Source organism: Flavobacterium sp. UBA4197 (assembly GCF_002379575.1).
GTDB classification, from domain to species: domain Bacteria; phylum Bacteroidota; class Bacteroidia; order Flavobacteriales; family Flavobacteriaceae; genus Flavobacterium; species Flavobacterium inviolabile.
Genome location: NZ_DFUB01000006.1, coordinates 57,672 through 115,342, shown reverse-complemented (window position 1 = coordinate 115,342; position 57,671 = coordinate 57,672). Strand labels below are relative to the sequence as shown.

Sequence of the window (57,671 nt, the reverse complement as noted above, 5' to 3'; positions counted from 1 at the left end):
AGCAGGGCTTAACCCGCCAGGCTGCCGCTGAATTCTCTTTCTTTTTAGCCGTTCCCACGATGCTTGCCGTTACCGTATATTCGCTGTTTTTAAAAACGTATGAAGTTTCCCAGTTGAAAGGATACGAACTTTTACTGCAATCCGGCGACAATATCAAATTGTTCCTTATCGGTAATGTAGTCGCTTTTATTGTGGCGGTTATTGCTATTAAATTTTTTATCGGCGTGGTTAAAAAATACGGTTTCCGTCCGTGGGGATATTACCGTATTATTGCCGGAACAGCTCTTCTGATTTACTTTACCTATATTAAATAATTACACTTTGATTACAGCCGAAGATTTCCAAACGGGACAAGTTTTACTGATTGACAAACCTTTGCAATGGTCGTCGTTTCAAGCCGTGAATAAGATTAAATGGTCCCTGAAGAAACACCTGGGATTAAAGAAAATCAAAGTAGGACATGCCGGGACTTTAGATCCGCTGGCATCCGGTTTACTGATTGTGTGCACCGGTAAATTCACAAAGCGCATCCCGGAATTACAGGGAATGATCAAAGAATATACCGGAACTTTTCACCTGGGCGCGACAACACCTTCGTATGATCTGGAAACGGAAATCGATGCTGTTTTCCCGACCGGACACATCACAGAAGAACTGATCTACAAAACAGTAGCATCCTTTTTAGGTGAAATCGACCAGAAACCACCCATTTTTTCCGCTATTAAAAAAGACGGCAAACGATTGTATGAACATGCCCGAAAAGGCGAAGAAATAGAAATCCAGTCCCGAAAAACCGTTATCCACGAATTTGAAATTACCCGTATTGCTTTACCGGAGGTAGATTTCAGAGTGGTTTGCAGTAAAGGAACCTATATCCGTTCTCTTGCCTACGATTATGGTCTAGCCCTACAGTCGGGTGCACACTTAACCGCTTTGCGCCGTACTAAAATCGGAGATTATGCTGTTGACAATGCCATGCTGGTTACCGACTTTGAAGATTCGGTAACGCCTTAAACCACATACCAGACAAGAGGCCACAAAAAAGACGGCATTAGCTATCCCAATACCGCCTTTATAAATCAGATACGTTTTTCAATTACAAACCTTCCATCACACCAAGCAGTTCCTGTTGTGTCGAAAGTCCTTTGTCTTTCAGGTACCACATTTGCAGGTCCGTCTTCGCCGTTTCATCAACAACACCGTGTGCTGCTTTGTAATCCAGTATTAATTGTTTGGCTCCCTGTGGTCGCGGACCCCAATCGGCCAGTATTTCTTTAGTATCGGCATCCAGAACAATCACTTTTGGAATAGCCCTTCCTCCGTTTGTTAAAAAATGCTGCATCAATTCCTCATTTTCATCTCTGAAAACAAGCTGCAGTGTTATATTTTCTGCAGACTCATCCATTTTGTGCAAGATCGGCAAGATCTGCGCCGCATCGCCGCACCAGCCTTCCGAAAGCACCAGCCAGATATATTTTTTACGGATAGCTGCCAAACCTTCCTGTATGTTTTGCGGTACCGCAATTGTTTTATCCAGACGATTCATCCGGGTTTCATTCAATTCACTGTAATGCAATAAATCATCAGACTGTTCATTACCCGTCGATTTCCCCTCTTTCAGTAATTTTGTCACCAAGCTTCTGTATTCCTGATAAGTATAACTTCTTTTCAGGCTGTCTTCGATATAATTTTCCATTTTCTATTTATTATACTGTGCAAATTTAGCGCAAAAAACAGGATTAAAAAGTAACAAAAGTCACAATCCAATGGACAAAAAGTGTAACTTTATCTTTTTACAGTACAAATGGATTTACAGACAAAATCAATAGGTTTAATTCTTTCCGGCGGCGGCACAAAAGGATTAGCACATGCCGGAGCCATTAAATTTTTAGAAGAAAAAAATATCCGCCCTGTTCATATTGCCGGTACCAGTGCCGGATCCATCATAGGTGCTTTATATGCCTGGGGAAAATCGCCCGATCAGATCCTGGAATTCTTCAAATCCATTTACTTTTTCCACTGGAAGCATTTTACACTCAAAAAAGCCGGCTTAATTGATTCGGAATCTTTTAAAAAATATTTTACCTCAATTTTTGAAGACGCAACTTTGGGCGACCTCAAAATACACACCCATATTACCGCAACCGATATGGTAAAAGGGAAGCTGAAAATTTTCAGCCCGGAAACCAAGATCGTTGATGCCATTTTAGCCTCATCCTCTTTTCCCGGTGTTATGTCGCCTTATGAGATAAAAGGACGTATTTATAGTGACGGCGGTATCCTGAATCACTTTCCGACCGATATTTTACAAGGCCGCTGCGACACCTTAATCGGTGTGTATGTAAGTCCTATCCAGAAAATAGAGGCCAGGGATCTTACTTCCATAAAAGCGGTAACAACCAGAGCTTTCGATTTGCTTTCTGCAAATTCCAACATGCAGAAATTCAATAACTGCGATTGGGTGATCGAGCCGGAAGAACTATCCATTTACAGCACTTTTGAAACCAACAAACTGCGAATGGAATCTATTTTCAATATTGGCTATGAGGCTGCCAGAAAGTCCTATCTGGAGCTCAAATTATAAATAACACCCCGTTCCGCTGCGTATGCATTTGCCTGTTAACCAAAAGTATTGCTTTGTTTAAGAAATATTTACGGAGTTAGTTTTAAAAAAACAGATAATAACTATATTTGCACCACTAAACAAAACTTGCAATGAAATACAAAAGAATCCTTCTAAAATTAAGCGGTGAAGCTTTAATGGGTGAAAGACAATATGGAATTGACCCTAAAAGATTAGCCGAATATGCAGCTGAAATAAAAGAAATCCATGACAAAGGTGTTGAAATCGCTATTGTTATTGGAGGTGGAAATATTTTTAGAGGTGTAGCCGGAGCGAGTAATGGAATGGATCGTGTTCAGGGAGATTATATGGGAATGCTTGCTACCGTAATTAACGGTATGGCATTACAGGGTGCTTTGGAAGAAGCTGGTATGCAGACCCGTTTGCAGACTGCTTTAAAAATTGAAGCCATTGCAGAACCATATATCAAAAGAAGAGCTGTTCGCCACCTGGAAAAAGGAAGAATTGTTATCTTCGGAGCCGGAACCGGAAATCCTTATTTTACAACCGATACGGCAGCAGTTTTAAGAGGTGTTGAAATCAATGCCGATGTAATCTTAAAAGGTACGCGTGTTGACGGTGTTTACACTGCCGATCCGGAAAAAGATGCTACGGCTGTAAAATATGATTCGATCACTTTCGAAGATGTATTAAAAAAAGGACTTAATGTAATGGACACAACCGCCTTCACTTTAAGTCAGGAAAACGAATTACCAATCATTGTTTTCGATATGAACAAAGAAGGTAATTTATTAAAAGTGTGCGAAGGCGCAACAGTTGGAACAACAGTAAATATTTAATTTTGAATCATAAAAATTAGTATCATGACGGAAGAAATTAATTTTATTTTAGATAGCACAAAAGAATCCATGAACGGTTCTTTATCGCACTTGGAGAAAGAATTCCTGAACATTCGTGCCGGAAAAGCGACACCGCAAATGCTTGGTGGTGTTTTTGTAGATTACTACGGTTCTCAAACGCCGCTTTCTCAGGTTGCAAACGTTAACACGCCCGATGCCAGAACGATTACCGTTACGCCATGGGAAAAAAGTATGTTACAACCTATCGAAAAAGCAATCATGATTGCTAATCTTGGTTTTAACCCGATGAACAATGGTGACAACATCATCATTAGTGTTCCGCCATTAACAGAAGAACGTCGTCGCGACCTTGTTAAACAGACAAAATCGGAAGCAGAAGATGCCAAAATCAGTATCCGTAACGTACGTAAGGATGCCAATACCGATATCAAGAAATTAGAAAAAGACGGAACTTCTGAGGACATTTGTAAAACTGCCGAAGAAGACGTTCAGAAACTAACCGATATCTTTATCAAAAAAATCGATGAGCTTTTGGCCGGTAAGGAAGCCGAGATCATGAAAGTATAAGTCAAAAAAATCCGCTGAATCAGCGGATTTTTTATTTCCCCACACAGCATTCCGCTACTCCGCTTTACAGTCCGAATCAATTCCCGCTTTAAATTAGCTTTATTGCTATCTTTTTGACATGCTTTTTATTACCTTTGCGGGCATTAAAAACTTTATATTCACTAAAAATCAATATAAAAATCATTACAATGAAGCACACTAAAGTTAAAGACCTACTAAACGGTACAAAGACATTGCATGAAGTAAAAGCAAAAGGTTGGGTTAGAACATTTAGAAATAATCAGTTTATCGCGTTGAATGACGGTTCTACGATAAATAATATTCAGTGTGTTGTTGATTTTGAAAATACTCCGGAAGAGACTTTAAAAAGAATCACCACCGGTGCTGCTGTCAGCCTTACAGGAACTTTGGTAGAAAGCAAAGGAGCCGGACAGACAGTAGAAATCCAGGTTACCAAATTGGAAATATTAGGCGATTCCGATCCGGAAAAATATCCGATGCAGCCTAAAAAGCACTCTTTGGAGTTTTTACGTGAGAATGCTCACTTAAGAATCCGTACAAATGCTTTCGGAGCTATCATGCGTGTCCGTTCGACATTAGCATTTGCAGTGCACCAGTATTTCCAGGAAAACGGTTTCTTTTATGTAAATACACCAATCATCACCGGTTCGGATGCTGAAGGAGCCGGAGAAATGTTTAGAGTAACAACGTTACCATTTGACGGTACCCCGCGAACTGAAGACGGAAAAATAAACCATAAGGAAGATTTCTTTGGAAAAGAAACCAACTTAACCGTTTCCGGACAGCTGGAAGGAGAAACGTATGCTATGGCTCTGGGTCAGATTTATACTTTCGGACCTACTTTCAGAGCGGAAAACTCGAATACTTCCCGTCACTTAGCAGAGTTCTGGATGATCGAGCCTGAAGTTGCTTTTAACAACCTGGCAGACAACATGGATTTAGCCGAAGATTTTATCAAATATGTGATCAAATACACGGTTGACAAGTGCGGCGACGATTTAAAATTCCTGGAGCAGCGTTTGCTTGATGAAGAGAAATCAAAACCTCAGGCGGAAAGAAGCGAAATGAGTTTATTAGAAAAACTGAACTTCGTAATGGACAACAACTTTAAACGCGTTAGCTATACCGAAGCTATTGACATTTTAAAAAGCTCCAAACCAAACAAGAACAAAAAATTCAATTATATCATTGACGAATGGGGAGCTGACCTGCAAAGTGAGCACGAAAGATTCCTTGTTGAAAAACACTTTAAATGCCCGGTAATCCTATTTGATTATCCTGCAAAAATAAAAGCGTTCTACATGCGTTTAAATGAAGACGGACAAACGGTACGTGCGATGGATATCCTTTTCCCTGGAATTGGTGAAATCGTAGGTGGTTCTCAAAGAGAAGAGCGTTTGGATGTATTGCAACAAAAAATAGCCGATTTAGGAATTGATGAAAAAGAATTATGGTGGTACCTTGACACAAGACGTTTCGGAAGTGCTGTTCACAGCGGTTTCGGACTTGGTTTTGAAAGACTGGTATTGTTCGTAACCGGAATGACAAACATCCGTGACGTAATTCCTTTCCCAAGAACTCCTCAAAACGCAGAATTCTAATCCAGAATTTGTGAATTTGGTTATGGTTTAAATCAGGATAAGAAAATTATAGCTTTCTTATCCTGATTATATCACTAAAGAAGACGTGACCTTTGCTGAAAATTTTTTATTTTTGAATATACATTTCATCAGGTTCAATCATTACGTTATTCAGAAATGACAAATAACCAAATCAACGAATAACCGAATACACAATATAATGCTCAAACAACATTTACAACTTAAATTATCCCAAAAACTATCGCCTCAGCAAATCCAATTGATGAAGTTGATACAATTGCCTACACAGGCTTTTGAACAACGTCTTAAAGAGGAATTGGTTGAGAATCCCGCTTTGGAAACCGGTAAGGAAGAACAAATGGATGCCGATGAGTTTGCCGATGATAATTTTGACGAGTATGATGATTATGATAACGAGCGCATTGATGCTGACGAGATCAATATCGATGAATATTTAAGCAATGATGAAACGCCGGACTACAAACTTCAGGCGAATAATTACAGCGATGACGACGAAGACAGAAGCCTGCCTTTTGCTGCTCCTGTAAGTTTTCATCAGGATTTAATCAACCAGCTGAATACTTTTATACTTTCCGACAGCGAAAGGGAAATTGCCGAATTCTTAGTGGGCAGCATCGACGACATGGGTTACATCCGTCGCGATATTCAGGACATTGTTGACGATATGGCGTTTACACAGGGTATTTATACCGATGATAAAAATGTGGAACGCATTCTGAACATTATCCACGAACTGGAACCATCCGGTGTTGGCGCCAGAGATTTACAGGAATGCCTGTTGTTACAGCTGCGTCACAAAACACCAACAGAAGCGATCGCACTAGCCATTGACATTCTGGAAAACCAGTTTGATGCCTTTACCAAAAAGCATTACGACAAGTTATTACAAAAATACGACATCACTCAGGAACAGCTTCGAAAAGCTATTGATGAAATCGAAAAGCTAAACCCGAAACCGGGCGGTTCTTTCGACGGCAACACCAAAGCGATCGAACATGTGGTTCCCGATTTTTCAATACGCATTGTGGAAGGTGAGTTAGAACTTTCCCTGAACGGACGAAATGCACCTGAATTACACGTTTCCAAAGATTATCAGGAAATGCTGCAAACGTATAAAGAGTCCCGGGAAAAATCGAATTCCCAAAAAGACGCCGTACAGTTTATCAAGCAAAAACTGGATTCTGCGAAATGGTTCATTGATGCCATCAAACAGCGTAATGAAACCTTGTTTGTAACCATGAATGCCATCATGCACTATCAGGAAGAATATTTCCTTGATGGCGATGAAACCAAGTTGCGACCAATGATCTTGAAGGATATTGCCGACATGATCGGTCTGGATATTTCTACCGTTTCCCGTGTGGCAAACAGCAAATATGTAGACACTCCTTATGGCACCAAGCTAATCAAGGATTTCTTTTCGGAAGCCATGAAAAATGACCAGGGAGAAGATGTTTCGACAATTGAAATTAAAAAGATCCTTCAGAATGTCATTGAAGATGAAGACAAGAGCAAACCGTTGCCGGATGACAAGCTTGCCGAAATTTTAAAAGAAAAAGGATACCCGATAGCCCGGAGAACGATTGCCAAATACCGCGAACAGCTGGATATTCCGGTAGCCCGGATGAGAAAGAAAATATAACCGTTTCTGCCTAACCTCAATACATCAAAAATGGATTTGAAGAAGATTTTTCCTTTATTTTCTTATTTATTTCATCCACTGTTTATTTCGGTTTATGCTACCTTATTTTACTTTTTTGTAACGCGCAGTTATTTCTATCCGCATGAAATTTACCTGATTCTTTTTCAGGTGGTGATCTTAACGGTATTCCTTCCCGTTTCCACTTATTTTTTGTTGAAGTCTTTGGGATTAATCCGCTCCGGTATTATGCTTTCTGAAAAGAAAGAACGCCGGTTACCGCTGGCTTTCCAGGCCATGTTCTTTCTGGTATTGATCGAGCATTCCTTTGCGATGCTGTCCATACCCGAGCTCTATTACTTTTTCCTGGGAGCCTTAATCAGTTCCGTACTGGCTTTACTGCTGTTGTTATTTCATTTCAAAGCCAGCCTGCACATGATCGGATTGGTAGGGTTTACCCTTTTTATCATGGGAATTTCATTGCATTACCACATCCGTTTTGTAAACATGATTGCCTTTTTTATAATGGCTGTAGGTGCTGTTGCCACATCAAGGCTGTATATGCATGCCCATTCGATGAAAGAAATTATCGCAGGCATTGTAATTGGTGCCTTACCGCAAATCGCACTTTGGTATTACTGGCTATAAGATGTAGAAGATAACCAGGAAGCTGAAAACATTGATCTTAATTCTCTCTCCTTCAATTTCACCGGATTTAAATAACGGATTCAGACCGTAAAAAGCATACGCATTAAAAGTATTGTAGCCGATCCCCACATAAGGACCGTATTGGATTTTATTCAAATCGGAATTATTGGTCACTTTATATTTTCCGTCACTACCGGTATAAACGGATTTGCTGTACATCAGATAGCTGAATTTGAACCCTGAATATACTCTCCAGAATTTATGGCTTTCCGGTGTAGACGTTCTCCAGCGCACTTCAACAGGAATATCCAGATAATGCATTTCCAGTTTGTTTCTGTCAAAATCAGAACTGATGGAATAGTTCACAACATTGTTCTCTTCCATGATTTTCATGTTCTGGCGCAGGCTGTTAAAAGTATATCCTATTCCGGGTGCGATGGCAAAAGTTCTCTTTTTATTCAGTGGAATATCCCGGAGAAAACCGGTGCTAAGCCCTAATGAAAACGAGTTTTGTGAAAAACCGCTCGGGCTGTTTTGAAGTAAATTATAGGCAATACTGATATAAAACTGATCTTCTCTATACAAAGAGTCTACAACAACAACTTTTTTCTCTTCTTCTTTTTTTTCTGTTTCTTCTGTCTGAGCAAAAATACAAACCGGAAAAATCAATAAAAGGTATAGCAGGCCAACTTTAATCATACTTTGCTTAATTTCTGTACTAAAGTAATAAAAACTAGCTTTATTTTGGTTTATTGCCTTCGAATCTTTTGAAAACCTATATCAATCCGATTTTCTTTGCTTCTTCAATCAGTTCTTTATCACCGCCTTTGGAACGGAGCAACTGACTTTTAATATTTGCTTTTCTTTTTTCCAGTGCACTCATCGAAAGCGGAATATAATTGGGAAGGTCTGCCGTTTTAACACCCTGAGAAATCAGGAGCAATATCTGGCTATCAATGGAATCCCATTTGATATTCTTCATCATCAGCTCTTTCAGTGAGTTGGAAATGGTATGGCTCACAAAATTTTCACCGCTGTAAATCTTTTCAAAAACGTTTGGAAACATTTCGAAGTTCACATCACATTTTGATATAAAAGCTTCCGGATTTACCTTGTTCATAATCTTGTCGATCAAAACCGGTTCATTATGCATGGTAAGCAACGCAATTTTACAATTTGGAAATTTCTCTCTTATCAGCATTGCCAAATCCACACCGGATTCCATGTTCATCTCTTTATAAGCCGGCAGGCTGATATCCAGATAAGCAAAATCAATAGCCTTTTTTAATCTGAAAAAGTTCATGATCGCATTATAGGCAGCGGTACAATTATGGGCTGTCGTAAAATTAAGCGCTAAATTTTCTGTATTAAACTCAGAAAGCAAATTAATATAGCCATCCAGTGTCATCGGATGGTCATCAACTAACAGAATATTTATCTCTTTTGACATAACGTTTATTTTCTATTACAAATCTAAACAAAAAGTACGGAATATCCGTAAAACTATATCGTATGAAAATCATAGCTTGCACTAAAATTTCAGCTGTGCATTATCCGTTTCTGCTCATTGATGACGATGAGAAAGTTGCCAAAAGTATTTTAGATGTTTTTGAAGATTTTGAAGACTTCCTGTGCCTTGGTATCATCAAAACCAAGGAGGAAGCCATAAACAGGATTTTAGAGTTAAAGCCGAAATTAGTGTTCATTGAAATTGCTTCAAAAAAGCCCGATTCTGATTTATCTTTCGCTATTTTATCGGAATTGAATGAGTTTTTAGAGGAATTACCCTATTTTGTGGTTATTACTTCCGATGAAAGCCATGCGTTTGAAGCTATTAAAAAAGGGGTTTCGGATTATTTATTAAAACCGCTGAGCCAAAGTGAGCTTCGAAAATGCTTACTTCGTTTCCAGAAAAAAAATCCGGTCAAAGAGCCTGAAACTATTTGTGTGAAATCATACGGTGATTATCAGTTTGTACATTTAAAAGACATTACGCATTTAAAAGCAGACAATAACACTACTGATATCTTCCTGAATTCAGGGCAAAAAATTAGTGCCTACAAGACGTTAAAACATTTTGAAAGTTTATTACCTTTCTATTTTTTACGGGTGCACAACAGTTCAATTGTAAATATTAATTATGTTTCCAGAATTAATTTAGGGAAATTAAAATGCTACTTAAATAATAATGAAATTTCGATTCCTTTCTCAAGGTCTTATAAAGATAACATTGACACCATTATCCGGCGTATCTCTTCTTAGTAAATCTGCTATTCACCCGCAAAAACAGTCATTCTACTAACAACCGCCTTACAACCACTAAATACGCAGTCAATGATAACAAAAAGAAATTCAACATTATATAATTTTGTAACTGTAATAATGACGGAACAATTTAAAGCTTTAAACAATTACTTAGGATGAGGGATCATAATTTACAAATGACATCTTTAGTAATACTGAAAAGAAATCCCATCTTTCAGATCAACAAACAAAACAAATACCACAACATCATAAAAAATGTTGTAACGACCCCATTATCTTAACATTAAAAAAATTTTTTATGAAAAAAGTACTTCTTATTTTGACACTTATTATTGTTGGCGGATTAACCTTCTCTTGTTCAACTGACGAATATGATGCTTCACAAGAAACCAGCGCAAAACAACAATTTAATAAAGAAAGTGACTTAATGCGTGTGATCCCTAACGATTCCACAGCAATTTTACCAAACAACACGACCACTGAGCCGATAAGTACAAATCTTGAAGGTGACGACAATGGCGGAGGAACCATTATCCCACCAAAAAGATAATTTAACTTTTAAAGCAACCTACATTTGGGCAATACGGTTTTAACTAACCATATTGCCCAACTTTTTTTTACTTTATTACATCAAAGTCTTACATTTGGTAAATAATCCGCAACTCGTTTTGATTTGAAATTCCTACGCAACACCATACTATTGTTCTGCTGTTTATTTTTTTTCGCCTGTAAAAAAGATAACACAAATGTCCCCATTAATGATTCTGACAAAAAAATAAAATCATTATTTAAAGATGCCGGTAATACCAATCTGAAAGTTGAACAGAAAAAGATCTACTACGATTCCATCATCAATTATATTTCTAAAAGGAAAAACGATTCTATTACCCGGGATTATTATTTCCAGCTTGCTTCTGAATATTACCGTCAGAATGATTTTGACAATTCCAAAACCATCAGCCGTATCGCGCACCGGCTTTCAGTAGAAGGAAAAGACACCCTGGCTGTTGCTAAAGCGCTTTATTATATCGGTGACTGCTATGAGCCTACCAAAAAAGACAGTGCTTTCTACTACTATCTTCAGGCAGAAAAAATCTACAGCAAGAAAAAAGACTATGAAAACCTTGGCAGAATGTATCTGTACAAAGGCGGTATCTTATATAACGAAGGAAACTACACCGAAAGCGAAATTGAAGTTAGTAATGCCCTGCACTTTTTAACACCAACAAAAAATCACCGGTTAATTTACGGCTGCTACAACATGCTTGCCATCAATTTACAGGGACTGAACTACGATTCGGAAGCATTAAAATACCACGAACTGGCATTAAAGGAATTTGAAAAGCTAAAACTGGAAGAAACCGATCCGCGGATTATCATCAGTTATTCGGCTCCCACTTTAAACAATATGGGTTATCTGTATGAAAAAATGGGCGAGCACAATAAGGCTATCGAACAATTTGAAAAAGTAATTGCCATTAAAGACCTGCGGAAAATATCTCCGGATTCGTATGCCACTTCTTTGAGTAACCTGGCTTATTCCCGAATGAAAACCGGCAACTTCTCGAATTTACCGGATATGTTCTTTGAAGCACTGCACATCCGGGACAGTCTTGATATAAAATCGGCTGTGGTGTTCAGTAAAATACAGTTAGGAGAATACTACCTGATGAAAAAAGACACTGCTAAATCCATTTCTATTTTTAAAGAGAGCTACCAACTGGCTAACGATATTAAAAGTTACTATGAAATACTGCGTTCTTTAAAATTGTTATCGCAAATTGACAATCAAAACAACCTGCACTATTCCAATGTGTATATAGCCGTTAGCGACAGTTTACAGAAAAAAGAAAGAGCCACGAGAAATAAATATGCCCGGATAGCCTACGAAACGGAACGACTGGAAGAAGAAAACCAGGTATTGACAAAACGAAATCTTTATATCCTGATTGGTGCTGCCTTTTTTATTTTCCTGGTAACAGCCCTGGGGATCATCCGCCACTTAAAAGCGAAAAACAAAGAGTTACAATTACTGCAACAGCAACAGGAAGCCAATGAAGAAATCTATCATTTACTTATCGAACAGCAGGAAAAAGTAAATGTGGCTAAGGAAGAAGAAAAATCGAGAATTGCAATGGAGCTGCACGACAACATCATGAATAAGATTTATGGTGTTCGTATGAATTTAGGTTTTTTCAACAATAAAGCCGACGAAAAGGCAACGGAAAAAAGAAAAGAGTACATCCTGGAACTTCAGAATATTGAAAAAGAGATCCGGACGATATCCCATGATTTAAAGAAAAACTCTTTCTTTGAAGAGCGCAATTTCTCCGAATTACTCAGCTTCCTGATCAAAAGTCAGGAAAACATCAACAGCACCAGTTTCCATCATGAAATTGATGAAAGTATCAATTGGGACACGGTTCCAAGTACAACCAAGATTAACATTTACCGCATTATCCAGGAGGCTATTTTAAACATAAACAAGTATGCCAATGCTAAAAATGCTTTTATCACGATCACCCCGATTGAGGAGAATACGCTAAAACTGGTGGTTAGTGATGACGGTAAGGGCTTTGATCTGAAATCGTCCAAAAAAGGCATCGGACTGAAAAACATGACCGAACGTATTACTGCCTTAAGAGGAGAACTGAAAATCAAATCGAATGTTGGAAAAGGAACCCAGATAGAGGCTGTTTTTTCGATTTAAAACCTATATATCTAATGGGACATGATACCAATGCTTTAATCGGCCGAGCGCCTGTTAATCTCGAAAAGATTCAATATTATGGACTAGCTGTAGCTTTCGAAAACGATTTTGCCATTGTTTTTCTGGACGACTACCACCTTTTGCACTGGAGCCGTAAACTGCATTTAGACTACAGCACTGATAATGAAGACTTACAATTTGGCGGTGAATTAGTCCATCTCTTTGCCAAAGAAATAGGATTTGAGGATTATGTAATTACGTATCTCTCTTACAAATATTATGGCGAATTATACCGGAGTTCCATTAAAGCAGCAGAAGGCGATATCAATATAGTACTGCAGCAATTAGGCGTTGAAGTTTTAAATACCCAAAATGAATTCCACCAACTAAATCTTGATGATTACCGGATGTCCGAATGCTATTACTGGAAAGGGGACTCAAACTGGGCAAGGTTCCGTGAAAACATCATAGCCGGCCGTATAGAGGACTAAACTAAGGTTTTGCTTAATATATCTATTTATTGGTAAAAATATTTGATACAAGCGTTACCTTAAAATCTGAGTCAATTGATCTACATTAATTATTTTCGTTCCATAAGTGAGGTAAAAAAAGAGTAGTACTATGATTAGTATCTTTTTTGTTTTATAAAACTTGTAATATGTAAATCACTTACTACTTAAGATGCTATTATATTCCTTCTTACTCATTATACCTTTTACAAATTCATTATACTGAATAGATGTTAATCCCAATTGCTTAATAGTTATTTTAGTTCTGCTTTCTCCAAATTTTTCATCGCTTAAATCAGGCAATTTTATCGTACCATAATATTTATTCCCTATAACGATTTTTGCAGTATCATGTCTGCCATTATTATGTATATCCTTCGTTGGAATTTTTTCTCGAATAGCAACATTAACTTCCTTTTCGGTAAATATTATAAATTTCCCCATTTACTTTAATATTTTTTCAAATTCACTTTTAAGTCTCATTGCATTACCTGAAGGGATGTAATCACTATTAAATAAATCCTGATATAGATTCTTCAAATCCTCCTTTAACTCTTCAATGGTTTCATTTAAATCATCACCTTTTGCATATAAATTCAAATCCTGAACAATAGACAGGTACTCATCATTCTCCCTTAGCACCTTAACTTTTAATGGCTGTGCTAAAGGAATTCCCTGAATAAAATTAATGAAATGATACATCTTATGAATACAAGCTTTTATCTTTTATGCAATTTCATTGCACACTAGTTTTTAGAATTATTTCTGGCAGATTTGCCAATTAATCAATTATGCATGAATAACTTTTGTTAATTCATATTTGATATCAGGCTAGGTTTAACACAAAACTACAGTAAAAATGTTTCGCCAGATTAAATTGTAGCAACTACAGGTAAAATATAAAATCGTTCTAAATAATAATAAGCAATAGTATCCTATATTTTCAACTTGCAAATAAGATATCAAAAACACTAATTACGTTTTTGAAACATCTTAAAGAAGTAAAGATTAAGAAGAAATTGAGCATATCCGTAAACAGCGTCTTCAATGGGAATAGTAAGTAATCGTATATTTAAAAATTCTTCGGGATTATAATTGACTATTGCAGATTCCAGTCCTGTACCGGTTAACACCCCATTAACTGGAAAAAAACCAAGCATTAATACAGAAAATACCAGAGAAGCCTTTCCGATCCAATCTACCCGAGCTATAAAATGTAAAAAGACTAACGTTAATATTGTAATAATTGCAGTAACTAAAGTATAAATCTTATCTGTATATAATAAAGCAAACACGGCACATACAACCACGCTGATAAATACAATGATATTATTGTAAGGCCTGACCCAGTCAAGGTTAAAAAATTTGTCGAGGCAGAAAAATGTAAAAATGCAAGAAAACGGAATACATATAAAAAACAACCATTCTTCGATTGGCAAACCGAAAATGCTAATACCAAGGGTATAGGCTTTATTAAACCACCAGACTCCTATTTTTGTGAAAAAGATATCCCATATTATAAATGGTATTGCAACCAAGATACCGGCCTTTAAAAAGGCAGAAAACTGTTTATTGAACTGTATCCTTTTGTCAAATGAAAAAATAAAGCAAACAATTACGGTAAGTAAATTAATCAATAAATAAGTATACGGTTTCATTATTGTTTAGTATTAAAATACATTCTGAAATATTTTAAGGGAACCCATAAAAAACCGAAGCATTCTCCATCGTGCTTGCCTGTATGTTTGTGATGCTGTTTATGCGCTCTTCGGATAGCCAGAAAATATGGGTTTTGTGTTTTCTGCAATGTTTTTATTCGTTGGTGAATAAAAATATCATGTACCCAAAAATAAGCAATCCCATATAAGGTAATACCTAAACCTATGAAAAACCGGTAATCAAAATTGTTTAAAGAACCCCAATATAATAAGGCAATGGCCGGTAATGCAAAGATTACAAAAAAGTAATCATTTTTTTCAAGCGGTCCTTTATTGGTGTGATCGTGATGATCCCGATGCAAGACCCATAAAAATCCATGCATCACATATTTATGGATAATCCAGGTTGCACCTTCCATTAGTATAAATGTTAAAATAACGATGCTAAAATTCATAGTGGTTTAAAAGATTAATTAGACAATTGTTCCTATGCATAGTAATGCCGGTTAAGTATATATTGCAGTTTTTCACAGATATGCAACTTGCTAAAACACCTAAAAACAGAGCATTAACAGATAATTCATTATGTCTCTCATCGAAAAAGCGGTATTTACATATTTAATTATTACTCTTGTTTAAATCGGTAATCATTGTATTTCTTTTTTAACGACTGCAGCAATCATATTTTTTAGCGGTATTGAGGTTATCCTATTTTTGTTAGCATGAATAAATTGCAAATCTTGTTCTACTTCGTTGTTGTATCCTAAAAAGGAAGGACAGTTTTGCTGAATAGATAATCGGATAAAACGGATTTCAATATTATTAGGACTTTCTTTTACAGCATTTTCGATATCCTTTTTACCCTTATTAAAAGCATTAAGCTTAACTATCGGATTGATGGCATGACTGGCCCAGATTGTTCTGAAAGCCCCCCTGTAAGCAAGATAAACACTATTTCCATTTTTAGTCTGTAATTGCGCTAACATGGCTTTACACAGCTTTTTATCCGATACTGCTTTGACATAATTCGCACGTATGGAATCCATATTAGGATCATTATGTGCTACTGTGACAAGACAGGTAAAAAGCATTAGTAATACCGTTAATAACTTCATAGAACGGCTATTTTATATTGTACATAACTACTCATCGCAAGGGATAACTTTTGACTATTGGCAATACGAATCCGCTGGGACATTATTTTCTCAGCCGGAGTTTTCTTTATTTTAGTAAACAACGATAAGTAGTATTTGTAAGCTAAATATACTCCAAATCGGGAAGAAGCTGGCAGCATTTTTATCCCGATCAGTGCTTCTTTAAACTCTGATGCAATTTCAGTTTCAATCTGATGTTTAATCTCTGGGTTAAAAAGATTCATTTGGATATTTGGGAAATAGGTACGTCCCAAAATCTGATAGTCGTCTTTTAGATCCCTTAAAAAGTTTACTTTCTGAAAAGCGGACCCCAATTTCATCGCATAGGGTTTTAGTTTTTCAAAGCAAGACTTGTCTCCATTCACAAATACCTGAAGACACATAAGTCCTACCACTTCTGCTGAGCCTAAAATATATTCCTGATAGCGCTCGGAATTATAATCTACCTGATACAAGTCCATTTCCATACTATGCAGAAACTGTGCAATTAATGATTGGTCGATGTTATAATGGTTTACTGTTTCCTGAAATGACTGCAATATTGGGTTTAGTGAAATCCCTTCCTGGAACGCCATGTAGGTTTCATTTCGAAAACGCTCCAGTAATGCGGCTTTGTCATAATCGTGGAAACTGTCAACGATCTCATCAGCCAGTCGCACATAGCCATAAATAGCATATATAGCAGGTCTGATTCCGGGCTTTAAAGCCAAAATGCCTAGAGAGAAGCTTGTACTGTATTTTTCGGTCACAATTTTGCTAACCTTATAGGATACTTCGTCAAATAGCTTTTTCATACCTGGATATTTTGAGTTTGTTTACTTCTTTTGCAACTATATTACCTGATATAATAGAGGGTGGAACTCCCGGTCCGGGTACTGTTAGCTGACCGGTGTAAAACAGATTTTTTACGTGCTTGTTTTTAATAGATGGTTTTAGTACCGCCGTTTGATTTAGCGTATTGGCTAATCCGTAGGCATTACCGCCATAGGCATTGTAATCGTTTATAAAATCGCTGACACAATAACTTTTTTTATAATCTAATTTTGACTTCAGGTTCTTCGTTCCGGTATGTTTTTCGATACGTTCCAACATTTCGTATAAATACTTCTCCCGAATCGATTCCGCATCGGAAAGCCCAGTGGCAAGGGGTATTAATAAAAAAAGGTTTTCACACCCTTCCGGGGCGACCGATGGGTCGGTTTTTGACGGACAACAGGCATAGAATAATGGTTTTTCCGGCCATTTTTTGGTGTTGTAAATGGTGGCAACATGTTCGTCCAGATCGTTTTCGAAAAATAAGGTATGATGTTTTAAATTGGGAATCCGTTCGTTAAAACCCAAATAATAAATCAGACAGGAAGGAGCAAAAGTACGGCTAGCCCAGTATTCTTCATCATAATTACGCATGTTGGGTTCCAGTAATGTCTCTGTATGATGATAATCACAAGATGCTATTATCGAATCAAATGCCAGGAATTCTCCGTTAACAATTAATCCTTTGGCCTGACCTTGTTCAACAATAATCTGATCAATATTTTGATTGAAATGAAAATAGGCCCCTTGTTCTGCTGCTACTTTTTGCATGGCAAGAACCAATTGATAGAAACCGCCCATCGGATACCAGGTTCCCAGAGCATAGCCTCCATAATTCATCAGGCTATACAAGGCCGGAATTTTGGTTGGCGAGGCCCCGAGAAATATAACAGGGAACTCCATAAGCGCTCTTAATTTATGATTGGAAAAATATTTCCCCACATAACTTCTAAAATTGGTGAGCAGATTTAGTTTTAAAGTACTACCAGCAATCTTTGGAGATAAGAATTCCAGCCAACTGTGACAGGGCTTATTTACAAATTCTTTCATTCCAATATCATATTTATATTTAGCAGATTTCATAAAAAGATCCAACTTCTCACCTGCTCCCTTTTCAATATCTTCAAATAAAACTTTAAGATCATCATAGGATTCCGGAACTGTAATCTTACCATCTTGGAAGATTATTTCAAACTGTGGGTTTAGGGCAACAAGATTGTAAAAGTCTGTAGCATGATAACCGAAATTATTAAAGAACGATTCAATAATATCAGGCATCCAATACCAGCTTGGCCCCATATCAAAGGTATAACCATTATCTGTTTGAAACTGCCTGGCTCTTCCACCGGGTTGATCCTGTTTTTCAAAAACGTGAACCTCGTTACCTGCCTGAGCACAGTACGAAGCAGCAGATAAACCAGAAATACCTGAACCTATTATTGCGATTTTCTTTTTCATATACTTGTCTTTTTAGTGAATAAAAAGTCATCATTCACTTTTTGCAAAAGCTCATGACTGTCTATATGTTGGGAAAAAATCGGGTGGTGAAAATCATCCAGCTTATTTAATAACCTTATCAGCTGCATTTTTTCAGGATAAGACAAATCACCTGAAACAATTTGAGTTGCAAGGCGTATTTTTCCCATTTGTTCGCTTAATGATTCCAAACCTCTGGGAGTGATCTTAATTACTTTACTTCTCCTGTCCGTTTCTGAATCACTCTGTATTACCCAGCCATTTTTGATCAAACGGTTAATGATTTGCATCCCTGTTGGTTTATCCTGTATATTTTTTTTAACAAGCTCCATCTTTGTCATTGCACCAAAAGCTTTTAAATTAATTAGGTAAACGAAATCTTCTTGTGTCGAAAACTCAGAACCGTGAATAGCAGATTTAGAGTAGGCTTTAGCATATCGATTCATGTGTACCAATAAAGTACTGATTACACTCTCTGGACTTCTGCCATCTATTTTACCTTCCCAATCAGGTTCTTTTAAATCAGAGTTCGCCTCCTTTTCATTATCAGAAACCCATTTTTTAAAGCCTTTTATATCTTTTGGATAACCATCACTGTTATTGTCCCTTTCAAATTTCTCTACAAGTTGAATAACGTCCTTAATAAGTTGATAGTTCATAAATCATTTTTTTAGTATGTAAATATACTATTTTTTTAAAATAAAAGAATTATTAAATACCAAAAAGAACGCATTTACAATGCTTATAAAGTTTTATTTTAGAAGAGCAAGGCAAACTTTAAATACATTTTACCATAAACCTGACTATCGGAATCTATTACCAATTAGCAAACTGAGTTACTCGATAATCATTTAACTATTTGATGAGTGTTTCATGTAAACATCATCTAAAATAAATAAAGAAAGTACCTGACCATTTAGCGGATAGGAAATTTATGTATGCATTGATAATTGAAATAAAATTTAAATTTATAACAGCAATAAAGAGCAGAATATTTAATTTACTATCAGTCAATCATTTGTCATTATTTGACTATATAGGTTCGAGAGAATTTAAATCATAAAAAAACCGCAGTAAATCAATGATTTACTGCGGTTTATACTATTAAGCAGAGAGGAAGGGATTCGAACCCTCGATACTCTTTTGGAGTATACACACTTTCCAGGCGTGCGCCTTCGACCACTCGGCCACCTCTCTAATTTCAGATTGCGAATTAACGACTTTTATTTTGTTTTATCAATGCTTTTTACAAAAATATTATGTCATTTCTCCACGTATTGATGTTTCGTATATAGTTTTAAAAACTGCGGGGGAAACTTTTTGTCCCAAAAGGTACATCAGCTTAGCAATTGCAGCCTCTGTCGTGATATCCCGACCCGAAATAACGCCTATTTTTTTAAGCTCTAATCCGGTTTCATATTTGTCCATATTCACACTTCCTCCGGAACATTGTGTCACATTAATAATGTGCAGTCCGTTTTTTACGGCTTTTTCCAGTATTGCAATAAACCATTCCTCCGTTGGCGCATTACCGGAACCGTATGTTTCCAGTATAACTCCTTTCAGATTCGGAATATTCAAAACGGCATGTAAAACACTTTCATTGATTCCCGGAAACATTTTAACAATCACCACATGATCGTCAAAATCCTTGTTTACTTTCAGTTTTTTGTTTCCGTTTCTCTTTAACAGCAGTTCCTCACTCACTTTTAAATGCACACCCGATTCTGCAATAGCAGGATAATTGGGCGATGTAAAAGCATTAAAGTGTTCCGCACTTATTTTAGTCGTCCGGTTGCCCCGGTACAGCTTGTATTCAAAATACAGGCATACTTCCGTTATAAGCGGTTTATTTTTATTTTGAAGTGTTGCAATTTGTATGGCCGTAATCAGGTTTTCCTTAGCATCGGTCCTTAAATCACCTATTGGCAGCTGGGAACCTGTAAACACGACCGGTTTGCTCAAATTTTCGAGCATAAAGCTCAAGGCAGAAGCAGAATATGACATGGTATCCGAACCGTGTAATACCACAAATCCGTCAAACCTGTCATAATTGTTTTCAATGGCATTCGCCATCGCCACCCATTTTTTCGGATTCATATTCGAAGAATCGATGGGCTCTTTAAAAGAAAATGTTTCGATATCACAATCCAGCAGTTTCAGTTCCGGAATACGAAGCAGCAATTCATCAAAATTAAATGCTTTCAATACTCCTGTTTCGGAATCTTTCACCATACCGATTGTTCCACCGGTGTATATTAACAGAATGTTGGGTCTGTTAGACATTTTCGTATTTCATTTTATTGATTACCGGATTGGCATACATGGCCAGGAATCCGTCGCGCAGCGTTTTTACTTCTCCGCCCAGTTTCATTTCCAGTCGTCTTTCAAAAAGCTGTTTTTCTTTCTGCGTATAACGTTCTGAAAAACGATCGGTTTTATGCAGTAAATCGTATGCGATATAATTGGTCGGCCACAGGCGGTAAGTTGAAAGTATCGAATCGTCTATAACCTGCGCCAAAGCCTGAATCTGCTTATTGGAATTATCAAACTCCGCTCCGATCTTATCCAGTTCCTTATCCAGCACATCACCTACATGAATGTGTATTCTTTTCTTTTGCCCGATAATACCGCTGATCAGCGTAATAAAATCTTCATTCTTCTCCTTGATATACACTTCATCATTTGCTTCAGCCATCAGTTGCGGCATTTTCAAAGCATCTGTAGGATCGTATTCGTATGAAATTGAAACCGGAACGATTTTTATTTTTTTAAAGAATTCGATAACGTTCTTTCCTTCGCAGGCCATCGCCAGCATTTTCAGCACACCCGGATTGGTGGCGTCATTACCGTCTTTTGTTCTTCCTTCTCTTTGTGCAATCCAGACAGACCGGTTTTCTTTTGTCAGTAAATGATACATGAATTCCGACATCAGTTTTGAGCTTTGCAGCAATTCTCTTGGCGGCAACCCTCTTTGTACCAAAAAGTTTCGGTTGAGTTTTGACAAGGTCAGCAAAAACGATTTCTGCACTAAATTATCACCAATAGCAGAAGCCGTCATAATCTGCCCATGGTCAAACAGGCTGACATTTAAAAGGGAAGTATCTAAAATGATATCGCGATGGTTCGATATAAAAAGGTAAGCCGTATTCGGTTCCAGTTTTTCAAATCCGGAAGCCGTTAACCCGTCTGAACTTTTTTCCAGAACTCTTTGAACTGACTGATAAATAAAATTCACCTGAAAATCTCTGATGGAGTGCGTTCTTTCCAATTGTTCCATCCATACCGCATCATCTGTATCGGGAAACGTAAAGCTCATCAGGGCCTTCATCATGGGGTGATGCATGATGCTTTTTAGAGCTTCATTTACTTCAGAATCATAAAACTGGCGTATATGATCAAATTTTGACATTAGTTATTTTATTTAGCAATCCACAAATGAACGAAAATTTTATTAATTGAACGGAATTTCTTTGTTAAATACCAAAAATTGCTTTAGAATTTTCCGTTGTTATCCGGGCAACTTCTTCTACAGGGAGCTCATAAATTAGCGCAAGCTTTTCGGCTACTAATTTCGTATAACTGCTTTCATTTCTTTTCCCCCTGTAAGGAACCGGAGCCAGATATGGAGAATCTGTTTCCAATACAATATGTTTGATATCAATCTGATTTAAAAACTGGTCGATTTTTCCGTTTTTAAAAGTCACCACGCCTCCTATTCCCAGCTTCATATTATAGGATATTGCCTGTAATGCCTGTTCATAGGTTCCGCTGAAGCAATGGAAAATCCCGAATAAATCGGCTGATTTTTCCGTTTCCAGCACTTCAAAAATCTCATCAAAGGCTTCTCTGCAATGAATGTTAATAGGCAATTTATATTGTTTTGCCAATTGTATCTGCCGACGGAACGCTGTTTGCTGAATCGCCAAAGTTGTTTTATCCCAGTACAGATCAATCCCGATTTCTCCGATAGCCAGAAATTTTCGCTTTTTAAGCTCCGCTTCAACATGTGCCAGCTCCTGTTCGTAATTTTCTTTTACATAACACGGATGAAGTCCCATCATCAAATAAATATTTTCCGGAAATTCTTTTTCCAGGTCGTACATTTTCTGAGTATACTCAGAATCTATGGACGGTACAAAAAAGCGTGTAACACCGGCAGCAATTGCCCGGGTTATCATTTCGGTTCTGTCCTGGTCAAATTCTTCCGAATATAAATGGGTATGTGTATCTGTTAAAGTCATTATAATCTTTTCTTTTAAAAGTGCAAAGGTACAAAGTTGTTCGTTTTTTAAACTATTTTTGAGTTATGGAAAACTTGCATGAGATCTTAAAAGATAAAGGCTATCTTAAAATTCCTTTTAAAGTATCAAAAACACAGCATTTACTGATAAAAGCCAAAATCAACGGCGTTCCCGGCAGTTTTATTTTAGACACCGGAGCATCCAATAGCTGTATTGGCTTTGAAAGCATCGACCGTTTTAAACTGGCCGCACAGGATTCGCCCACCATGGCTGCCGGAGCCGGCGCCACAGGAATGCAGACTAAAATGGCAACGGATAACCTGCTGCAGCTTTCCCGATGGAAAACCAGTGATTTTGCACTGGTTATTTTTGACATGAGCCATGTCAATCTGGCCTTACAACAATACAAAGCAAAACCGGTACACGGAATAATCGGGGCAGATATACTACTAAAAGGCAAAGGAATCATTGACTACTACAACCATTATTTATATTTAAAAAAATAATCCTCGCTATTTGTGCATTTTTCATTAGCTTTGAGACTCAAATCACTGAAAGCCAAAGCACATGAAAAAAAACTACTTTATCACATCACTACTTATCCTACTGATCTCTTTCGCTTCGTTTGGACAGGCTTGTAACGTTCCGGCAAATATTGCCGTGACCAATGTTACAGCGACTACCGCCAACATTAGCTGGATATCGTCCAACAATGAAACGCAGTGGGAAGTTATTATTTTGCCACTTGGTACTCCTGCACCACAACCTGGCACTCCCGGAATAGTATCGGTAACCAGTCCTTATACCGTTACGATGCTATCGCCTTGTACTTCCTATGATGTATATGTGAGAGCCATTTGCACTCCAACAACAAACAGCAACTGGTCTGCTCCGGTAAATTTTAACACCATAATGTCTTTACCTGCCAATGGCCTGCCTAATTTATTAATATGCGGCATGAATAATAGCGGTTTTGCCCTTTTTAATTTAACGGCACAAACCCCGGTTGTATTAGACGGCTTAAATCCGGCTACACATACTGTAGACTACTATACAACCATGCAGGATGCTAGTAACAGCGCCAATCCGATAGCCACACCTCAAAGCTACACCAACACAACTCCTTTTTCACAAGTAATTTTTGTACGGGTTAGCGATACCGCAACCGGCTGTCATCGCGTTATTAGTTTTAACCTGACCGTTAATGCTTCACCTGTTGTAAGTTTGCCAGGAACAGGTTTCATTTGTTTTGATGCCAATACCAGTACAACAACGCCTTATACCATTACAACCGGTCTGTCCGGCACCCTGCATTCTTTTGTATGGTCCCTGAACGGCACACCTATTTCCGGTGCCACCGGCGCAACTTTTAATGCTACACAAGAAGGTGTATACAGTGTAACAGCCACCGATATTGTTAATGGATGTACCTCAATGCCTTCCGAAATTGTACTTAGCTTAACAAATGCTCCTACCGCTACTGCTGCGATTACCAACCAAACGGTAACCATAAATGTTAGCGGCCAGGGTGATTTCCAATTTCAGATTGATAATGAGCCGGCACAAAACAGTAACATCTTTACCAATGTTGCTTTAGGAACGCATTCCATAGCCATTATCCCTTCGCATTCCAGCTGTGGCCCACTATATTTAACCGTGACCGTGACCACACCATCGGCTCCATTAGGACAACCGACACAGACATTCACACCGGGACAGACATTAGCCCATCTTACCGTTAACGGGCAAAACATCCAATGGTATGCAAATCCGGCTGCTCACGGGTTAACAACCGAGCCTACATTACCGCTATCAACCGTTTTAGTAAACAATACTACCTATTATGCTTCACAAACCATTAACGGTATTGAAAGCCCGGACCGCTTAGCGATAACAGTCTCCACTGCTTTAAACAACGAAGATTTCATCTTTAAAAAACTGGCTTACTATCCGAATCCGGTAGCCAATACGTTAACTGTTTCAAACCAGGAGAATTTCAGTAACATTAGCGTTACCAATTTACTGGGGCAGCTTATTGTAAATAAATCCCTGAATACAAACCAATATGAAATGGATTTTTCCAGCCTGTCAAAAGGTATTTATCTTATAAAGGTAAAAGCCGCTAATCAGGAAAAAACGTTTAAGATCGTCAAGAATTAACAACGATAAATTCTCCAAAACACATGACCAGTCAGGATTTCCTGGCTGGTTTTTTTTATAGATATTTAAGGTCTGCCCTATTTAACCCGAAAACAACAGGTCCGGATTTTATATCAATAAAATGATCCGGCAGCAGCAAACCGGATTTTAACGTAAAAATCCTCTTTGCCCTTTACCCTTTGCTTTTTGCTCATTGTCTTTTGCTTTTTGTTTTTTGCTTTTTGCTCTTTACTCCACCCATCCCCTAAAAAACAACTTTCTTGAAAAAGAATTAAAAAACAGTTTTTAATAATTTATTTGTGTTAAATATTTTTATTAATCCAAAAATATTGTTAAAATTTGTAAAACTTTAACACTAACTTATGCGTAACTAACCCTCATGTTTAACTCAATTTAATGACACTATGTAAAAAGAACTAAAAATCTAACCCAATCTTAACTAACTAAAAAATGAAACTGATTATTGAACAACTAAAAAAAGGCATTCAAACCCATCCTTCCGTTCTTAACAGTACCTTGTCGAGTGTAAAAACATGGAAAAGAGCCCAATACCTTATATTGGCTGAAATTATTGCACACAAACTATCCAAATCGGAACACCTGCAGGGTGTCAAAAAAAATGAATTAGGAACAACTATCTCCAGCACGACCTTACAGCGGATTTTCACCAATGATTATTCCAACAAGGAAAACACCGACTTACGCTTTTTAAAAACCTTAGACAAACTCGCTATTTTTATCGGGTTTCCCTCTCTGAACAGTTTTATTTTAAACCAATCCTGCGAGAACAATACTGCTGTAGCTGAGGAACACAGAACCAAAGATGTGCTCAGCAGTTATTTTGAAAACCTGATTTATCAGTTTTGCCAGGACGAATTTAACTGTCTTTTAAAACTCCCTCAGGTCGATTTAAGCGGTCTTTCCGATTCCATCTTTGAAGATGGCCCCTTAACAAAACGCGTCACGGATTTATTGGAGAAGTACTCCAAACTGGACTTACAGCTGAACAACGAAAACAACCGTTCTAATTTTGAAATTTATGATTTCCGGATCACCAGTATTGACGACACCCTTGTTGTTATTTCTGCAAAAGAATTCTGGAACCTCGAATGGAGAAACCACCAGGGAGAGATTGTCAACGTTTACAATAAAATTAACCGTCAGACCTATTTTATAAAAAAACGGGGAGATAGCTGGCGCATTTGGGACAACTATAATCCGGACTACAACAACCTTAATACAGAAGTCTCACAGGACATGATGAAAAAAATGGAAGTCTAATAAAAAACCCCGTAAAAATGTACGGGGTTTTTAAATATTACAACTGGCCTTTCTTAAAGACCATATAGGCAATGATTGTACTGATAAGCATCAAAACACCACCTAAAACAAATGGTGCTCCCGCAAACTGGAACGGCGCTTCATCATGTGTAAAATAATAGAACGTATTGGTCATTAACGGCGGACCCACAATCGCGGTTGCACTCGTTAAACTCGTTAAGGTTCCCTGTAATTCTCCCTGTTCTGTAGCCGGAACATGGCTCGTTATAACCGATTGTAAAGCCGGTCCTGCGATACCACCCAAACAATACGGAACCAGGAACAGGAACATCATCCAGCCTTCAAAAGCAAAGGCAAACAAAAACATCCCCAAGGTATACAAGACCATTCCGAAATAAATACTCTTTTCGTTTCCTAATTTCGGATTGATCCAGCGAATCAGTCCGCCCTGAACGATACCAACCAGCAAACCAATCACACCTAAAGAAATACCAACCATTCGTTCATCCCAGTCAAACCGGTACATGGTAAAGAAGCTCCAGTTACTGTGTACGGCATGGGCAGCGACATACAGGATCACCATCGAAACGATGAGTCCCAGTAAAGCCGGATATTTTTTCAGGTTCATAATCGCTCCGATCGGATTAGCCCGTTTCCAGTCGAATTCCCTGCGGTTTTCTTTCGATAAGGATTCCGGCAATACAAACAGTCCGTACAGGAAGTTAACGGCACATAAAACCGCTGCGGCATAAAACGGGATACGGGAACCGTATTGCCCCAAAACACCACCGATAACCGGCCCGATAATAAATCCCAATCCGAACGCGGCTCCAATCATTCCAAAGTTTTTTGCCCTGTCTTCACTGGTACTGATATCGGCTATATAGGCCGAAGCTGTCGTAATACTGGCTCCGGTTACACCGGCTAAAATACGCCCGATAAACAACCAGGTAATGGTGGGCGCAAAGGACAACAAAAGGTAATCCAGTGCAAACCCCAGAAGCGACAACAGGATAATTGGCCGTCTTCCGTATTTATCACTGAGGTTTCCAATGAGCGGCGCAAAAACAAACTGGGTTATGGCATACGAAAAAGTCAGCCAGCCTCCATATTTGGAAGCCACACTGATATCGCCGTGAATAAGCTCCTCTATCAGCTTTGGGATAACCGGAATTATAATTCCCCATCCCGTAATGTCGATAAGCATGGTAATAAAAATAAAACCAATAGCGGCCGACTTTTTATTTTGTTTCATTAATTTTTTCTTAATAATTACAGCACAAAAATAATTTTTTTTGACTGCGTTTGTTAATTTTCTTTTTAAAGTTGGCACAAAAATCACATCCGGGATGCCGCGGCATCCTGGTTTACAAAGCATAAAAAAACCACGCTAAAAGCGTGGTTTTTTATTGTGTCTATCTTAGATTAAAGCTCTAAAGCTTTTTTAGGATTATTATCCATTAAGATTTCCATTGGGTTTTCCAACGCTTCTTTTACAGCCACTAAGAATCCTACAGATTCACGACCGTCAATAATTCTATGATCATAAGATAATGCTACAAACATAACCGGAGCGATAACAATCTGACCGTTTTTAACGATCGCACGCTCTACTACATTGTGCATTCCTAAAATACCGGATTGCGGAGGGTTGATGATTGGTGTAGACAACATACTTCCGAAAACACCACCATTAGAAATAGTAAATGTTCCACCAGTCATTTCATCAACTGTAATTTGTCCGTCACGTGCTCTGATAGCCAAACGTTTAATTTCTGCTTCAACACCACGGAACGTTAATAATTCTGCGCTGCGAACAACCGGTACCATTAATCCTTTAGGACCGGAAACCGCTACAGAAATATCACAGAAATCGTATGAAATTTTCTCCTGACCGTCAATCATTGAATTTACATCAGGATATAATTGTAATGCTCTTGTAACTGCTTTTGTAAAGAAAGACATAAAGCCCAAACCTAAACCGTGTTTTGCCTTAAAAGCTTCTTTATATTCTTCGCGTAAAGCATAGATAGCGCTCATGTCAACCTCATTGAATGTGGTTAACATTGCGGTCTCATTTTTAGCAGAAACCAAACGCTCTGCCACTTTACGACGCAACATGGATAATTTTGTTCTTTCAGAACCTCTGGATCCACCTGTAGGCGTTCCCATAGACGGTACTGCATTTACAGCATCATCTTTAGTAATTCTTCCACCTTTTCCAGTACCAACAATTTCTGTAGGCTGAATGTTTTTCTCGTCTAAGATTTTTCTTGCTGCCGGTGAAGGAGTTCCTGTAGCATACGTAGTTGCTGCCGGAGCCGGAGCTGCTTTTGGAGCTTCCGCTTTTGGAGCCTCAGCTGCTTTTTCTTCTTTTACCGGTGCTGCTGCACCACCTTCCGGTTTTGCTGCTCCCGTATCGATTAAACAAACTACCTGACCAACTGCAACTGCATCACCTTCTTCCGCCTTAAGGGTAATAATACCACTTGCTTCCGCTGGTAACTCTAAGGTTGCTTTATCCGAATCAACCTCTGCAATAGCCTGATCTTTTTCTACATAATCTCCGTCTTTTACCAACCACGTTGCGATTTCAACTTCTGTGATCGATTCCCCCGGTGAAGGGACTTTCATTTCTAAAATCATCGGTATATAATTTTATAAGGTGTTGTTATTTTTATATGAGTATCAAAAATACGTATTAATTGAATAAATTCTTGTCAAAAACCATTGCAATTGCATTTGCATGACGTTTTTTAGAACGGGTATAACTTCCGGCTGCTGGTGCACTATACGCTTTTGGCGATGCCAGACGGAATTTAACTTCGTCAAAATTCATCAGCATATAACCGTAAGCACCCATGTTTTTAGGTTCTTCCTGAGCCCAAACATAATCGTCAGCATTCGGGTATTTTGCAATAACCGCTTTGATTTGCGCTACCGGTAACGGGAACAACTGCTCTATTCTTACAAGAGCCACATCTGTTCTGCCCTGCGCTTCTCTTTCTGCCAATAAATCATAGTAGAATTTACCGGTACAGAATACCAATGATTTTACGTCATTAGGATTTACCGAAGCATCGTCAATAACCTCCTGGAAGCTTCCGTTTGCAAATTCTTCAATAGAAGATACCGCTAACGGGTGACGCAGTAAACTTTTTGGTGTGAATACAATTAATGGTTTTCTGAATTTTGTGATCATCTGTCTTCGCAACAGGTGGAAGAAGTTTGCCGGCGTTGTACAGTCGGCCACATACATATTGTGTTTGGCACACAATTGTAAATAACGCTCCATACGTGCCGAAGAGTGCTCCGCTCCCTGGTTCTCATAACCGTGAGGCAATAACATTACCAAACCATTCTGATTGTTCCATTTGTCCTCTGCTGCCGAGATGTACTGGTCAATCATGATCTGCGCTCCGTTAGAGAAATCCCCGAACTGTGCTTCCCAGATTGTCAGTGTGTTCGGACTTGCCAATGCATATCCGTAATCAAAACCTACCACACCATATTCCGATAACAAAGAGTTATAGATATAGAATTTTCCTTTTTGATTTTTTAACTGGTTTAACAATACTACTTCTTCTTCCGAATCTTCCACTTTCACTACCGCATGACGGTGTGAGAACGTACCTCTTTCTACATCCTGTCCGGAAATACGAACATCATATCCTTCTGTCAGTAACGAACCGTAAGCCAGCATTTCTCCCATAGCCCAGTCCAGTTTGTCCGTTTCGAAAAACATCGTTTTTCTGTCGTTAATCAGCTTCTGGATTTTGCTGATGAATTTTTTATCTGCCGGAAGTTCCGTTACTACTTTAGCAACATCCGTTAGCACCGATTTATCAACTTTCGTATCAAATTGCTGCAACATTCCTTCGTCACTAACCTGCTCGAATCCTTTCCATTCATCCTGCATGAAAGGAGTAATCACCGTAAGGTCTTTTTTACGGGAAGCTTCTAAATTTTCCTCTAAGCCTGCTTTGTATTCTGCCTCCAATCCGGATACATAATTGCCGTCAATTACGTTTTCCGATTTCAGTTTTTCAGCATAAATATCTCTTGCATTTTTATGCTTGGAAATTATTTTATATAACTGTGGCTGTGTAAAACGAGGCTCATCACCTTCGTTGTGCCCATATTTTCTATATCCTAATAAATCGATGAAAACATCCGATCCGAATTCCATACGGTAATCCAATGCAAACAACATGGCATGCACTACAGCCTCGGCATCATCTGCATTTACGTGTAATACCGGCGATAAGGTTACCTTAGCGATATCGGTACAATAGGTAGACGAACGGGCGTCTAAATAGTTTGTTGTAAATCCAACCTGGTTGTTGATCACCAAATGGATCGTTCCGTTTGTTTTGTAGCCATCCAGATTAGCCATCTGAACAATTTCATAAACAATACCCTGTCCGGCAACAGCTGCATCACCGTGAACAGCGATTGGCAATACTTTAGAGGTATTGTCCGGAAAATAACGGTCTTGTTTTGCTCTTGCGATTCCTTCAATCACAGCACCAACAGTCTCTAAGTGAGATGGATTTGGCGCTAAGTTGATATTAATATTTTTACCGGTCTGTGTGGTACGGGTTGCGGTTAAACCAAGGTGGTATTTAACGTCACCGTCAAACAACGCGTCATCATCATAGTCTTTTCCGTCAAATTCCGAGAAAATGTCCTGAGTCGCTTTTCCAAAAACATTAGCCAATACATTCAAACGTCCTCTGTGTGCCATTCCCATTACGAACTGCTCAACTCCTTTTTCGGCTGCCGTTTCAATTAACGCATCCAAAGCCGGAATTGCCGATTCACATCCTTCTAACGAGAAACGTTTTTGCCCTACATATTTTGTATGAAGGAAGTTTTCAAAAGAAACCGCTTCATTCAGTTTTTTAAGGATACGTTTTTTCTGGTCTGCATTAAAATCAGGAAGGTTATCATTGATGTCCAAACGCTTCTGAATCCACTCAATCACTTTAGGATCTCTGATGTACATATACTCTACTCCAATCGATTCGCAGTATACTTTATTAAGATGATTCAGAATTTCCTGAAGCGAGCACGGATTTAAGTTTACTACTCTCGCAGCATCAAAAACCGTATTCAAATCGGCAGAAGTCAACCCGAAGTTTTCAATCGCTAAAGAAGGGCTGAAAATTCTTCGGTCACGAACCGGGTTCGTTTTGGTAAATAAATGTCCTCTTGTTCTGTAACCTTCTATTAATTTCAGAACGTTAAATTCTTTTTGTAGTTTATCGGAAACCGCAGAACAGTCTGTCTGACCACCAGCCATTGCTGTTAATTGTTCTACCGGACCTTCGTTATATTCGCTTGCGAAGTCAAACCCCTGGAAGAAACTCCTCCAGCTTGGTTCAATGCTATCAGGATTTTGTAAATATTGATCGTATAAGTCTGCAAAAAATGCAGTGTGTGCCGCGTTTAAAAAGGAAAACCTATCCATAACTTTGTCTAAAGACCTTTTTTGTTAGAAAATTTTTCGCAAAAGTACGATAATTGTAATAATCTTTCAATGTTTTTCATACTTTTATATCATAAAATATTCCTAAAAATGATTATGAAATCAAGCATCCGTAGTTTTTTAACAATCTTTTTGAGTTGTGTATTTTTTTTAATGACGAGTTCTTCAATAAAAGCGCAAGAACGCTTGCAAATCACTCAAAAAAATGAATTTTGGAGCAGCGTACGCTTTGGTGGCGGCTTAGGACTTAATTTCGGGAATAATTTCACCAATGTCATGGTTGCTCCAAGTGCAATTTATGACGTAAACCCTTACTTTTCAATAGGTCTTGGCTTACAAGGCAGCTATGTTAAGCAGAAAAATTTCTATGATTCCTACATTTACGGAGCCAGTATTATAGGGCTTTTTAACCCCATTCCCGAAGTACAGTTATCGGCTGAAATTGAACAACTTCGCGTTAACAATACCTACACGCAGTTTACACCGGAAATCGAAGATAATTTCTGGAATACAGCTTTATTTTTGGGTGCGGGATATAACTTTAACGGGGTAACTGTCGGGGTGCGTTATAATGTTTTATTCAAAGAAAGAGACAATGTGTACCACGATGCTTTTATGCCTTTTGTTAGAATTTATTTCTAAACCATACCTTTTGCCATTCCCGCTTTAAAATCAAAAAAGCAACCTGTTCCGATAGGTCAACCAGGTCGGAACCGTCTAATTTTTTAATCTGGTCTTCCGGTACGTCAATGATGTACAGCAGGTTTAAATATTCGGCAAATTTAAACTGAATCAGGCGGTATATTTTTTCATGCAGCTGCAGCTTTAAATCGATCGGCGTTATAGCCACCGGAAAGTCCACACTTTCATTAGCAAGCGTAAAATCCTTATTGATCTGTTCGATCAGTTTCAGATACAAATCTTCCTTTTGCGCTTCCGAGAGCAATAAATCGGTATTTTGTGGTGCTACAAACATGGTATTGGGTTTTATATAAAAGCTATACCTTTCTTTTCATCAGGTTCTCGCCAAAAGTTTTCAGCTCTTCTTTTTTATCCGCTTCAATATTCATTTTATCCAGCGTTTCAAAAGCTTTCAGCGTATACTCTTCAATCGCTTTCTGAGTCGCCTGGCTCGCGCCGGTTTCTTCGAATATTCTTTTTACGGAATCAATTTTCTCTTTATTATCCGTTGGCTGAATCGAGAACAGATGCAGTAACTGGGCTTTGGCTTCCGGATTAGCAAACGCTAACGCTTTCAGATACAAATAAGTCTTCTTATTTTCAATGATATCACCACCAACCTGTTTTCCAAAAGTCAGCGGATCGCCAAAAGCATCCAGATAATCATCCTGAAGCTGGAAGGCTATTCCCAAATTCAGTCCGAAATCATAAATCAAATCGGCATTCTCCGTTGTGGTTTCGGCTACAATTGCCCCCATTTTCATGGCAGCCCCAACCAGAACCGCGGTTTTATACTCGATCATTTTCAGGTACTGCGGAATGGTTACATCGTCACGCTGTTCAAAATCCACATCCCATTGCTGTCCTTCACAAACTTCCAGCGCTGTTTTACTAAACAGTTTTGCCAAAGCTAAAAAGATCGCAGGTTCATAATTCTCAAAATACTGGTAGGCCAATATCAGCATCGCATCACCCGACAGGATTCCGGTATTCACATCCCATTTTTCATGAACCGTTTCATTCCCGCGGCGCAAAGGCGCATCATCCATAATATCGTCATGAATCAGCGAAAAGTTATGAAACAACTCAACCGCTGTGGCTGCAGCAACTGCTTTTTCAGCATCGGCGTTAAAAACTTCTGCCGCCATTAATGTCAGAACCGGACGCATCCGTTTTCCTCCTAAGGACAAAATATAAGCAATGGGATCGTATAAATTTTTAGGTTCTTTCTCTAAAGAAATTGTAGAAAAGTATTCCGAAATAAGCGTCTGATAATAACTTACTGAATGCATGGATGATATTTTCGGCTAAAATAGTTCAAATATCAGCGCAATCAAAGCCAAAAAAAATGTTAAATAATCGTAAAAACTTTGGAAACTTTTTTAGTATTAAAAGTTTCCGTTATACATTTGCCGAAATTTTTTAAGAATGAAAAACGAAATTTTAGAGAAATCATCCGACATGTTTTTACGACTGGGCTTCAAAAGTGTTACGATGGATGACATAGCTGCTGAGATGGGGATTTCAAAAAAAACCATTTACGAACATTATGCCACCAAGCTGGAATTAGTTAAAGCGGCTACTTTTTTCCTGTATGAGAAAATCTCATCGGGAATAGACCATATCTGTTCGCTGGAAAAAAACCCTATTGAAGAGCTGTTTGATATTAAAGAGTATGTTCAGAATAATTTAAAAGACCCGAATTCGTCTCCAATCTTCCAATTGCAGAAATACTATCCGAAAATACACGCCTGTTTAAAAACCATGCAGTTTGAAAAAATGGACCACTGTGTTATTGACAATCTGAATCGCGGAAAAAAAGCCGGTTTGTTCCGACCTGAGATCGATGAAGAATTTATCGGGCGCATCTATTATGCCAGTGCGATGAGCATTATGGATTTTGAACTGTTCCCGGAAGAAATGTACACCCGCAATGAACTTGATGAGAAATTGCTGGAATACCATGTGAGAGGCATTGCTACTCCAAAAGGAATCGAAACATTAGAAAAATTACTTAAATAATTAATAACCACTATATGAGAACAGGAATAACAATTGCGTTATTATTTTTTGCCATAATCACTCAGGCACAAGTTCAGCGTCTGACCCTGAAAGACGCTCTTAAATATGCACTGGAAAACAAATCTGATGCAAAAAAAGCGAAACTGGATGTCGAAAACAGTAGTCATCAGATTGCAGAGGTACGTTCAAGAGCGCTTCCGCAGATAAGCCTGAACGGTAATGTAACCTATAACCCTATATTACAGTTAAACGCATTACCTGGGGACTTTTTCGGACAGCCGGGTTCGACCATTTTAGCGCCTTTAGGACAAAAATGGAATTCCGTAGCCGGGGCAACCTTAACCCAGAATCTCTTTGATTATTCTATTTTCACCGGTTTAAAAGCGGCGAAATCCACAAGAGAATTCTACCAGGTTAATGCACAGTTAACGGAAGAACAGGTAATCGAAAAAGTAGCGAATGCCTACTACCAGGTTTTTGTTCAGAAACAAAAACTGATTACGATTGACAGTACTCTGGACAACACTACCAAAGTGCGAAACATCATCAGCGGTCAGTTTAAAAACGGTCTGGCGAAAAAAATCGATTTAGACAGGGTAAATGTAAAAATCATCAACCTGAATTCAACCAGACAACAACTGGTTAACGGTGTTCAGATGCAGGAGAATTCATTGAAATTCTTAATCGGTTTACCGGCAGCTACCCCAATTGAAATCGTAAAAGAGGACATTCAGGTAAAACCTTTTATAAAAGAAACGCCAACGGTAAGCAACAGAACAGAGTATCAGTTGTTAGAAAAACAAAAACAATTATTACAATATCAGAAGCAATCGTTTGTAGCGGAGCATTATCCGACACTTTCTTTAACGGCAAACTATAACTATATCGGGCAGGGACCAAAATTACCGCTTGGCGCCAAACCGGCAGACGGTGTGTACTGGTCTGACTATTCCGCTATAGGACTAAACCTTAGAATTCCTGTCTTTACCGGTTTTGCAACCCGTTCCAAAGTAAGACAGGCCGATATCAGCCTTCAGAAAATCGAAGAAGATATGAAAGACCGGGAATTGTCGTTAGGACTGGAATTTGAAAATGCAAAATCGCAGATCAACAACAGTTTAATCACGATCAACAATCAGAAAGAGAATGTTAATCTGGCACAGGAAGTTTTCAGCAATACGAAAAACAACTATATCAACGGGCTGGCTACTTTAACCGATTTACTGGATTCGGAAAATGCTTTAACAGAAGCGAAAAACAATTACACATCCGCTTTACTGGAATACAAATTAGCCGAAATTCAGATCATCAAATCACAGGGAGAATTAAAAACACTTTTAAATTAATAACCATCAATCAATATGAAAAGAAAGATTATCACAGCAATCGTTTTATTGGGCTCACTGGGTCTGATAGGATATGTGTTAAGCAGTAATAAAGAGAAGAATGAAGAAAAAACGGCTGTTGTTGCGGAAACTAACGCGACGGTAGTTGTCAAAATAGATACTGTAAGAACAGAACCGGTTTCGTTGGATTTTATAGCTAACGGAAACTTTTACCCTTCACAGGAATTAAACTTTTCTGCTGAAAATTCAGGACGTGTTACCAAAGTTTTAGTAGACGAAGGCAGCGCGGTTCGAATCGGACAGACATTAGCGGTTATCAAAGCAGACAAAATGAATGTGGACCTTCAAAATGCTGAAGCATCCTACCAGAATGCGGTGACCGATGCACAGCGTTTCGAAAGTGCTTTTAAAACCGGCGGGGTTACCAAACAGCAACTGGATCAGGCAAAATTAGCCCTGGCAAATGCCAAAGCACATTTGGCTCAGGCGCGCATTACTTTGGGCGATGCAACCATCAAATCCTCTATCAACGGGATCGTTAACAAACGTCTTATCGAACCGGGATCTGTAGTTTCTCCGGGAACGGCATTGTTTGAATTAGTAAACGTATCCACGTTAAAATTAAAAGTAACCGTAAGCGAGAACCAGATTGCCGGATTAAAAATCGGTACGCCGGTTAAAGTAAAAGCAAGTGTTTATCCGGATAAAGAATTTAACGGAAAAATTACGTTTATCGCTCCGAAAGCAGACAGCAGTCTGAATTTCCCTGTAGAAATTGAAATTACCAACAATGCCGGTAACGATTTAAAAGCAGGTATGTACGGAACGGCTCAATTTGCTCCATCATCGGACAAAACACCTTTAATGATCGTTCCGAGAAATGCATTTGTAGGAAGTGTTAGCGCTAATGAAGTTTTTGTAATGGAGAACAACGGTACTGCTAAAATGAAAAAAGTAACAGCGGGAAGAATCATTGGTGAAAAAGTAGAAATCCTGGGTGGTCTGAACAATGGTGATATTGTTATTACCAGTGGTCAGATTAACTTAACCGATGGTGCAAAAGTGACTGTTTTAAAATAGTTAGGACCTGATTGAAACAATCAACGTCAGAACTTAAAACTCAAAAAATATATGAAATTAGCAGAAATATCAATAAAACGCCCGTCACTAATTGTCGTTCTCTTTACGATTCTGACATTAGGAGGATTATTCAGCTACGGCCTTTTGGGTTATGAATTAATCCCGAAATTTGAAAATAACGTAATCAGTATTTCTACCATATATCCCGGAGCTTCTCCTGGTGAGGTTGAAAATACCGTTACAAAGAAAATAGAAGATGCGATTTCTTCATTGGAGAACATTAAAAAAATCGACTCCAAATCATACGAAAGCTTATCGGTTGTTGCCATTCAGTTAAACAACAATGCCAATGTGGATTTTGCTTTAAATGATGCCCAACGTAAGATCAATGCCATTTTGAGTGATCTTCCGGACGATGTAAAACAGCCGTCATTAAGTAAATTCTCCCTGAGTGATTTACCGATCATGACTATCGCTGCCAATGCCAAAATGGATGAAGCACAGTTTTTTGACCTTATCGACAAAAAAATCAGCCCGATCCTTTCCCGTGTAAACGGTGTGGCACAGATTCGTCTGATTGGCGGACAGGAACGTGAAATTCAGGTAAACCTGGATGCCGATAAAATGAAAGGATACGGACTATCTGTTCCTCAGGTACAACAGGGAATCTTAACCTCAAATCTGGATTTCCCTACAGGAAGTATCCAGACGCGTGACCAGAAAGTATTAATCCGTTTAGCCGGAAAATACAAAAATGTTCAGGAGCTTCGAAACTTAATTGTATCGGACAAAAACGGAATACAGATTCGTCTGGATGATATTGCCGATGTTCAGGATGCCCAGAAAGATGTTGAAAAAATTGCCCGTGTTGACGAGAAAAACGCGATTATTCTTCAGGTTATCAAACAATCTGATGCGAATGCGGTTGATGTAAGTGAGCAGGTTCAGAAATTATTAGGCCAATTAAAAGTTGACTATCAGGCACAGCAGTTAGAATTAAATATTGCCAACGACAGTTCTGTATTTACTTTGGAAGCTGCAGACTCGGTTATCCACGATTTAATTTTGGCGGTAATCCTGGTTGCTCTGGTAATGTTATTCTTCCTGCACAGTATCCGTAACTCACTTATTGTAATGGTTTCCATTCCGGCCTCTTTGATCGCAACCTTTATCGGGTTTGTATTCCTGGATTATACCCTTAACTTAATGAGTTTATTAGGACTTTCATTAGTAGTTGGTATTCTTGTGGATGATGCGATTGTGGTACTGGAGAATATTTACAGGCACATGGAGATGGGTAAAAACAGGGTACGCGCCGCTTATGATGCTACATCCGAAATTGGTGGAACCGTAGTATCGATTACATTGGTAATTGTGGTGGTGTTCTTACCGATTGCGATGAGTACCGGTTTGGTATCCAACATTATTACGCAATTCTGTGTTACCGTAATTATCTCAACCTTATTATCATTACTGTCGTCCTTTACGATTGTTCCTTGGTTATCTTCCCGTTTTGGAAAACTGGAGCACATTGAAGGTAAAAACCTGTTTGGAAGAATCATTTTAGGATTTGAAAGCTTACTAACCCGTTTTACAAACTGGGTAAGTAATATCTTAACCTGGTGTTTAGGACATAAAAGAAGAACTTTAGCCGTTGTTTTGGTTTTATTTGTTTCCTCTTTATATATGGTTGCCGGTGGTTATGTGGGTGGAGAATTCTTCGCCAGATCGGATGCCGGAGAATTCCTGGTACAAATCGAAATGCCGAAAGACGCTTCATTGGAACAAACGAACTTTATGACGCAAAAAGCGGAAGATTTCCTTAAAAAAGAAGAAGATGTTAAGAGTATGATCACTACGGTAGGGCAAACCAGTGAAGGATTCGGAGGAACACAGGCTACGGCTTATAAATCTGAAATCCGTGTAAAAATGGTTGACCAGAAAGACCGTGAGGATGATTCTTATGTATATGCGGCCAAAACAAAACGTAAACTGCAAAAGGTATTGGTAGGCGCTAAAATCAAAACCGTAGGTATGAGTATCATGGGTACGGCAGAAGAAGCACCTTTAGCTTTAGTGATTACCGGAACCACACTGGATAGTGCTATGGTTTTCGCAAAAGCGGCCGAAAAAGAATTGTACAAAATAAAAGGAGCTTCCGAGATTAAACTATCGGTAGAAACCGGAAACCCGGAAGTAAATGTTCAGGTAGACCGTGATAAAATGGCGGCATTAGGATTGACCTTACAAACGGTTGGTATGACTATGCAAACAGCTTTCAGCGGAAATACCGACGGAAAATACCGTGCCGGAGAGTACGAATACGACATCAACATCCGATACAATGCTTTCAACAGAAAAAACATTGAAGATGTCAGCAACCTGAACTTTGTTAACGACAAAGGAGAACAAATCAAATTGTCACAATTTGCTACGGTAAAAGAAGGATCAGGACCAAGCCAGCTGGAGCGTCGTGACAAGAGTGCTTCCGTAACCGTTCAGGGACAAACAGTAGGTCGCCCTACGGGTACTGTTGCTGCAGAATGGCAGTCGGCTTTCGAAAAATTACACAAACCAACCGGTGTAAACTATGTTTGGGGTGGTGATATGGAAAACCAGACAGAAGGTTTCGGAACATTAGGATTTGCCTTATTGGCCGCTATCATTTTGGTTTACCTGGTAATGGTTGGTCTATATGACAGTTATGTTCACCCGTTTGTAGTATTGTTCTCGGTACCGTTATCCTTTATCGGAGCGTTGTTAGCCTTAGGCTTAACAAACAACTCCTTAAATATCTTTACCATTTTGGGGATCATCATGCTAATCGGATTGGTATGTAAGAATGCGATCATGCTTGTTGACTTTACGAATCAGCGTCGTGCTGCCGGGGAGTCCATTCACGATGCCTTAATTCAGGCAAACCACGCGCGTCTTCGTCCGATCCTGATGACTACGATTGCGATGGTATTCGGTATGCTACCTATCGCATTGGCTTCCGGAGCCGGAGCCGAATGGAAAAACGGATTGGCCTGGGTAATTATCGGAGGATTAATCAGTTCCTTATTCCTTACTTTAGTAATCGTACCGGTTATCTATGATATCATGGAGATAATTATTCACAAATTCTCTAAAGGTAAAAACACAAATTATGCTGAATTAATGGTAGAAGACTATGTCGCGAATGAAATTAGCGAAGATGGTTTTACACCAACGCATAAAATGTAAACAAAAACAAACAAAACAATTTAAACTAAGAATGGCTGTTATAAAATTTATAACAGCCATTCCTCTTTTAAGAAGCTGGTCCTATTAAGACCGCGCGAACAGTATTAACTTTTTTTGAAAGTTCAAACCATAATTAATTCCTGTTTACCAAAGCTTCCTGTTTCCAGCTTTTCACATCGGCAATTCTGCTATTGGAATAATCCACTTCACTTAAAGTCGCTTTATTCCAGAAAAACCATTTTCCTGATTTTTTACCATCAGCATATTCGCCTATTGATTGTTTCGATCCGTCTTCGTTAAAGGCAACCCATTTTCCGTGAGGCTTAGCATCTTTATAGAATCCCTCCTGCTTCAACTGGCCATTATCGTAATAGTATGTTGCTTTGACTAACCCACCTACAATCTCATATTTTGGTTCTATATTTTGTGCAAACAACACTCCCGAAAACAATAATAATCCTGCAATTAAGTTCTTTTTCATAGCTTTAAAGTTTAAATAGGTTAACAATTATATATCAAATGTATAAATTAAATTTACAATTAGAAAACTTTTACTTAACAATTTAGTAACATTGGATAAAACTTAACATTGGAAAGCAGGCATTTATGACACACAGGGTCATTTTTTACAAAAGAATCCATACAAAACTTTAATCCTTTGACTTTAAACTTGAAACAAAAAACTTAAATTTGCGCTTAAATTTTAAAAAAATGTATAGAAGTCATAATTGTGGAGCATTACGAGCTTCCGATATCAGTAAAGAAGTTACTTTGGCCGGATGGGTTCAGAAAACACGTGATAAAGGATTCATGATCTGGGTTGATTTACGCGACCGTTATGGAATCACACAATTAATCTTTGATGCAAACAGAACAAATACCGATGTTTTTGAAAAAGCCAAGACATTGGGCCGTGAATTTGTCATTCAGGTTAAAGGAACCGTTATTGAACGTGAATCCAAAAACGCTAACATTCCAACCGGAGACATCGAAATTTTAGTTTCCGAATTAAACATATTAAATGCGGCCATTACACCGCCGTTCACGATTGAAGATGAAACCGACGGTGGCGAAGATATCCGTATGAAATACCGTTATCTGGATATCCGCAGAAACCCGGTAAAAAACAGTTTACTATTCCGTCACAAAGTGGCACAGGAAGTTAGAAACTATCTTTCCGCACAGGATTTCTGCGAGGTAGAAACACCTTATTTAATAAAATCCACTCCGGAAGGAGCCCGTGATTTCGTTGTTCCTTCCCGTATGAACGAAGGACAATTCTATGCCCTGCCGCAATCGCCGCAAACATTCAAACAATTGCTGATGGTGGGTGGTATGGACAAATATTTCCAGATTGTGAAATGTTTCCGTGACGAAGATCTAAGAGCCGACAGACAGCCGGAGTTTACACAAATTGACTGCGAAATGGCATTTGTGGAACAGGAAGACATCCTGGACACTTTTGAAGGATTGACCCGTCACTTACTAAAAGAGATCAAAGGAATTGAAGTAGACAAATTCCCGAGAATGACATACGATCATGCCATGAAAACCTATGGTAATGACAAACCGGATATCCGTTTCGGGATGGAATTCGGAGAATTAAATGCTGTAGCACAGCACAAAGAATTCGCGGTATTCAACAGTGCCGAGCTGGTTGTGGGTATTGCGGTTCCGGGCGGTGCTGCCTATACCCGAAAAGAAATTGACAATTTGATCGACTGGGTTAAGCGACCACAGATTGGTGCTTCCGGGATGGTTTATTGTAAATATGAAGCCGACGGCAGTTTCAAATCGTCTGTAGACAAGTTCTACGACCAGGAAGACCTACAAAACTGGGCAAAAGCAACTCAGGCAAATCCGGGCGATTTGATCCTGGTTTTATCCGGTCCGGCAAACAAAACACGTTCCCAGTTAAGCGCTTTGCGTATGGAAGTGGCAACGCGTTTAGGACTCCGCAAACCGGAGGAATTTGCACCACTATGGGTAGTCGATTTCCCGCTATTGGAATGGGATGAAGAAAGCGAACGTTTCCACGCGATGCACCACCCGTTTACCTCTCCGAAACCGGAAGACATGCACTTGCTGGAAACCGATCCCGGAAAAGTAAGAGCCAATGCTTACGACATGGTTTTAAACGGAAATGAAATTGGCGGCGGATCTATCCGTATCCACGACAAAGAAACACAACAGCTGATGTTTAAATATTTAGGTTTCAGCGAAGAAGAAGCCAAAGCACAATTCGGATTCCTGATGGATGCTTTCCAATACGGAGCGCCACCACACGGCGGACTGGCATTCGGACTGGACCGTTTGGTAGCCATTTTAGGCGGCCAGGAAACAATCCGCGATTTTATCGCCTTCCCGAAAAACAATTCCGGAAGAGACGTTATGATCGATGCTCCGGCAGTAATTGACGACAAGCAACTGGAGGAATTATCCATTAGGGTTGCCCTTAAAAAATAGATAAAAAAGCGGACCGAAATCCGCTTTTTTTAATGAATTAAAACAATCTTAACAGAAATTTAAACTTATCAAAAATTAAACATAATCACCTTATTTTTTTCACTAAAAACTTGTTTGTGTTAAAAAAAAGTTTATCTTTGGTAATTATTAATTATTTTTTTTTATTACTCTATGCGAACAGGCAAAGTAAAATTTTTTAATGAATCCAAAGGTTATGGATTTATTACTGACGAAGAAACAGGAAAGGACATTTTCGTTCACGCTACTGGAATTAAAGTTGAAACTTTAAATGAAGGTGATAAAGTTTCTTACGAAGAAGAAGAAGGAAGAAAAGGTAAAGTAGCTGCTAAAGTAGTAGTTATCGAAGACTAATAAATATATTAATTTTTGGTTACCTAAATGACTAAACCGCTCTGAGAAGAGCGGTTTTTTTATACCTGCATTTTACACAAAAACTCTTTTATAAAATTTCATTATTTATATTTAGTCTAAATATATTTTGCGATTACAGCAGAAAACCACGCCAAAATCATTAAAAATTAAAGTTGCTTATCCCGCTAAGGAATGTATATTTGTGAATTATTTCCAGAATTAAGAGATTAATCATGCAAACAAACCAAATTGATTACATTCCAATAGTGATGCAATCACTTTTAGCTATCGGATTTGTGGTAACTACCATCATAATTTCAGGCTATTTAGGACCTAAAAGGCACTCGAAAAACAAGGATAAAAATTTCGAATGCGGTATCGAATCTGTCGGTAATGCCCGTATTCCTTTCTCAGTTAAATACTTTTTAGTCGCTATATTATTTGTTCTTTTCGATGTTGAAGTGATATTTATGTATCCTTGGGCCGTTAACTTTAGAGCTATGGGCTTAGAAGGATTCTTAAAAATGGGGATCTTTATGACACTTCTTGTAGTGGGCTTTTTTTATGTCCTCAAGAAGAAAGGATTGGAGTGGGAATAAGAATTTGATTGTAGACGGTTTTCTGGACTTTTGAAACCCGTTGAAAATCCAAAAAAATAATAACGATGAGTGATACTTCTAAATATAACATGGTAGACGCTCCGGAAGGATTTGCCGGAGAAGGATTTTTTGCTACCAAATTAGATTCTGTTGTAGGATTAGCCAGAGCCAATTCTTTATGGCCTTTACCGTTTGCAACATCATGCTGCGGTATTGAATTCATGGCAACCATGGCTGCCCATTATGATGTGGCACGTTTCGGATCGGAACGTATGAGTTTCTCGCCAAGACAGGCAGACATGCTGCTGGTTATGGGAACCATAGCTAAAAAAATGGCCCCGATTTTACGTCAGGTTTACGAACAAATGTCAGAACCGAAATGGGTTATCGCTGTTGGAGCCTGCGCTTCTTCCGGTGGTGTTTTTGATACCTATTCCGTACTTCAGGGTATTGACAAGGTAATTCCTGTGGACGTGTACGTTCCGGGATGCCCGCCAAGACCGGAGCAAATTCTGGACGGTATCATGCGCTTACAGGAAATTGTAAAAAGCGAATCCGTTAGAAGAAGAGGATCAGACGAATACAAAGACTTATTAGGTTCTTATAACATCAAATAAAATGGCTTTAGAAACCTCAGTAATACAAAACAAATTGATTGAAAATTTCGGATTAAAAGTAACCGATTTCTTTCAACAACATGATATTTTCACATTTGAAGTAGCATCAGACTCTATCGTAGAAGTTATGAAATTTCTAAGAGATGATGCTACTTTACGTTTTAATTTCCTAACCGATTTGTGCGGTATCCATTATCCGGATTACGACAAAGACCGTCAGTTTGCCGTGGTATACCACATGCACAACTGGGTGGACAATGTTCGCATCCGCATCAAATGCTATCTGAACGGCGACCAGCCGGAAATCGATACAGTAACCGGCCTTTTCCTAAGCTCGAACTGGCAGGAAAGAGAAACCTATGATTTTTACGGAATCATATTTAAAGGACACCCGCAATTAAAGCGTATTCTAAACATGGATGAAATGGAATCTTTTCCTTTGCGTAAAGAATTCCCAATGGAAGACGGCGGAAGAACCGATAAAGACGACCGATTTTTCGGTAGAACAACCCAAAATTGCTAATAGTAACCTGAAAAAAATATTTTTACAACTAAAATGTCAGATCTATTATTACCACCAGAGCATCGATATGCGAAAGTTATTGAGAGCAGAAGAAATGAAGACGGAAGTGAGCTTTCGATACTGAACTTAGGTCCTACGCACCCTGCTACCCACGGAATCTTCCAGAACATCCTTTTAATGGACGGGGAACGTATTCTTGATGGTGAAGGTACCGTTGGATACATCCATCGTGCTTTTGAGAAAATTGCCGAAAACAGACCTTTTTACCAGATTACGGTTTTAACTGACCGTATGAACTATTGCTCCGCTCCTATTAATAATATGGGATGGTGGATGACTTTAGAAAAAGCACTTGGAATTGAAGTGCCGAAAAGAGTACAATACCTTCGTGTAATCATCATGGAATTAGCCCGTATTGCCGATCACATTATCTGTAGTTCGGTTATGGGAGTAGATACAGGAGCCTTAACCGGATTCTTATATGTATTCCAGTTCCGCGAAAAAATATATGAAATCTACGAAGAAATCTGCGGTGCCCGTTTGACCACAAACATGGGAAGAATCGGAGGTTTTGAAAGAGAATGGAGTCCGGCAGCTTTTAAAAAGATCAACGACTTTTTAGAAGAATTCCCGCCAATATGGACAGAATTTGAAAACCTGTTAACCCGAAACAGGATCTTTATGGACCGTACTATCGGAGTAGGAGCCATTACTGCAGAAAAAGCAATCAGCTACGGATTTACAGGTCCGAACCTGCGTGCTGCCGGTGTGGACTATGACGTTCGTGTAATGCAGCCATACAGCTCGTATGAAGATTTCGAATTCAACATTCCCGTAGGAAAACACGGAGATACTTATGACCGTTTCTGCGTTCGTAATGCAGAAGTCTGGGAAAGTTTGAGTATCATCCGCCAGGCATTGGCAAAATTACCGGAAGGACCATACCATGCAAATGTACCGGATTATTACCTGCCGCCAAAAGATGAAGTGTACCACAATATGGAAGCTTTAATCTACCACTTTAAAATCGTAATGGGAGAAGTTCCTGTGCCGTTAACGGAAGTATACCATCCTGTTGAAGGAGGAAACGGAGAAGTTGGTTTCTATTTGATTACCGACGGAAGCAGAACCCCTTATCGTTTACATTTCAGAAGACCATGCTTTATATATTATCAGGCTTATAACGATATGGTTAGAGGACAAATGCTTTCCGATGCGATTGCAACTTTGTCAAGTCTTAACGTAATTGCCGGTGAATTAGACGCATAATGATTATGGAAAATACCCACTACAAACAAGAAATAAATATGACCCCGGAACTAATGGCCCGAATCAATGAACTGATCAGCCACTATCCGGAAGATAAAAGAAAATCCGCTTTACTTCCTGTATTACACGAAGTACAGGATGCTCACGAGAATTGGTTAAGCTACGAATTAATGGACAATGTTGCTGAAATTTTAAAAATTCAGCCTGTTGAAGTGTATGAAGTAGTGACGTTCTATACCATGTTCAATCAGAAGCCTATCGGTAAATACATGTTCGAATTTTGCAGAACATCCTGTTGTGCCGTTCGCGGAGCCGAAGATTTAATGGACTATACCTGCAATAAACTGGGTATTAAGGAAGGGGAAACCACAGTGGACGGAATGTTTACCGTTGTTGGTGTAGAATGTTTAGGAGCCTGCGGTTATGCACCAATGATGCAAATCGGGGATTTCTACAAAGAACATCTTACAAAAGAAAAAGTAGATGCAATCATTGCTGATTGCAGAGAAGGTAAAATCAACTTACACGATAAATAATACCATGGGAAGAAAGATATTATTAGACAAGATAAATATTCCAGGTATCAAAACCTATGAAGTATACCGCCAGAACGGAGGATATGCTTCTGTGGAGAAAGCTTTAAAAACATTAACTCCGGACGAAGTTACAGAAGAAGTAAAAACATCAGGACTTCGCGGTCGTGGTGGTGCTGGTTTCCCTGTAGGTTTAAAATGGAGTTTTATTGATAAAAAATCGGGCAAGCCAAGACACCTGGTATGCAATGCCGATGAATCGGAACCGGGAACTTTCAAAGACCGTTTCCTGATGGAATATATTCCGCACTTATTAATTGAAGGGATGATTACCTCCAGTTATGCATTGGGTGCCAACCTATCTTACATTTATATCCGTGGGGAATATATGTGGGTATTTAAAATTCTGGAAAGAGCCATCAAAGAAGCCTATGCTGCCGGATGGTTAGGAAAGAATATTTTAGGAACCGATTTCTCACTGGACTTACATGTTCATTGCGGTGCCGGAGCCTATATCTGCGGTGAAGAAACGGCGCTGATTGAATCCTTGGAAGGAAAAAGAGGAAACCCGAGAATCAAACCACCATTCCCGGCGGTTAGCGGTTTATGGGCAAACCCAACGGTGGTAAACAACGTAGAGTCTATTGCGGCTGTGCCTTGGATTGTGAACAATTCAGGTGCCGAATATGCTACAATCGGAATCGGACGTTCTACAGGAACAAAATTAATCTCTGCATCTGGACATATCAAAAATCCGGGTGTATACGAAATAGAATTAGGACTAAGCGTTGAAGAATTCATGAACTCCGATGAATATCTGGGTGGAATGATGGACGACAGACCTTTAAAAGCATTAGTACCGGGAGGATCATCTGTTCCTATTTTACCGGCACACCTTATCAATAAAACAGCAAACGGTGAAGACCGTTTAATGTCCTACGAATCATTAAGTGACGGTGGTTTCGCTACAGGATCCATGTTGGGATCCGGCGGGTTTATCGTATATAACGATACGACCTGTATTGTACGAAACACCTGGAACTTCTCCCGTTTCTACCACCACGAAAGCTGCGGACAATGTTCCCCATGCCGTGAAGGAACTGGATGGCTGGAAAAAGTATTACACCGAATTGAAAACGGACACGGAAGAATGGAAGACATCGACCTGCTTTGGGACATTCAGAGCAAGATTGAAGGAAACACCATCTGTCCGCTTGGAGATGCTGCAGCATGGCCAGTAGCGGCGGCAATCCGTCACTTCAGAGACGAATTCGAATTCCACGTTCGTTTCCCAGAAAAAATAAAAAACAGAGATCACTTTGTCAACGAGCCTTTTGAAAAAGTAAGACATTTAATCTCAAAACAAACTGTATAAAGTCAAGAATCGCGTACTATGAAAGTTACTATAGACGGTCACGAAATAGAAGTAGAACCAGGAACCACTATCCTGCAAGCTGCTAGAATGATTGGAGGCGAGTCGGTCCCACCGGCAATGTGCTATTATTCTAAATTAAAAGGAAGCGGTGGAAAATGCCGTTGCTGTTTAGTAGAGGTATCCAAAGGTAGTGATGCTAACCCTACTCCTATGCCTAAATTAATGGCATCATGCGTTACAGGTGTAATGGATGGTATGGAAGTAAAAAGTATCTCTTCCCCTAGAGTTGTAGAAGCCCGGAAATCGGTTACCGAATTTTTATTAATCAACCACCCGTTAGACTGTCCGGTTTGTGATCAGGCAGGGGAATGTGATTTACAAAACCTAAGCTTTAACAACGGAAAATCGGAAACCCGTTTTATTGAAGAAAAAAGAACATTTGAACCGGAAAATATCGGTGATAACATTCAATTGCACATGAACCGTTGTATCCTTTGCTATCGTTGTGTAATGACAGCAGATCAGTTAACGGACGGACGTGTACACGGGGTTATGAATCGCGGAGACCACTCCCAGATTTCAACCTGTATTTCCAAAGCGATTGACAATGAATTCTCCGGAAACATGATTGACGTTTGTCCTGTGGGTGCTTTAACCGACAAGACTTTCCGTTTCAAATCCAGAGTTTGGTTTAACAAACCATACAATGCTCATAGAAATTGCGACAAATGCTGCGGAAAAACTACGGTTTGGATGTTTGGAAACGAAATCCAGCGTGTTACAGCCCGTAAAGATATTTACCACGAAGTGGAAGAATTTATCTGTAACGAATGTCGTTTCGATCACAAAAACGTAGAAGACTGGGTAATTGAAGGACCTCGTAAATTCGAGAAATTCTCGGTTATCAACCAGAACAACTATACCCGCAAACTGGATAAAGTGGTTATCGATACTGAAAAACAAATTCTTCAGGGTCGTGAAATGGACAGAAAGAAAATTAGTATGGTGGATGTTCCTTTACAGAACAACGGAAATTCTAAATCATAATTTGCAATGGAGACTCCAATTATCATAGAGAAAAGTGTCATTATCATAGCTGTTTTTGCTATTACCATGATAATGGCGATGTATTCTACATTAGCAGAGCGTAAAATTGCAGCTTGGCTACAGGACCGTGTTGGTCCTAACCGTGCCGGTAAAGGAGGTATTTTACAACCCCTTGCCGATGGTTTAAAATTATTCTCAAAAGAAGAATTCCTGCCGAATACCCCTAATAAATTCTTATTTACGATTGGTCCGGCGATCTCCATGAGTATGGCATTAATTACCAGTGCTGTAATTCCATGGGGCGATAAATTACACTTATTCGGAAGGGATATTATCCTGCAGGCTACCGATATTGACGTAGCGATCTTATACGTTTTTGGCGTATTATCTGTGAGTGTTTACGGAATCATGATTGGTGGATGGGCATCGAACAACAAGTTCTCGTTAATGAGTGCTATGCGTGCCGCTTCCCAGATGATCTCCTATGAAGTAGCAATGGGATTATCCATTATTGCTTTGGTAATGATGACCGAAACCCTAAGCCTTCGTGAAATCGCCGCACAACAATCCGGCATGAACTGGAATGTGTTTTACCAGCCTTTAGGCTTCCTGATTTTCCTGGTATGTTCTTTCGCAGAAACGAACAGAACGCCATTTGACCTTGCGGAATGTGAGGCGGAGCTTATCGGTGGATACCACACGGAATATTCGTCCATGAAAATGGGATTCTATTTGTTCGCGGAATATGCGAGTATGTTTATTTCCTCAACCATTTTAGCCGTATTGTATTTCGGAGCCTATAACTATCCGGGTATGGACTGGGCTGTTGAAAACTGGGGTGTAAACGCTGCAAACGTGATTGGAATGTGTGTGTTGTTTGCCAAAATCTGTTTCTTCATCTTCTTCTATATGTGGGTAAGATGGACAATCCCGAGATTTAGATACGATCAATTGATGAATTTAGGATGGAAAATGTTATTTCCTCTTGCTATTATAAACATTCTTATAACAGGAGCAGTAATCTTACTTTTCCAATAAAATAATAAAAGAGATGTCATTAGATACAATTTCATTATCAGGAAGAAAAAAAGAGGTTTCCAACAAAAAGATGACTTTTTGGGAAAGCCTTTATCTGGTTGCGATATTCAAAGGATTAATCATTACGATCAAACACTTATTCAAAAGAAAAGTAACGATTAAATATCCGGAACAAAAACGTGAATTCAGTCCCGTTTACCGCGGTCAGCACATGCTGATGCGTGATGACGAGGGAAGAGAGCGCTGTACTGCCTGCGGACTTTGTGCGCTATCCTGCCCGGCAGAAGCCATCACGATGAAAGCAGAAGAACGCAAACCGGAAGAAAAACATTTGTACAGAGAAGAGAAATATGCTTCTATTTATGAAATCAACATGCTGCGTTGCATTTTCTGCGGATTGTGTGAAGAAGCCTGTCCGAAAGAAGCGATTTTCCTTACAAAATCAAAAGTAATCGTAAAATCAAGCAGCAACCGCGAGGATTTTATTTACGGAAAAGACAAATTGGTTATGCCGTTAGAAATGGCCATACAAAATACTAATCAGCATAAGGCAAGTTAATCATGATTGAAGTTTTATTTTATATACTATCGACCATTACACTGGGAACTGCTCTTCTGACAATTTTCAGCAGAAACCCGATTCACAGTGCTATTTATCTGGTTATTTGTTTCTTTTCGATTGCCGGTCATTATTTAATGCTGAATGCACAGTTCCTTGCAATTGTACACATCATTGTCTATTCGGGCGCCATCATGATCCTGATGCTATTTACCATCATGTTAATGAACCTGAACAAAGACCACGAAAAGCATAAACCTAAATTAATAATCTTTGCCGCTACCATCGCCTTCTGCCTTGTAGCATTAGTATTATTAGCTGCTTTATTAAAAACAAAACCGGTTGTAGAAAGTTACTACCAGTCCGGTGAAGATTTCCAGTCTATTAAAGTTCTTGGACAGGTATTGTTAAACGAATACATGGTTCCTTTTGAATTTGCTTCGGTATTACTTTTAGTAGCCATGATTGGAGCAGTATTAATTTCTAAAAAAGAGAAACAAAAAGCCTAATTTGATATGGAACATATTTTAAAAGAAATTGGTGTAGAAACCTACTTATATTTATCCGCTCTGTTATTCAGCATAGGTGTTTTTGGAATTCTTTTACGTAGAAATGCCATCATCATGTTTATGTCAATTGAGATTATGTTAAACGCTGTAAACCTTTTGTTAGTAGCTTTTTCTACTTTCCATCAGGATGCATCGGGACAGGTATTCGTATTTTTCTCAATGGCGGTAGCTGCCGCAGAAGTAGCTGTAGGTCTGGCGATTTTAGTTTCTATTTTCAGAAACTTAGGATCGATCGATATTGATAATTTAAAGAATTTAAAAGGATAATCCCTAATGGAGACAAGTTTAGTTTTACTCTTATTATTGGCCCCTTTTGTCGGGTTTTTATCTAATATATTTTTTGGAAAGCAGCTGGGTAAAAGCGGTTCCGGAATTTTAGGAACACTTGCCGTAGTGGTTTCTTTCCTGGTTACTTCCTATTTCTTCATTCAGGTAAGCGGAAGCAAACAACCTATACATGTTCATTTATTTGACTGGATTTCTTTAGGGAAATTCAACATCAACTTTGATATATTATTAGATCAGCTATCCTTGTTATGGCTAATGTTCGTAACAGGAATCGGATCGTTAATTCACATCTACTCCATCAGCTATATGCATGATGACGAGAACATGCACAAATTCTTTGCCTATCTGAATTTGTTTATCTTCTTTATGATCACTTTGGTTGTAGGAAGCAACTTATTGATCATGTTCATCGGTTGGGAAGGTGTTGGATTGTGTTCCTACTTATTAATCGGATTCTGGTACAAGAATCAGGACTATAACGATGCGGCTAAAAAAGCCTTTATCATGAACCGTATCGGGGATTTAGGTTTCCTTGTGGGGATCTTTATCATCGGATACCTGTTCAACTCTTTGGACTTCACGACCATCAAACATGCGGTATTAACCGGTTCTAACCCGGAAATGGCAACATGGTTAAGCATTGCAACATTGTGCTTGTTTATTGGTGCTGCCGGTAAAAGTGCCCAGATCCCGTTATACACCTGGTTACCGGATGCGATGGCTGGACCAACTCCTGTTTCGGCTTTAATTCACGCCGCTACGATGGTTACTGCCGGTATCTTTATGATCACCCGTTTAAACTTCCTTTTCGACCTAACTCCGGATGTTCAGAGCATCATCGCGGTTGTGGGAGCAATTACCTCTCTGGTTGCAGCTTCTATCGGACTGGTACAAAACGATATCAAAAAAGTATTGGCCTACTCCACTGTTTCCCAGTTAGGATTAATGTTCCTGGCTTTAGGATTGGGTGCCTATGAAATTGCTGTTTTCCACGTAATCACGCATGCTTTCTTTAAAGCCTGTTTGTTCCTGGGTTCCGGTTCGGTTATCCACGCTTTACACGGCGAACAGGACATGCGCAAAATGGGTGGTTTAAAAAGCGTAATGAAAGTGACTTACCTGACTTTCCTATTAGCAACATTGGCTATTTCCGGAATACCGCCATTTGCAGGTTTCTTCTCTAAAGATGAAATCCTGATGGTTGCCTTCCATCAAAATAAAGCACTTTGGGTTATTGCAGCCTTAGCGTCTATTATGACTGCGTTCTATATGTTCCGTTTGTTATACCTGACGTTCTTTAAAGAATTCAGAGGTACTGCAGAACAAAAACACCATTTGCATGAAAGTCCGGGATTAATCACGTTCCCGTTAATCGTTTTAGGGATCCTTTCGGTTATTGGCGGAGCGATCAGCCTGCCGGGCAACAGTTGGTTAAACGACTATTTAGCGCCTATTTTTGCACACAAAGTTCACGTAGAACACCATTTGGGTACAACAGAATATATGTTGATGGCCTTTGCAGTTATCGGAGCTTTAATCGGTATCGGAATTGCTTATTCAAAATATATCAAACAAGCGCAGGTTCCTGCAGAAGACGAACAAATTACAGGCTTTGCCAAAGTATTGTACAACAAATATTATGTTGACGAGACTTATATGGCCGTTATTGTAAAACCTATTTACAGTCTTGCTAAATTCTTCAGAGATTATATCGAAACCGGATTATCACAAATAATCTTCGGATTCGGATCTGTTGCTGACGGATTGGCTTTACAAGGTAAAAAATTACAAAACGGAAATATTGGTTTCTATTTATTCGCCTTTGTATTCGGACTTTGTTCGGTAGTGTTTTATTTATTCTTTTTACGATAATCTGTTAGAAATGGACGTAACTATATTATTATTAATTTTATTACTAGGAGCTGTAGCAACCTATTTCTCCGGAAATAAAAATGCTTCAAAAGTAGCTTTACTTTTCAGTGTGGTTGCTTTAGGTGCTTCCCTTATGATTTTAAACCAGTTTAGTCAGGGTACAGACAGTAGCTTTTCCGCTGTCTGGATGACGAATCCTAACATACTGTTTTCCTTAAAAGCCGACGGTCTTTCACTGGCAATGGTGGTTTTAACAACTGCTTTAACGCCTTTGATCCTGCTTTCTTCTTTTGGAAACAACTTTAACAATGCCAGAAATTTTTATGCCTTAGTGCTGTTTATGTCATTCGCCATGGTGGGGACATTCTTAGCCTCCGACGGTTTCCTGTACTATATTTTCTGGGAGCTTTCTTTAATTCCAATCTACTTTATCGCGTTACTATGGGGTAATGGCGATGCCGCAGAACGTAAAAAAGCCGTTATTAAATTCTTTATCTACACCTTTGCCGGATCTTTATTCATGCTGGTTGGTTTTATTTATTTATACCAGAAAGCAGGAAGTTTCCAGTTGGATAAATTATATGCTTTGGAATTAACGTCAACAGAAGAATTCTGGATTTTCTTAGCGTTCTTTTTTGCTTATGCTATTAAAATTCCAATCATTCCTTTCCACACCTGGCAGGCGAATGTGTACCAAAAAGCACCAACCGTAGGTACGATGTTATTATCCGGTATCATGCTGAAAATGGGATTGTATTCCGTTATCCGCTGGCAGTTGCCAATCGCACCAAATGCGGCTAAAGAAATGCTGTATCCGATTATCGGATTGAGTATTGCCGGTGTCATTTACGGTTCTATTGTTGCTTTAAAACAAAAAGACTTAAAGAAATTATTAGCCTATTCCTCTTTAGCCCACGTTGGCTTAATCGCAGCAGGATGCTATACACTCACTTTGGATGGTTTCAGAGGAGCTGTTTTACAAATGATTGCCCACGGTTTTGTAATTGTTGGTTTATTCTTCGCAGTAGAAGTAATCTACAGACGTTTCGAAACCCGTACAATCCATGATATGGGCGGTATCCGAACACAGTCGCCTAAATTTGCGTCCATGTTCATGATTCTGGTTTTAGCTTCCGTAGCATTACCGGGAACCTTTAACTTTGTAGGTGAATTTACCGTATTATACAGCTTGTTCACCGTTAATTTAGCTTTTGCTATCGTAGGCGGAACAACAATTATTTTAGGAGCTTTCTATATGTTAAGAATGTTCCAGCACGTAATGTTAGGAGAAACTAATGCAAAACCGTTTGCAGATGTTAGTGTTAACGAAGGAATTGTATTTGTGGTAATCATCGGATTCTTATTGTTCTTCGGATTGTATCCGAAACCGATAATCGAATTGATTACACCAAGTTTACAAGAGATTTTAGTACATATTAAATAAATTTAGTCCAGTATAATGAGTACAATAATAGCAATTGCAGTATTAGGTATTATCTGCCTTATAGCTGAAATTTTCAACTTAAGAAAAGCCATTGTTCCCGTAACAGTAATAGGGTTATTGGCAATTTTGGGTATTACCGTGGCTGAATTTAATGTAACGGAAAGTTATTACAACAACATGATTGTTGTGAATCGCTTTACCGTAACGTTCTCCAGTTTATTCATTTTGTTAACCGTATTTCTGGTTACGTTAAGTCATAACTTTTACAAAGACCGTCCTTCAAAATTATCCGATTTTGTAGCAATAAAAATATTCCTGCTATTAGGAGCTGTAGCTATGGTTTCTTTCGGAAACCTGGCAATGTTCTTCTTAGGCATCGAGATCTTATCTATCTCTTTATACATCCTTGCCGGTAGTAACCCTGTAAGCTTAAAAAGTAATGAAGCCGGTATGAAATACTTCCTGATGGGATCTTTTGCATCCGGAATTATTCTTTTCGGTATTGCTTTAATATATGGTGCCGTAGCGTCATTTGACATGAACATGATTTATGAAGCGTCAAACTCTGCTACTACGGTAGACTGGTTCTATATCGGGGTATGCATGATTACCGTAGGTATGCTGTTCAAAATCGCCACTGTACCTTTCCATTTCTGGGCACCGGATGTTTATGAAGGCGCTCCGTCGCTAACTACAGCAACAATGAGTACCCTGGCAAAAGTAGTTGCCATGGCGACATTCTTCAAATTGAATCTGGCAATGAACGGCAACATGAACTTTGCTTATGAAACGGTTATCGTAATCATTTCTATCGCTTCCATGACCGTAGGAAATATCATGGCATTACGCCAAAACAATATTAAGAGAATGCTTGCCTTTTCCGGTATTTCCCATGCCGGTTTTATGCTAATGGCATTATTAAACCTTACCAGTGCAACGGGAAGTTTATTCTACTATACCGTAGCCTATACCCTGGCAGGAATCGCTGCTTTTGCCGTGATCCTTTATGTATGCAATGGTAAAGACAATGAAAACATTGACAACTTTAACGGATTGGGTAAAACCAAACCACTAATGGCCATGATCCTTTCGGCTTCTTTATTATCAATGGCCGGTATTCCGATTTTCTCTGGTTTCTTTGCAAAATTCTTTATCCTGAACCAGACTTTACAGGCAGGATATTTAATATTGGTTATTGCCGGAATTATAAACTCTATCATTAGTGTTTATTACTATTTCAGAGTAATCAGTGCTATGTACACCAAAGAAGCTTCCGAAGAAGCAAAACCGGTTCCGTTTGAATTCTATATCGTAGCGGTAGTTGCCATCGGGTTAAACATTGCTATTGGTTTATTCCCGTCTGCTTTAATGGATCTGTTATAAAATACAATACCCTTATCATATCAAAAAGTCATCAGTTATTGATGACTTTTTTGTTTTTACACCATTTTTAAGATACTGCCCGAAAAACAATTTTAACGCTTCCCTATCACTCCCATTGCCAACAAAACTGTAATTTTACAGCATGTATGCACTGGTAGACTGTAACAACTTTTACGCTTCCTGCGAACGCGTATTCCAACCCCAATATGCAGGCAAACCCGTTGTTATTTTATCCAACAACGACGGTTGCATCATTTCGCGCAGTGAAGAAGCCAAAGCTTTGGGAATCCCTATGGGCGCTCCGGAGTTTAAAGTACGGGATCAGCTGAAACAACTCAACGTCAAAGTATTTTCATCCAATTATCCGTTATATGGCGATTTAAGCCAACGGGTAATGAACATCCTCCGGCAGTTTACACCCAATGTGGAAGAATACAGCATTGACGAAGCCTTTTTAAACTTTGACGGCCTGACTATTGCCGATTACCACGACTATGGCGTGCAGATGAAAAAACGGGTACAAAAATGGATCAGTATCCCGATTTGCGTCGGTATCGCACCCACCAAAGGCCTCTCTAAAGTAGCCAACAAGATTGCCAAAAAATTCCAGGAACGTACCGGTGGCGTATATGTGATAGATAACGACGAAAAACGGATCAAAGCACTCAAATGGACTAAAATTGAAGACGTTTGGGGCATTGGCTACCGGCTGATCAAAAAAGTAAAAGCACAGCATATCCATACCGCTTACGATTTTACCTTACCACAGCACGAAGCCTGGATTAAACGGGAAATGGGCGTTATCGGACTGCGGTTGCACAGTGAACTGCTGGGCAGATCCGTCTTGGAACTCGAAGAACACCAGGACTCTAAAAAAAGTATTGCCATAACCCGGAGCTTTGAAAAGAAACTATCCGATTACCGGGAAATCCGGGAACGCATCGCGACCTTTGCCTCCGTTTGTGCCGAAAAACTCCGCAAACAGCAATCCTGCTGCTATAGCGTAATTGTACTATTGGTAAAAGACAAACAACAGTCCAAAACCAAACGGTACTATTACAGCCAGATGGAAAACCTGTCCTTTGCCAGCAATTCCAACATAACGATCAGCAATATGGCGGTCACTATCCTGGAAAAACTATACGAACCCAATGAAGTTTACCTGAAAGCCGGAGTGATTGTAACCCAGCTCCTGCCGCAGGATCAGAAACAGCTGCACCTGTTTGAAGATGAAAACCCGAAACACCTCAAACTGATGGAAGTCATGGATGCCTATCACCGGAAAACCGGCGAACGAAAAATCAGGCTGGGTAGCCAGGATTTACAGAAAACCTGGAAAATGAAACAGCAACATCTGTCGCCAAATTATACAACAAACATTAAAGAGATCATGGAAGTCGTATGCCGTTAGCAAAAAAGAACCTCAGCTTTTTTATCCCCGATTCGGAAAACGCTTTAGAACTGCCTTTTATATCAGCCGGTATTAAAGCGGGATTTCCCTCGCCTGCTGCCGATTTTGACGGAACAAAAATCAGCCTTGATAAGGTTGTCGTTAAAAATCAGGAAGCAACGTTCTATGCCCGTGCCAAAGGAAACTCAATGACCGGAGCCGGAATTGATGATGGCGATATATTAGTAATTGACAAAAGTCTGGAACCCAA

58 protein-coding genes and 1 tRNA gene (2 of these 59 cut by a window edge) are annotated in these 57,671 nt (G+C 38.9%); 38 read left to right on the top strand and 21 right to left on the bottom strand.

What is annotated here, in order from left to right; all coding sequences use genetic code 11:
• On the top strand, positions 1-314 hold the end of the coding sequence (locus tag B3394_RS03140; RefSeq protein WP_177730270.1) for an undecaprenyl-diphosphate phosphatase. It extends 496 nt beyond the left edge of the window; the window shows 314 of its 810 coding nt (coding positions 497-810); its start codon lies off the left edge, out of view; the stop codon is at positions 312-314.
• 10 nt (positions 315-324) lie between these two features.
• Complete coding sequence (gene truB / locus B3394_RS03135) at positions 325-1,014, top strand: tRNA pseudouridine(55) synthase TruB (protein ID WP_286912970.1); 690 nt, start codon at positions 325-327, stop codon at positions 1,012-1,014.
• A gap of 82 nt (positions 1,015-1,096) precedes the next feature.
• On the opposite strand, the gene B3394_RS03130 is transcribed toward truB, so the two are convergent.
• A complete protein-coding gene (locus B3394_RS03130) occupies positions 1,097-1,696 on the bottom strand; it encodes a thioredoxin family protein (protein WP_273244464.1) in 600 nt (199 codons plus the stop codon).
• Positions 1,697-1,804: 108 nt separating this feature from the next.
• On the opposite strand from B3394_RS03130, the gene B3394_RS03125 reads away from it, so the two are divergent.
• From B3394_RS03125 to B3394_RS03100, 6 genes are all read left to right on the top strand, one after another.
• Positions 1,805-2,584 (top strand): patatin-like phospholipase family protein, encoded by a 780-nt coding sequence (locus tag B3394_RS03125; RefSeq protein WP_177730274.1) that lies wholly within the window; start codon positions 1,805-1,807, stop codon positions 2,582-2,584.
• Between the two features lie 131 nt (positions 2,585-2,715).
• Positions 2,716-3,423: a UMP kinase gene (gene pyrH, locus B3394_RS03120; protein ID WP_177730276.1), complete on the top strand. Its 708-nt coding sequence runs from the start codon at positions 2,716-2,718 to the stop codon at positions 3,421-3,423.
• 24 nt (positions 3,424-3,447) lie between these two features.
• Positions 3,448-4,011 (top strand): ribosome recycling factor, encoded by a 564-nt coding sequence (gene frr, locus B3394_RS03115; RefSeq protein WP_286912869.1) that lies wholly within the window; start codon positions 3,448-3,450, stop codon positions 4,009-4,011.
• 188 nt (positions 4,012-4,199) lie between these two features.
• On the top strand, positions 4,200-5,633 hold the full coding sequence (gene asnS, locus B3394_RS03110) for an asparagine--tRNA ligase (protein ID WP_177730280.1): 1,434 nt from the start codon (positions 4,200-4,202) through the stop codon (positions 5,631-5,633).
• 199 nt (positions 5,634-5,832) lie between these two features.
• Positions 5,833-7,296 carry an RNA polymerase factor sigma-54 gene (gene rpoN, locus B3394_RS03105; protein WP_177730282.1) on the top strand — a complete coding sequence of 488 codons (1,464 nt, stop codon included), beginning with the start codon at positions 5,833-5,835 and terminating at the stop codon, positions 7,294-7,296.
• Between the two features lie 30 nt (positions 7,297-7,326).
• Complete coding sequence (locus B3394_RS03100) at positions 7,327-7,941, top strand: hypothetical protein (RefSeq protein ID WP_273244459.1); 615 nt, start codon at positions 7,327-7,329, stop codon at positions 7,939-7,941.
• On the opposite strand, the gene B3394_RS03095 is transcribed toward B3394_RS03100, so the two are convergent.
• Positions 7,936-8,640, bottom strand: coding sequence for a porin family protein (locus tag B3394_RS03095; protein ID WP_273244457.1), 705 nt, complete (start codon positions 8,638-8,640; stop codon positions 7,936-7,938). The genes B3394_RS03100 and B3394_RS03095 overlap by 6 nt on opposite strands.
• Positions 8,641-8,716: 76 nt before the next feature.
• Positions 8,717-9,391, bottom strand: coding sequence for a response regulator (locus B3394_RS03090; protein ID WP_177730288.1), 675 nt, complete (start codon positions 9,389-9,391; stop codon positions 8,717-8,719).
• A 62-nt stretch (positions 9,392-9,453) separates the two neighbouring features.
• On the opposite strand from B3394_RS03090, the gene B3394_RS03085 reads away from it, so the two are divergent.
• From B3394_RS03085 to B3394_RS03070, 4 genes are all read left to right on the top strand, one after another.
• On the top strand, positions 9,454-10,203 hold the full coding sequence (locus B3394_RS03085; RefSeq protein ID WP_273244455.1) for a LytR/AlgR family response regulator transcription factor: 750 nt from the start codon (positions 9,454-9,456) through the stop codon (positions 10,201-10,203).
• 301 nt (positions 10,204-10,504) lie between these two features.
• Positions 10,505-10,756, top strand: coding sequence for a hypothetical protein (locus B3394_RS03080; protein WP_177730292.1), 252 nt, complete (start codon positions 10,505-10,507; stop codon positions 10,754-10,756).
• Between the two features lie 123 nt (positions 10,757-10,879).
• Entirely contained in the window at positions 10,880-12,916 is a 2,037-nt protein-coding gene (locus B3394_RS03075; RefSeq protein WP_286912867.1) for a tetratricopeptide repeat-containing sensor histidine kinase, read from the top strand.
• A gap of 14 nt (positions 12,917-12,930) precedes the next feature.
• Positions 12,931-13,407 carry a hypothetical protein gene (locus B3394_RS03070; RefSeq protein WP_286912865.1) on the top strand — a complete coding sequence of 159 codons (477 nt, stop codon included), beginning with the start codon at positions 12,931-12,933 and terminating at the stop codon, positions 13,405-13,407.
• Between the two features lie 174 nt (positions 13,408-13,581).
• On the opposite strand, the gene B3394_RS03065 is transcribed toward B3394_RS03070, so the two are convergent.
• From B3394_RS03065 to B3394_RS03010, 12 genes are all read right to left on the bottom strand, one after another.
• A complete protein-coding gene (locus B3394_RS03065) occupies positions 13,582-13,869 on the bottom strand; it encodes a hypothetical protein (protein WP_177730298.1) in 288 nt (95 codons plus the stop codon).
• Positions 13,870-14,127 (bottom strand): hypothetical protein, encoded by a 258-nt coding sequence (locus tag B3394_RS03060; protein WP_286912864.1) that lies wholly within the window; start codon positions 14,125-14,127, stop codon positions 13,870-13,872.
• Between the two features lie 269 nt (positions 14,128-14,396).
• On the bottom strand, positions 14,397-15,083 hold the full coding sequence (locus B3394_RS03055; RefSeq protein WP_286912861.1) for a lycopene cyclase domain-containing protein: 687 nt from the start codon (positions 15,081-15,083) through the stop codon (positions 14,397-14,399).
• Complete coding sequence (locus B3394_RS03050) at positions 15,083-15,538, bottom strand: sterol desaturase family protein (RefSeq protein WP_286912853.1); 456 nt, start codon at positions 15,536-15,538, stop codon at positions 15,083-15,085. Before B3394_RS03050 ends, B3394_RS03055 begins: the two co-directional genes overlap by 1 nt.
• A 192-nt stretch (positions 15,539-15,730) precedes the next feature.
• Complete coding sequence (locus B3394_RS03045; RefSeq protein ID WP_273244444.1) at positions 15,731-16,198, bottom strand: hypothetical protein; 468 nt, start codon at positions 16,196-16,198, stop codon at positions 15,731-15,733.
• Positions 16,195-17,031, bottom strand: coding sequence for a phytoene/squalene synthase family protein (locus B3394_RS03040; RefSeq protein WP_286912851.1), 837 nt, complete (start codon positions 17,029-17,031; stop codon positions 16,195-16,197). Before B3394_RS03040 ends, B3394_RS03045 begins: the two co-directional genes overlap by 4 nt.
• A complete protein-coding gene (locus B3394_RS03035; protein ID WP_286912849.1) occupies positions 17,015-18,508 on the bottom strand; it encodes a phytoene desaturase family protein in 1,494 nt (497 codons plus the stop codon). The genes B3394_RS03040 and B3394_RS03035 overlap by 17 nt, the downstream gene beginning before the upstream one ends.
• Positions 18,505-19,185 carry a MarR family winged helix-turn-helix transcriptional regulator gene (locus B3394_RS03030; protein ID WP_286912845.1) on the bottom strand — a complete coding sequence of 227 codons (681 nt, stop codon included), beginning with the start codon at positions 19,183-19,185 and terminating at the stop codon, positions 18,505-18,507. The genes B3394_RS03035 and B3394_RS03030 overlap by 4 nt, the downstream gene beginning before the upstream one ends.
• Before the next feature lie 450 nt (positions 19,186-19,635).
• A tRNA-Ser gene (locus B3394_RS03025) sits at positions 19,636-19,723 on the bottom strand.
• A 60-nt stretch (positions 19,724-19,783) separates the two neighbouring features.
• The gene (locus tag B3394_RS03020; RefSeq protein WP_286912832.1) at positions 19,784-20,812 is read right to left on the bottom strand and encodes an asparaginase; all 1,029 of its coding nucleotides are present in this window, start codon (positions 20,810-20,812) and stop codon (positions 19,784-19,786) included.
• Complete coding sequence (locus B3394_RS03015; protein WP_177730317.1) at positions 20,805-21,938, bottom strand: 1-acyl-sn-glycerol-3-phosphate acyltransferase; 1,134 nt, start codon at positions 21,936-21,938, stop codon at positions 20,805-20,807. The genes B3394_RS03020 and B3394_RS03015 overlap by 8 nt, the downstream gene beginning before the upstream one ends.
• A gap of 64 nt (positions 21,939-22,002) precedes the next feature.
• Entirely contained in the window at positions 22,003-22,770 is a 768-nt protein-coding gene (locus B3394_RS03010) for a TatD family hydrolase (RefSeq protein ID WP_177730319.1), read from the bottom strand.
• A gap of 65 nt (positions 22,771-22,835) precedes the next feature.
• On the opposite strand from B3394_RS03010, the gene B3394_RS03005 reads away from it, so the two are divergent.
• From B3394_RS03005 to B3394_RS02995, 3 genes are all read left to right on the top strand, one after another.
• Positions 22,836-23,276 (top strand): retropepsin-like aspartic protease, encoded by a 441-nt coding sequence (locus tag B3394_RS03005; RefSeq protein ID WP_286912826.1) that lies wholly within the window; start codon positions 22,836-22,838, stop codon positions 23,274-23,276.
• Positions 23,277-23,337: 61 nt separating this feature from the next.
• Positions 23,338-24,930, top strand: coding sequence for a T9SS type A sorting domain-containing protein (locus tag B3394_RS03000; RefSeq protein ID WP_286912821.1), 1,593 nt, complete (start codon positions 23,338-23,340; stop codon positions 24,928-24,930).
• Positions 24,931-25,380: 450 nt separating this feature from the next.
• Positions 25,381-26,211 carry a hypothetical protein gene (locus B3394_RS02995; RefSeq protein ID WP_273244429.1) on the top strand — a complete coding sequence of 277 codons (831 nt, stop codon included), beginning with the start codon at positions 25,381-25,383 and terminating at the stop codon, positions 26,209-26,211.
• A gap of 37 nt (positions 26,212-26,248) precedes the next feature.
• Here the strand turns inward: B3394_RS02995 and B3394_RS02990 are convergent, their stop codons facing one another.
• The 3 genes from B3394_RS02990 to B3394_RS02980 form a co-directional block, all read right to left on the bottom strand.
• Positions 26,249-27,466 (bottom strand): TCR/Tet family MFS transporter, encoded by a 1,218-nt coding sequence (locus B3394_RS02990; RefSeq protein WP_286912819.1) that lies wholly within the window; start codon positions 27,464-27,466, stop codon positions 26,249-26,251.
• A gap of 170 nt (positions 27,467-27,636) precedes the next feature.
• Positions 27,637-28,857 carry a 2-oxoglutarate dehydrogenase complex dihydrolipoyllysine-residue succinyltransferase gene (odhB, locus tag B3394_RS02985; RefSeq protein WP_177730329.1) on the bottom strand — a complete coding sequence of 407 codons (1,221 nt, stop codon included), beginning with the start codon at positions 28,855-28,857 and terminating at the stop codon, positions 27,637-27,639.
• A gap of 55 nt (positions 28,858-28,912) precedes the next feature.
• Positions 28,913-31,684: a 2-oxoglutarate dehydrogenase E1 component gene (locus B3394_RS02980; RefSeq protein ID WP_273244426.1), complete on the bottom strand. Its 2,772-nt coding sequence runs from the start codon at positions 31,682-31,684 to the stop codon at positions 28,913-28,915.
• 114 nt (positions 31,685-31,798) lie between these two features.
• On the opposite strand from B3394_RS02980, the gene B3394_RS02975 reads away from it, so the two are divergent.
• Entirely contained in the window at positions 31,799-32,344 is a 546-nt protein-coding gene (locus B3394_RS02975; RefSeq protein WP_177736137.1) for a hypothetical protein, read from the top strand.
• Here B3394_RS02975 and B3394_RS02970 read toward each other — a convergent pair.
• Both B3394_RS02970 and B3394_RS02965 read right to left on the bottom strand, forming a co-directional pair.
• Positions 32,328-32,678, bottom strand: a complete 351-nt coding sequence (locus B3394_RS02970) for a hypothetical protein (protein WP_177730333.1) — start codon at positions 32,676-32,678, stop codon at positions 32,328-32,330. The two genes, B3394_RS02975 and B3394_RS02970, sit on opposite strands and share 17 nt — an antisense overlap.
• Before the next feature lie 22 nt (positions 32,679-32,700).
• Positions 32,701-33,675: a polyprenyl synthetase family protein gene (locus tag B3394_RS02965; RefSeq protein WP_177730335.1), complete on the bottom strand. Its 975-nt coding sequence runs from the start codon at positions 33,673-33,675 to the stop codon at positions 32,701-32,703.
• Positions 33,676-33,811: 136 nt separating this feature from the next.
• Here B3394_RS02965 and B3394_RS02960 point away from each other — a divergent pair, with 136 nt between their 5' ends.
• Genes B3394_RS02960 through B3394_RS02945 form a run of 4 tightly spaced genes read left to right on the top strand, consistent with a single transcriptional unit; the run spans position 33,812 to position 40,056 of the window.
• Positions 33,812-34,405, top strand: a complete 594-nt coding sequence (locus tag B3394_RS02960) for a TetR/AcrR family transcriptional regulator (protein WP_177730337.1) — start codon at positions 33,812-33,814, stop codon at positions 34,403-34,405.
• A 14-nt stretch (positions 34,406-34,419) separates the two neighbouring features.
• Positions 34,420-35,751 carry a TolC family protein gene (locus B3394_RS02955; protein WP_286912817.1) on the top strand — a complete coding sequence of 444 codons (1,332 nt, stop codon included), beginning with the start codon at positions 34,420-34,422 and terminating at the stop codon, positions 35,749-35,751.
• Between the two features lie 15 nt (positions 35,752-35,766).
• Positions 35,767-36,831 (top strand): efflux RND transporter periplasmic adaptor subunit, encoded by a 1,065-nt coding sequence (locus tag B3394_RS02950; RefSeq protein WP_177730341.1) that lies wholly within the window; start codon positions 35,767-35,769, stop codon positions 36,829-36,831.
• Positions 36,832-36,882: 51 nt separating this feature from the next.
• Entirely contained in the window at positions 36,883-40,056 is a 3,174-nt protein-coding gene (locus tag B3394_RS02945; protein WP_286912814.1) for an efflux RND transporter permease subunit, read from the top strand.
• Positions 40,057-40,189: 133 nt separating this feature from the next.
• On the opposite strand, the gene B3394_RS02940 is transcribed toward B3394_RS02945, so the two are convergent.
• On the bottom strand, positions 40,190-40,537 hold the full coding sequence (locus tag B3394_RS02940) for a toxin-antitoxin system YwqK family antitoxin (protein WP_177730345.1): 348 nt from the start codon (positions 40,535-40,537) through the stop codon (positions 40,190-40,192).
• 230 nt (positions 40,538-40,767) lie between these two features.
• On the opposite strand from B3394_RS02940, the gene aspS reads away from it, so the two are divergent.
• From aspS to B3394_RS02850, 18 genes are all read left to right on the top strand, one after another.
• On the top strand, positions 40,768-42,522 hold the full coding sequence (gene aspS / locus B3394_RS02935) for an aspartate--tRNA ligase (RefSeq protein WP_286912810.1): 1,755 nt from the start codon (positions 40,768-40,770) through the stop codon (positions 42,520-42,522).
• Positions 42,523-42,693: 171 nt separating this feature from the next.
• Entirely contained in the window at positions 42,694-42,894 is a 201-nt protein-coding gene (locus B3394_RS02930) for a cold-shock protein (RefSeq protein WP_177730349.1), read from the top strand.
• Between the two features lie 233 nt (positions 42,895-43,127).
• Positions 43,128-43,493 carry an NADH-quinone oxidoreductase subunit A gene (locus tag B3394_RS02925; RefSeq protein ID WP_177730352.1) on the top strand — a complete coding sequence of 122 codons (366 nt, stop codon included), beginning with the start codon at positions 43,128-43,130 and terminating at the stop codon, positions 43,491-43,493.
• Between the two features lie 65 nt (positions 43,494-43,558).
• Positions 43,559-44,110, top strand: coding sequence for an NADH-quinone oxidoreductase subunit B (locus tag B3394_RS02920; RefSeq protein WP_177730354.1), 552 nt, complete (start codon positions 43,559-43,561; stop codon positions 44,108-44,110).
• A 1-nt stretch (position 44,111) separates the two neighbouring features.
• Entirely contained in the window at positions 44,112-44,633 is a 522-nt protein-coding gene (locus B3394_RS02915) for an NADH-quinone oxidoreductase subunit C (RefSeq protein ID WP_286912808.1), read from the top strand.
• 33 nt (positions 44,634-44,666) lie between these two features.
• Positions 44,667-45,902, top strand: coding sequence for an NADH-quinone oxidoreductase subunit D (locus B3394_RS02910; RefSeq protein ID WP_177730358.1), 1,236 nt, complete (start codon positions 44,667-44,669; stop codon positions 45,900-45,902).
• 5 nt (positions 45,903-45,907) lie between these two features.
• Positions 45,908-46,438: a complex I 24 kDa subunit family protein gene (gene nuoE, locus B3394_RS02905; RefSeq protein ID WP_273244409.1), complete on the top strand. Its 531-nt coding sequence runs from the start codon at positions 45,908-45,910 to the stop codon at positions 46,436-46,438.
• 4 nt (positions 46,439-46,442) lie between these two features.
• Positions 46,443-47,810, top strand: a complete 1,368-nt coding sequence (gene nuoF, locus B3394_RS02900; RefSeq protein WP_177730362.1) for an NADH-quinone oxidoreductase subunit NuoF — start codon at positions 46,443-46,445, stop codon at positions 47,808-47,810.
• 18 nt (positions 47,811-47,828) lie between these two features.
• The gene (locus tag B3394_RS02895) at positions 47,829-48,857 is read left to right on the top strand and encodes a 2Fe-2S iron-sulfur cluster-binding protein (protein ID WP_177730364.1); all 1,029 of its coding nucleotides are present in this window, start codon (positions 47,829-47,831) and stop codon (positions 48,855-48,857) included.
• A gap of 6 nt (positions 48,858-48,863) precedes the next feature.
• Positions 48,864-49,895: an NADH-quinone oxidoreductase subunit NuoH gene (nuoH, locus tag B3394_RS02890; protein ID WP_177730366.1), complete on the top strand. Its 1,032-nt coding sequence runs from the start codon at positions 48,864-48,866 to the stop codon at positions 49,893-49,895.
• A gap of 13 nt (positions 49,896-49,908) precedes the next feature.
• Positions 49,909-50,454, top strand: coding sequence for an NADH-quinone oxidoreductase subunit NuoI (gene nuoI, locus B3394_RS02885; protein ID WP_177730368.1), 546 nt, complete (start codon positions 49,909-49,911; stop codon positions 50,452-50,454).
• A 2-nt stretch (positions 50,455-50,456) separates the two neighbouring features.
• Complete coding sequence (locus B3394_RS02880; protein ID WP_177730370.1) at positions 50,457-50,963, top strand: NADH-quinone oxidoreductase subunit J; 507 nt, start codon at positions 50,457-50,459, stop codon at positions 50,961-50,963.
• A 6-nt stretch (positions 50,964-50,969) separates the two neighbouring features.
• Positions 50,970-51,290, top strand: a complete 321-nt coding sequence (gene nuoK, locus B3394_RS02875) for an NADH-quinone oxidoreductase subunit NuoK (RefSeq protein ID WP_136403880.1) — start codon at positions 50,970-50,972, stop codon at positions 51,288-51,290.
• Positions 51,291-51,296: 6 nt separating this feature from the next.
• Positions 51,297-53,183 (top strand): NADH-quinone oxidoreductase subunit L, encoded by a 1,887-nt coding sequence (gene nuoL / locus B3394_RS02870; RefSeq protein WP_286912805.1) that lies wholly within the window; start codon positions 51,297-51,299, stop codon positions 53,181-53,183.
• Positions 53,184-53,193: 10 nt separating this feature from the next.
• Positions 53,194-54,627, top strand: a complete 1,434-nt coding sequence (locus tag B3394_RS02865) for a complex I subunit 4 family protein (protein WP_177730374.1) — start codon at positions 53,194-53,196, stop codon at positions 54,625-54,627.
• 15 nt (positions 54,628-54,642) lie between these two features.
• Positions 54,643-56,010, top strand: coding sequence for an NADH-quinone oxidoreductase subunit N (locus B3394_RS02860; protein ID WP_177730376.1), 1,368 nt, complete (start codon positions 54,643-54,645; stop codon positions 56,008-56,010).
• A gap of 142 nt (positions 56,011-56,152) precedes the next feature.
• On the top strand, positions 56,153-57,421 hold the full coding sequence (locus B3394_RS02855; RefSeq protein WP_286912803.1) for a Y-family DNA polymerase: 1,269 nt from the start codon (positions 56,153-56,155) through the stop codon (positions 57,419-57,421).
• A protein-coding gene (locus tag B3394_RS02850; protein ID WP_177730381.1) for a LexA family protein crosses the window boundary here: on the top strand, positions 57,412-57,671 show its 5' portion. 178 nt of this gene lie beyond the right edge of the window; 260 of the gene's 438 nt are visible here — the first part of the coding sequence; the start codon lies at positions 57,412-57,414; its stop codon lies beyond the right edge, outside the window. Before B3394_RS02855 ends, B3394_RS02850 begins: the two co-directional genes overlap by 10 nt.

Coding starts and splice junctions, on each gene's coding strand:
- B3394_RS02975 (WP_177736137.1), top strand. CDS start 31,799: ATGAAATCAAGCATCCGTAGTTTTTTAACAATCTTTTTGAGTTGTGTA.
- B3394_RS03015 (WP_177730317.1), bottom strand. CDS start 21,938: ATGTCAAAATTTGATCATATACGCCAGTTTTATGATTCTGAAGTAAAT.
- nuoF (WP_177730362.1), top strand. CDS start 46,443: ATGGGAAGAAAGATATTATTAGACAAGATAAATATTCCAGGTATCAAA.
- B3394_RS02980 (WP_273244426.1), bottom strand. CDS start 31,684: ATGGATAGGTTTTCCTTTTTAAACGCGGCACACACTGCATTTTTTGCA.
- asnS (WP_177730280.1), top strand. CDS start 4,200: ATGAAGCACACTAAAGTTAAAGACCTACTAAACGGTACAAAGACATTG.
- rpoN (WP_177730282.1), top strand. CDS start 5,833: ATGCTCAAACAACATTTACAACTTAAATTATCCCAAAAACTATCGCCT.
- nuoK (WP_136403880.1), top strand. CDS start 50,970: ATGGAACATATTTTAAAAGAAATTGGTGTAGAAACCTACTTATATTTA.
- odhB (WP_177730329.1), bottom strand. CDS start 28,857: ATGATTTTAGAAATGAAAGTCCCTTCACCGGGGGAATCGATCACAGAA.
- B3394_RS02965 (WP_177730335.1), bottom strand. CDS start 33,675: ATGCATTCAGTAAGTTATTATCAGACGCTTATTTCGGAATACTTTTCT.
- B3394_RS02970 (WP_177730333.1), bottom strand. CDS start 32,678: ATGTTTGTAGCACCACAAAATACCGATTTATTGCTCTCGGAAGCGCAA.
- B3394_RS02860 (WP_177730376.1), top strand. CDS start 54,643: ATGAGTACAATAATAGCAATTGCAGTATTAGGTATTATCTGCCTTATA.
- aspS (WP_286912810.1), top strand. CDS start 40,768: ATGTATAGAAGTCATAATTGTGGAGCATTACGAGCTTCCGATATCAGT.
- B3394_RS02930 (WP_177730349.1), top strand. CDS start 42,694: ATGCGAACAGGCAAAGTAAAATTTTTTAATGAATCCAAAGGTTATGGA.
- B3394_RS02940 (WP_177730345.1), bottom strand. CDS start 40,537: ATGAAAAAGAACTTAATTGCAGGATTATTATTGTTTTCGGGAGTGTTG.
- pyrH (WP_177730276.1), top strand. CDS start 2,716: ATGAAATACAAAAGAATCCTTCTAAAATTAAGCGGTGAAGCTTTAATG.
- B3394_RS02950 (WP_177730341.1), top strand. CDS start 35,767: ATGAAAAGAAAGATTATCACAGCAATCGTTTTATTGGGCTCACTGGGT.
- B3394_RS02990 (WP_286912819.1), bottom strand. CDS start 27,466: ATGAAACAAAATAAAAAGTCGGCCGCTATTGGTTTTATTTTTATTACC.
- B3394_RS03055 (WP_286912861.1), bottom strand. CDS start 15,083: ATGAAACCGTATACTTATTTATTGATTAATTTACTTACCGTAATTGTT.
- B3394_RS03095 (WP_273244457.1), bottom strand. CDS start 8,640: ATGATTAAAGTTGGCCTGCTATACCTTTTATTGATTTTTCCGGTTTGT.
- B3394_RS03100 (WP_273244459.1), top strand. CDS start 7,327: ATGGATTTGAAGAAGATTTTTCCTTTATTTTCTTATTTATTTCATCCA.
- B3394_RS03010 (WP_177730319.1), bottom strand. CDS start 22,770: ATGACTTTAACAGATACACATACCCATTTATATTCGGAAGAATTTGAC.
- B3394_RS03020 (WP_286912832.1), bottom strand. CDS start 20,812: ATGTCTAACAGACCCAACATTCTGTTAATATACACCGGTGGAACAATC.
- B3394_RS03090 (WP_177730288.1), bottom strand. CDS start 9,391: ATGTCAAAAGAGATAAATATTCTGTTAGTTGATGACCATCCGATGACA.
- B3394_RS02925 (WP_177730352.1), top strand. CDS start 43,128: ATGCAAACAAACCAAATTGATTACATTCCAATAGTGATGCAATCACTT.
- B3394_RS02915 (WP_286912808.1), top strand. CDS start 44,112: ATGGCTTTAGAAACCTCAGTAATACAAAACAAATTGATTGAAAATTTC.
- B3394_RS02995 (WP_273244429.1), top strand. CDS start 25,381: ATGAAACTGATTATTGAACAACTAAAAAAAGGCATTCAAACCCATCCT.
- B3394_RS03070 (WP_286912865.1), top strand. CDS start 12,931: ATGGGACATGATACCAATGCTTTAATCGGCCGAGCGCCTGTTAATCTC.
- nuoL (WP_286912805.1), top strand. CDS start 51,297: ATGGAGACAAGTTTAGTTTTACTCTTATTATTGGCCCCTTTTGTCGGG.
- B3394_RS03045 (WP_273244444.1), bottom strand. CDS start 16,198: ATGAAGTTATTAACGGTATTACTAATGCTTTTTACCTGTCTTGTCACA.
- B3394_RS03060 (WP_286912864.1), bottom strand. CDS start 14,127: ATGTATCATTTCATTAATTTTATTCAGGGAATTCCTTTAGCACAGCCA.
- B3394_RS03125 (WP_177730274.1), top strand. CDS start 1,805: ATGGATTTACAGACAAAATCAATAGGTTTAATTCTTTCCGGCGGCGGC.
- nuoI (WP_177730368.1), top strand. CDS start 49,909: ATGTCATTAGATACAATTTCATTATCAGGAAGAAAAAAAGAGGTTTCC.
- B3394_RS03040 (WP_286912851.1), bottom strand. CDS start 17,031: ATGAAAAAGCTATTTGACGAAGTATCCTATAAGGTTAGCAAAATTGTG.
- B3394_RS03035 (WP_286912849.1), bottom strand. CDS start 18,508: ATGAAAAAGAAAATCGCAATAATAGGTTCAGGTATTTCTGGTTTATCT.
- B3394_RS03080 (WP_177730292.1), top strand. CDS start 10,505: ATGAAAAAAGTACTTCTTATTTTGACACTTATTATTGTTGGCGGATTA.
- nuoH (WP_177730366.1), top strand. CDS start 48,864: ATGGAGACTCCAATTATCATAGAGAAAAGTGTCATTATCATAGCTGTT.
- B3394_RS03050 (WP_286912853.1), bottom strand. CDS start 15,538: ATGAATTTTAGCATCGTTATTTTAACATTTATACTAATGGAAGGTGCA.
- B3394_RS02920 (WP_177730354.1), top strand. CDS start 43,559: ATGAGTGATACTTCTAAATATAACATGGTAGACGCTCCGGAAGGATTT.
- B3394_RS03000 (WP_286912821.1), top strand. CDS start 23,338: ATGAAAAAAAACTACTTTATCACATCACTACTTATCCTACTGATCTCT.
- B3394_RS02960 (WP_177730337.1), top strand. CDS start 33,812: ATGAAAAACGAAATTTTAGAGAAATCATCCGACATGTTTTTACGACTG.
- B3394_RS03130 (WP_273244464.1), bottom strand. CDS start 1,696: ATGGAAAATTATATCGAAGACAGCCTGAAAAGAAGTTATACTTATCAG.
- B3394_RS03005 (WP_286912826.1), top strand. CDS start 22,836: ATGGAAAACTTGCATGAGATCTTAAAAGATAAAGGCTATCTTAAAATT.
- B3394_RS03065 (WP_177730298.1), bottom strand. CDS start 13,869: ATGGGGAAATTTATAATATTTACCGAAAAGGAAGTTAATGTTGCTATT.
- B3394_RS03085 (WP_273244455.1), top strand. CDS start 9,454: ATGAAAATCATAGCTTGCACTAAAATTTCAGCTGTGCATTATCCGTTT.
- B3394_RS02910 (WP_177730358.1), top strand. CDS start 44,667: ATGTCAGATCTATTATTACCACCAGAGCATCGATATGCGAAAGTTATT.
- B3394_RS02945 (WP_286912814.1), top strand. CDS start 36,883: ATGAAATTAGCAGAAATATCAATAAAACGCCCGTCACTAATTGTCGTT.
- B3394_RS03030 (WP_286912845.1), bottom strand. CDS start 19,185: ATGAACTATCAACTTATTAAGGACGTTATTCAACTTGTAGAGAAATTT.
- B3394_RS02855 (WP_286912803.1), top strand. CDS start 56,153: ATGTATGCACTGGTAGACTGTAACAACTTTTACGCTTCCTGCGAACGC.
- B3394_RS02880 (WP_177730370.1), top strand. CDS start 50,457: ATGATTGAAGTTTTATTTTATATACTATCGACCATTACACTGGGAACT.
- B3394_RS02895 (WP_177730364.1), top strand. CDS start 47,829: ATGAAAGTTACTATAGACGGTCACGAAATAGAAGTAGAACCAGGAACC.
- nuoE (WP_273244409.1), top strand. CDS start 45,908: ATGGAAAATACCCACTACAAACAAGAAATAAATATGACCCCGGAACTA.
- B3394_RS02865 (WP_177730374.1), top strand. CDS start 53,194: ATGGACGTAACTATATTATTATTAATTTTATTACTAGGAGCTGTAGCA.
- frr (WP_286912869.1), top strand. CDS start 3,448: ATGACGGAAGAAATTAATTTTATTTTAGATAGCACAAAAGAATCCATG.
- B3394_RS02955 (WP_286912817.1), top strand. CDS start 34,420: ATGAGAACAGGAATAACAATTGCGTTATTATTTTTTGCCATAATCACT.